We start from the raw sequence: 55,156 nt of genomic DNA on the forward strand, positions 1-55,156 counted from the left end.
TGAGGGTTTGCAGCATGGCTTTTACGCTGGCGGTCATTTCCTGCTGTTGCTCCGGGGGCAGCTTGGAAAATACGCTGTCCGGGTCTGGCTGCTCGGCGGCCTGTTCCAGCGGTGCGGCCTGCGGCTGCTCCTGCTGGGCCTGCCGTTCTTTCTGAAGCTGGGCAAGGTGGCCGTCAATGGTGGTAATCAGTTCATGGGCGGTGGCCCGGATGGTTTCAAGGGAGGCTTTCAGCTCTTTCAAGTCCTTGCCGGAACTCCAACCGGCCACATAGCCAAAGGAATAATCGGAGGTGTCCAGCCCGTAGTGCTGGCAGACGGCATAGGCCACGCTTTCGGCCTGCACTTCGCGGGTGCGGCTGTCGGGACGGTCGGCCTGCTCAATGGCCGGGGCTTCCGGGTCGATGGCGTGGAGCTTGGAATGGGCGATCTCGTGGATAGCCGTCTTTAGGGTCTGTAATTCGCTCATGCCCTCCTGAATGGCGATCCGCTTTTCCGTCAGGTGGTAGTAGCCGTGGGAACCGCCCGGAATGTCCTCAAAACCAATGGGAACCGGGGAGGTCTGTTCCAGCGCCTTAAAAAATTCCCCGTAGCGTTCCACGCTGCCGGTCAGTTCTTCCACGCCGATAGAGGGCAGCGGTTCTCCCTCGGTCTGGCTCACATCAAAGACGGAAACGATCTTAAAGGCCGGAACCTGTATTTCCTGTACTTCGGTAACAGGCTTTCCGTCTTTTCCCATCACCGGCCTGCCCTGTGCGTCCAGCTTTTGCACTTCCTTTTTTGCCTTGAACGGGGCCGGGGCCAGTATCTTGATGGCCTTTTCGCCTTTCTTCACATTGCGGTGAAAATCGTCCCGCCACTTGTTGTAGCCTGCCACAAGCTGTCCGCCCTGCATGGCGATCAGGAGGGTATTGTTGAAGCTGTAACTGTGGAACTTGGACATGGTGGTGAGATAGGCTTTGTAGCGTTCACTCTCGAAAAGCTCCTGTATGCCGGTTTCCAGCCGGTCGGTGATCTCTTTCATGCGCTCGGCGCTGTTCTGGCCGTTTAAGAGAATGGGGGTGACAGGCTGCGGGGCCTTTGCGGGGGTTGCCGCCTCCGGCTGCACCTTGCTTTCCTCCCGCAGAATTTCCGGCGCAGGATAGGCCATCACCCGGTATTCCTCCGGCACTGGCTGGCCCTCATGGACGCGCTGCCATTCGTCGCTGGTTCGCAGGATATAGCCGTAATCGGTAAAGGTTCCCTGTTCCTCGTTGGCGATAAAACTTCCCAGCCGGTCGGTGTCAATGGCCGGTTTCCACGGGTCGGGAACGACAAACAGCCCGGAATCATTCAGATAATATTCCCCCAGACTGCGGTTGTCCTTGGCGTTGATTAAGACAAAACAATCGGTGTTTTCAGCGTAGTCCAAAAGCTGCCCGATGGTCTGCATTTTCGCCGGGGACTGCATGACGGCGTTCAGCTCCGCAAGCTCCACGGCGTCCAGCTTTTGAAGCTGGGCAGCAAGGAAGTTCAGTTCGTCCACGCTGGCGGTCTTGATTAAGTCCTCCGGCAGTTCCAGCGGTTTTCCCTCCGGGGCGGAAAAGTCGCCAATGAACAAGTCCTGCTGGTTGTCGGCGGTGATATGGATTTCCTTTAAGGTTTCCTGTACCTGTTCGGCGGAAGTCGGCAGGGAAAGCCAGTACCCATGCGGCCCGCCGGTCTGCGCCTCGGCGCGGTTATCAAGAAAAATGGAAAATACTTCGTTCACGGGTTCCCTCCTTTCCGGGGTGGCTGTGGTCTGTTGCGGCTGTGCGGCTTCCTCCTGTGTGGGAAGTGCTGCGGCTTTTGCCGGTTCCTCCCCCTCGATGGTATAGCCGGGGAGCAGGCAGCCATTGACCTTAAAACAGTCGGCGTATTCCTTGGGGATGGCCGGGGAAATTTCGGTAAAGTAATGGTCGTGGGCTTTGATCCGGCCATTCAGGTACTTGTCCAGTTCTTCCCGGCTGGAAAAGACTTTCCGTTCCTGTCCGGCGATCTTTTCCATCGGGTTTCCGTGGGGCGCGTTGGTATAAAGACCCCAGCGGAGCGTCCACGAGTAGGGGACGGATTTTTGGGCGGCGCTGTCATACCGGGTGTTCTCGGAAATGGAGTAATCCATCTGGTAAACCATGTTGCTGCGGATATGGCGGTATTCGTCCGGGGCCTCCCACTGGTTTGCGGTGTGGGTGACGGGAAGCGTCCGGGCATATTCAAGGGCTTTGTCCAGAAACAGGGTTCTTCCGGCCTGTTCCTCCCATGCGGCGGCCTGTTCTTTCAGGCGGTCAAACACTTCCTGTTCTGCGGCGGCGCTTTCCGCCCGCAGGGAAAGAAGCTCCGCAAGGGGCAGCTTTACCATTTCGGAAAGATCGGCCTTGCCGCTTTCAAAATAAATCCGACGCTCGATCCGCATAGTGCTGGCCGGTTCTAAATCGTCGTGGTCGTAGGAGCTGTAAGACATTTTGGGTTCACATCCTTTCTATGGCGGTGATCTGATACAAGGGGTTTGGGGCTTCCCCAAAGAGAAAATCCCCGGCCCGGCAGGTGCGCCGGGTCAGGGATTTTGCCGGGAGTGTGGCTACACTCCCTATGCTTGCTGTCTTTAGTTTTTGCCCCTCTGTTCCACGCGGTAGTTCACATACTTGCCGCCGGTATCGGCCAAAAGCACCGTCCCGTCATAGGTTTTGCTGGTTTTCATGGAGCGCAGGCCCTTTACCTTTGCCTTTCCGTCTTTAAGGAGCGCGGCGGCGATCTTCGGGGTGAACGCCTTGCCCCGTTCCTCAAAAAATCGGTCATTCTTCCACATGACAAACTGGCAGCTTCGGTTTCCGCAGTAGTAGTTCTTTTTGCCCTCGTAGACGCTTTCCCCGCAGCGCGGACATTTGCCGATAACCACACGCTCGGTTTGAAACAACTTCTGCGCGTCCTCGCTGATCTGGGAGTAGTTTGCGATCAGGCCCCTTGTCATTTCTGCAATGTCCTGCATGAAGCCCTCCGGGTCGGCCTGCCCCTTGGCAATGGCCGTCAGCTCCGTTTCCCACTGTGCCGTAAGCTGGGGAGAGGTCAGCACCTCCGGCAGCACGCAGGCAAGGTTATGGCCGTCCTTGGTGGGAAGTAGCTGTTTTCCCCTGCGCTCCACAAAGCCCATCTGCACCAGCTTTTCTAAGATGGAGGCGCGGGTGGCCGGGGTTCCCAATCCCTGCCGCTCGGCGTCCTCCGGCAGATCGTCCGCACCGGCGCGCTCCATAGCGGAAAGCAGGGTATCTTCCGTGTAGGATTTTGGCGGTGCGGTGAAATGCTCGGTGACGGCGGCAGTTACCTTGTCAAAGGTCTGTCCCTCGGTGATCTCCGGCAGTTCCCGCGCAGGCTCCGGGGCGGTGTCGTCGGCGTCTGTTTTGAACGACGCCTTAAAGCGGCGGTCAAGCTCTTTCCAGCCGGGGGTCAGGATGGTTTTTCCCTTGGCGGTAAAGGTGTTCCCGGCACAGGTGAATGTGGCGGTGACAGCTTCATACACATGGGGCGCGGCCACGGCGCACAGCAGCTTGCAGCACACAAGGGACAGCAGTTTCTTTTCCCCCTCGGCCAGCCCGTCAAAGCCTTTCTGCACAAATTCCATCGTCGGGACAATGGCGTGGTGGTCGCTCACCTTTTTGCTGTTCAGCACCCGGCCAAACTGCGGGGACAGGTCAAGCCCCGTTGCAAAAGGAAGCAGCGGCCACAGGCCGGACACAAGGCTTTCCGCCGTTGGCAGCATATCATCGGTCAAATACTGACTGTCGGTGCGGGGATAGGTCAGCAGCTTCTTTTCATAGAGCTGCTGGGCATAGTCAAGGGTCTGCTTGGCGGTAAATCCAAACAGGCGGTTTGCTTCCCGCTGCAAGGTGGTGAGGTCATAGAGGCGGGGCGGCTGCTCCGTCGTTTTCTCCCGTGTCACCGACACACAAACGGCCTGCGCCGTTTCACAGGCGGATTTCAGGGCCTTGGCGTCGTCTGCGTTTCCCATGCGTTCACTGGCCGCCTCCATGCCGCCCGCCGCGATCTGGACGATGTGGTATTTCTCTTTCTGAAAGCTGCTGATCTTGGCCTCCCGGTCAACCAGCATTTTCAGGGTCGGCGTCTGGACACGGCCCACGGTCAGGGTCTTGTGGTAGAGGATGGAGAAAAGTCTTGTCGCGTTGATCCCCACCAGCCAATCCGCCTGCGCCCGGCAAAGGGCCGACTGATACAGGTTATCATAATCGGTTCCCGGTTTCAGGTGGGCGAAGCCGTCCTTGATGGCCGCGTCCTCCATGCTGGAAATCCAAAGGCGCTGAAACGGTTTCTTGCAGCCCGCCATCTGGTAGACGAAACGGAAAATCAATTCCCCCTCGCGTCCGGCGTCGGTGGCGCACACAAGGCCGGTGACATCGGGGCGCTCCATCAAAGAACGCAGGGTGTCAAACTGCTTTTTCTTATCGTCGGGAATGATGTACTGCCATTGCTGCGGCAGAATCGGCAGGTCGTCATAGCGCCATTTTTTGAAACGCTCGTCATAAGTCCCGGCGTCGGCAAGGGAAACAAGGTGGCCGATACACCAGCTCACCATATAGCCGTTCCCCTCCATATAGCCGTCCTGTTTCTTGTCCGCGCCGATCACGCCCGCAATGCTGCGGGCTACGCTTGGTTTCTCTGCAATTACTAACTGATAGCTCATACTTCGTCCTCCTTATTTCCATCTTCACTTGTCATATCCTCGTCCGGCTCCGGGGCTTCGTCCTCGTCGTCCTCGTCCTCTCCAAAGTCATACTCGGCCAGATCGTCATTGCCTGTGGTGTCAGCTTTTTCCTTTTTGAATTTCAGGAAATAGAGGGCTGCGCCGCCGCCCAGCAGCACCACCACAAAGAACACCACAAGGCCGCCCATGCCGCTTGGCTTTTCCTCCTGCGGCTTTTCTTCCTCCGGCTGGGGCTTCGGCTCCGGCCCGTTGCAGGCGGTCAGGTTGTTTTTACAGACCGGGCAGGCCGTATTGACGGCCCCGGCTTGACACTTGGCCGTACAGGTGCAGACCTCCGGCTCTTTTTTCCCGTCCTCCAACAAGGCTTGCAGGTCGGCGTCATCCACTTGGTTGAGGAAATGCACCGCCGTTTCCTTGTCCTCGTTGGCCCGGTCGATCAGGATGTAAAAATAATTCCCGGCCTTGGTGGTAACGGTGATAAGCTGCTTATCCCCGAAAAAATCATCCACCAGCGCGGCGTTGCCCTGCGGGGTGACGGGTACGCCCTCCGGCTCCATGCCGCCGGTGGTAGGTTCTTCGGTTTCCTCCGGCACTTCTGCGGGGGCCTCGGTGGTTTCCGGCAGCGGCACAGGGTCAGGGTCAGCGCCTCCGGCGTAGGCGGTAACGGTCGTGGTCGCCATGCAGAGCGCAGCGGCCACAGCCAGCGTCAAAGTGCGGAACAGTTTAGATTTCTTCATGGGCGCTGTCCTCCTGTTCAAAGTCCGGGATCGGGGCCGCCTGCAACGCGCCGCCGCGCACAAAGGCGGCGAACTCCTGCGGGGTCATGTTGAGGCCGCGCACAAGCTGGACGATCTGCAAGTTTTCCTGTTCGGTCTTGGCCGCTTCCAACTCCCGAAGCTGCTTTTGCAGCTCCGCGATCTTGCCCTTGGTTTTCTCAATATCCTTTTCAATGCGCTCCAATTTGTTCATTGCCATAGTGATTTACTCCTTTCTGGCGTTTAAGGCAAACGCCCGTAACAATAAAAATGCTGCTGCCAGTAGCTTGAATTGAGGTTCGTGTAGGAAATGGGGTCGCCGCAGTGCAGCATGACCGAATTTCCCACATACAGCCCCACATGGGACATCCCGGCAGTGTCGTAAGTGCCGACGAAAAATACAAGGTCGCCGGGCTTGGCCTGCTCCGGGGAAACGGGGGTGCAGATGTTGTAAAGCCCCTGCGCCGTCTGGCGTCCCACATTCCAGCCGGAATGATTGATAACCCAGCTAATAAAGCCGGAACAATCAAAGCTGGTGCTTGGGGAGCTGCCGCCCCACACATAGGGATAGCCCACATACTTTTCCGCCTCGGCGATCATGGCGGCAAAGGCTTCGTCCTTTAGCGCCTCCGGGGGGATTTCATAGTAGGTCGGCTCTTTCGGGGTGGAGGCGTGGGGATAGCTGCCGTTGGGGAACAGGTCTGGCCGGTTGCCCAAAGTCTGCATATAGGCAGCATAAAAGCCCATCTGTTCCTCGGTGAGAATGTAGATGGGCAGGTGGGACAGGTCAAAGTTTTCCAGCTTCACATTGCAGATGTAGTAAGTGTAGGGTACTTCCACGGTGTAGGTGTTTCCCTCGCTGTCCGTCCTCGTTTCGGTGCGGTAGCGGGTTTCCGTTTCGATGGTCTGGGTCAGGATGTACTGTTTTTCAAAGAGCATAGCAAGATCGCCCTGTACCTCCCCCAAAGTGAACACGCCGTTATGCAGCGCGGAGAGGATGGAGGTCAGCACATAGGGGTCATGCTTGATCTCGTCCAGATCGAAACGGTATTCGTCATAACCGGGGTGCAGGCTTTCGTAGTTGTCAAGTTCGTGCTGCAAGTCTGCTTCCAGCGCGCCATAGGCGGCTTCGGCTCCCAGCATATCGCTGTCCTCGGAGAGATAGGAGGTGGCGGCAAGGCCCGTCCCGGTGCTGCCAAACATGGCGGTGCAGGATTGCAGGCCGCCCATCACCAGCAGGAGCATAAGGCCTACGCCGCCGACGATCAGCGCCCCTTTCCAGTGCCGGGCGGCAAAGGACGCGGCCTGTCTGCTTTTCTCTGCGGCTTTCTTGGCTGCGGCAGCCGTGGTCTTGGCGGTGCTTGCCGCCCCCTGTGCGGTCTGGCCCGCCGCCCTTGCTGCCTTGGCATATTCCCGCTTGATGTGCTGTTTCTGCCAGAAGCGGGAAACGGGGTTCTTGGTCGCCTGCGCCAGCTCCGGGTTGTCCCGCAGGGATTTTTGATACGCAAACTCGGCGTTGGCGGCGATGGACTTTCGCTCGGCCTTGGCTGCGGCCCGGTAGGGTTTGAGCTTGTGGCGGTGGACGCCGCTGCGGATCATGCGGCCCGCCTGCCGTTCCGCCAGTTCCTCCCCCTTGTGGCCGCCCTCCACGCCCACATTTTCGTGTTCTACCTCATGGATTTTTCCGTGGAGGTAAAGCCCGGCTTCCTGTATGGGGCGGCTGGCCGGGTTTGGTTTGAGCTGGGGAGGGGATTTCTCCACCTTGTCAAAATACAGCCTGCTTTTGGCCTTGCCCTTGGCCTCGTCATAAACGGTTTCCTTGGTGACGACACGCTTTTTCGGCAAGGCTTCTTTGGCTGCTTCCAGCTGATCCGCCCGTTTTTCTGCCTTTTTGATATACGGGGCCAACTCCGGGGAGGCCCGTTCCTCGGCGGTAAACTGCAACCGGGAAACAGGGCCGGTGGCCTGCGCCACGGTTTCCCCGGCGTCCTTGGCCGCTTTCTTTGCCTTGTGGCGGTCGTGCAGTTCATCCGCCCGTTCCAGTATTTTTTCCGCCGCCCCCTCCGGCTGGGCGGTGTATTCCTGCTCGGCCTCCCGGCTGGACACATTGACGCTTTCGCCGGTGGTCTGGTTATCCAGCGTCAGGCCGTCGCGGGTCATGTGCTGCGTTACCTTGTCGCGGGGTTTTAAGGGTTCCATGACTTCACCTCCTTGTGCCTCATACCGTCGCCCCCTCGCCTAACCGGGTCGTCATGATCTGGTAGATCTGGGTGTTTTTCGGGATGGGGTTCTTAAAGGGCAGGATCACATTTTCGTAAATGAGAAGCCCCTCGCCGGGTTCGGAATTGTCCACATACCGTAATTGCTGGGGCGAAATGTTCAGCCGTTCCGCAAGGATTTTGCGGTCGCCGCTGGCCTGATTGAGCAGGCAGATAAAGTCGCTGTTTTCCAAAATGTTCTCAATTTCCGGGGAGGAAAGCAGGTCTTTTACATTCTGCGTCGCACCTGTGGGAATCCCGCCCCACTTACGAAAACGCTTCCAAATCTCGCAGGAAAAGGCCGCCGTCTGTTCCTCACGCAAAAGCAGGTGGAACTCATCACAGAAATACCATGTCGCCTTGCCCTTGCTGCGGTTTTGGGTGACGCGCCCCCAAATCTGGTCTTGAACAATGAGCATACCGATTTTCTTTAGCTGCTTGCCCAGCTCCTTGATGTCAAAGGCCACAATGCGGTTTTGAATGTCGATGTTGGTTCTGTGGTTGAACACATTTAGGCTGCCGGACACATACAGGTCAAGGGCCTGCGCCACCCGGTCGGCCTCCGGGATATGCTGGTCTAACAGGGCTTTGTGCAGGTCTGCAAGGATGGGCATATTTTCCGGCTTGGGGTCTGCCAGATAAGGCCGGTAGATCACCTGTACCGCCCGGTCGATCACCGTCTTTTCAATGGCTTCCAGCCCGTTCTTGCCGCCCATGACAAGCTCACAGAACGACAGCACAAAGTCGGATTTCAAGGCCAGCGGGTTTTCATCCTCGGAGTAGTTCAGGTTGATGTCCAGCGGGTTCACATAGTTTTTGCTGGTAGGCGACAGCTTCACCACCTGCCCATGCAGACGCTTCACAAGGGGGTAATACTCGGCCTCTGGATCACAGATATACACATCGTCCGGGGTGCAGAGGAACACGCTCAAAATTTCTGATTTACAGCTCATACTTTTGCCGCTTCCCGGTGTCCCCAGCTTTAGCCCGTTGGGACACCTCGCCCGTTTGCGGTCGAGCATAATCATGTTGCCGGTCTTGGCGTTGATCCCGTAATACATGGCGTCGCCGCCCTGAAAAAGCTCCTGCGTCACAAAGGGGACGAACACGGCCACGCTGGAAGTCGTCAGGGAGCGTTCAATCTGGATGTGGCTGGCCCCCAGCGGCAGGCTGCTCATAAGCCCCTGTTCCTGCTGGTAGTCCAGCCGCACAAGGGAACAGTTGTACTTCTGTGCGATCCCAGCAGCCCAGAACACATCGTTTTCCAGCTTTTGCCGGGTGTCTGCGGTGTTCAGCACCAAAAAGGTAAGCTGGAACATCCGTTCATTCCGGCTCTGCAAGGTCTTTAACAGCTCCTTGGCGTCCTGCCCGTAGGTGGCAAGGTCGCTGGGAAGTATATCCATGTCGTAACCGCTGCGGACAGCCCGTTTCTGTTCCTGAATCTTCATGGCGTCAAGGTCGGTGATCTTGCGCTTGACCGTCTTAATGGCGTCGCTCTGGTCGATGGCCTGCACATGGAGGTTCACCACAATGCCGTTTTCCGTGTTGAGAAAGTCGGCCAGCATTTCATCCGACAGCTCCGGGGAGAGGATTTGCAGGAAGCTCACCGCCCCGTATTTGCCGCCCAGCCCGAACATCCGGGCATTGCCGAAGCGGAACGAGGACGGGGCGATAAAGTCCTTGGTAGAAAACCCCGACGGGGCAAGCCACTTCCAGTCAAAGGAGAACGGTTCCCCGTCCGGGTGGAAAATGCTGTGCATGACTTCCAGCCGTTCCTTGGCGTCCAGTCCCCACGCGGAGGCCCCCATGCTCTTGAAATAGCCCAAAAGGTCGGTTTCGATCCGGCGCAGTCTGGCGCGGGCCATTTTCAGGCTGTCCGCCTCAATGGTGTAGGTCATAAATTTCCGCTTCATCAGGCCGTTGTTCCCGTTCACAAGCTGGTCTTGCAAAATGTCGGAATACTCGCTGCGGATGTCGTCGAAGTCGTCCCCTTGCGCCCGGATTTCAAAGCTCTTGGCATACTGCTTGGGGTCGATCTTGCGGTTGATAAAGGAAAACTGCACATGAATGGAGGCGTCCAGATAGTTGTAGAGGTCGCACAGGTTTTCAAAGATGGCGGTCTTGGTGTCCGCCTGCGCCAGTTGGTAGCTGATGTCCGTAAACTCAATGCACTTGGAAAAGGTGCGGGGCGTCACCCGGCATACGCCGTCCTGATACATGGCCTCATAGGGAATACTGGCCTGTGCCGAATGGGGCTTGCCGTCGCCCTTATACTTTCGGATGACGGCCTGAATCTCTTTCTTTTCGGCGCGGGTGAGCTTGACCGGCGCTTTTGCGCTCGTTTCGTTCTTTTGCTTTTTGGACAATGGCGTTGACCTCCTTTTCCATTTGGGATTGCCGCACAAGGGCGGTATAAGCGTTGTTGGTCTGGTAGGGGCGTTCCTTGGGCTGGATGAAGCAGCACTCGACGATCTGGCGCGCCACCACTTCAAGGGGCTGGCCGTGTTTTTCGTAAAGCGCCAGCAGAAAGCCCGGCAGCATAGCGAACACCATAATGAGCGCCGCCGCGCTGGTCGGGACGCGGCCCCGGATCAAAAAGAAAAGCGGGACGCCTACAAGCAGCGCACCGCCAAAACAAATGAGCTGGCGTTTCGTCAGCCCGAATACTACCTTGGATTTGACCTTGGTTAAATCCTTGGGGACAGTTACATAAGCCATAAAAAGTCACCTCGTTTCTTTAGTGGGCGGTAAATACGGCCTTGCTGATACTTCCTGTCTTGAACAGACAGAAGCAAAGCAAAACGGTATAGCCCATACAGCCCCAGATTGCGCCGGATATGTCGTCGGCGGTTCCGATCTGCTGGATCAGCACCGCATAAATCCCGACAACCACCATGATTAAAAAGGCTTGGAAGCCCAGCGCAAGCAGGGATTTCAAGTAGTTCTGGCCCATGCCGCGCCACTCTGCATTGCCCAGCGTGGCAAGGGGGATCGGCCCCAATGCGGTCACGGCGTAAATTTCAATCATTCTTCCATAGGTCACAAGGAAAATGCAGATGGAAAGAATATTCATCGTCAGCCCCACAACAAGGGTCTGGAACCACAGGCCCAGCAGCGGCCCGATGTCCATTGCTTCAAGGCGGCTTTCCAGATCGGGGAGCAGCGTGTCAAAATCAATGCTGGTATCTCCGATAATCACCCCGGCGCTCTGGTTGACGACCTGTTGGGTGGCGTCAAATACGCCCATGACGATATTCCATGTGTTCGTCACAATGAGGATGGCAAAGGCGCTTTTGAAAATCCAGCGGAAGAACATGGAGCTGTCGAAGTCGTGCATATTGTTCTTTTCCACAATCATGTCGATCAGCTCATAGCACATCACGAGGGCGAGAATGGCCGCCGCAATGGGGACGATAACCGTTTCGGACAGGTTTTGCAGCATGGAGAAAATGCCGCCGTTCCAGTCCTGCGGGGTACTGCCCACATCCGACGCGATTTCCCCGACTTTGGTATTGACTGTGTTAAACAGGCCGGACAGGTTGCCCATGATACCGTCGATCAGGATTCCTTTGATCCATTCCCCGATTAAATCACTGATCATGTGGGGACACCTCCTTTCCCGCGCCCTCCCAGATCAGAGAGGGCGCGGAGGGTTTTCTAACACACATGGGGTTATCCCAGCAGCCCGGACAGCAGAGGAACAAGTGTCATGCCGATCAGGGCAACACCACCTCCGGCGACAAGCTGCTTGATTCCCTGGCTCTTGCTCGCCGGGTTGTCCGCCCCGTATCCCTCCAAAAGATTGACGCCGCCCCATACGCAAAGCGCGCCGCCGAGGCCCACAACAATGGTCTGCAAAGTATCAACTGCACTATTGAAAAATTCCATAAATTTACCTCCATAAATTCAGATCGTGATGGTGTTTGGGTACAAAAAAGCCGCCATACATAGCGGCAGCCTCACAATCCGCAGACGGCCCGGAGTTACTGGCCGTCCCGCCATTTCAGCACAGCCAGCGAAAAAATCTCGCCCCATGCTTCACACAGTCTGCGGTCTATTTCCCTTACAAGTTCTTCGGCTTCCCCGTCCGTGGGCGGGGTATCATGTTCCGCAATCCACTGGCACAGAACCGCAGCGGAAATGATCGCCCGGTAGATTTCTTTCTCATACCTGAAATAATCCGCAAATGTCCATTCGTCCGAGTGTCCCATCGGTCACGCTCCTTTCTCTATGGCCGCTTTATTCTACGGCAAAATCTTCATCCGACAGCTCAATGTCATAGAGGTCAAAGGGTTCGTCCTCCGTTATCACGCGCCGCTTTTTCCGGCGCAGGGACGACAGGTAGCTGTCCACATCAAAGGTGTTCTTTTTGTCGGCGTCCGAGAGGTATTGATAGCGGGGGTGGCGGGTGATGTCGTATTTCTCACTGAAAAACGGCCTCACGCCGCGCACCTGCAAAATACACTTGCCTCCGTCCATCGTTGCAATTTCGTCTTGGCTCATCAGCTCCTTTCCGAGTTTTTGGTAATTCAGTCCGTGGGAGGTCTGCGCGCCCCGGTTCTCGCTCTGGTTGTAGCTGTCAATGGTTTCCTTGCCCAGCACCTCCGCAATCTCCTTGGCGTTCTTGCCCCGGCCACTAAGGAACAGCGTACAGTCGCAGTTGTCGGAAATGATTTCCGCCGCGTCCTTGTAAATGGCCTTTAGCTGCGACTGGCTCTGCAAAATAATAGAAGCCGAGATTTCCCGGCTTCGTATGGTGGCAATCAGCTTGTCAAAGTTTGGAATCTGGCCGATGTTGGCGAACTCGTCCAGAATCAGCCGCACATGGACGGGCAGCCGCCCGCCGTATTTGTCGTCGGCCCGGTCGCACAAAAGGTTGATAAGCTGGCTTTGCACCATTGCCAGAATGAAATTAAAGGTCGTGTCCGTGTCCGACATAATCAGGAACAGGGCCGTTTTTTTATCCCCGATGGTATCAAGTTCCAGTTCGTCGTCCTCCATCAGCTCCCGCACCTCCCTGATGTCAAAAGGCGCTAATCTGGCTCCGCAGCTTATCAAGATGGAGCTGCGGGTCTTGCCCGCCGACAGCAGGAATTTACGATACTGGCGCACCGCAAAGTGTTCCGGGTCTTTTTCTTCCAATCGTTCAAACATCTGATCTACCGGGGATTGAAATCCCGGGTCGTCCTCGCGGGCTTCGCTGGCGTTTATCATTTCAAGCAGCGTGGTGAAATTCATTTCATCGTCCGGCGCTTCGTACCAGATATAGCCAATGAGGGCCGAATACAGCAGGCGTTCCGATTTGATCCAAAAATCCTCGGCGCTTTTTTCGCCCTCTCCCTTGGTGTTGCAGATCAGCGTGTTTACCAGCTTCAAAATGTCCTTTTCCGAATGGATGTAGCGAAACGGGTTGTAGCGCATACTCTTGGAAAAGTTAATGGTATTCAGCACTTTTACCCGGTAGCCGCACCGCACAAGGAGCTGGCCCACCTCGCCGATCAGACTTCCTTTCGGGTCAGTAATCACGAATGAGGTCGGGTAGTCCTTGGACACGCACTGCATGAGGTTGGGCTTCACAAAGAACCGGGTCTTGCCGCTGCCGGAACCGCCGATCACCAGCACATTTTTGTTCCGGGCGGTCTTGGGGTCTTTGGGCCGGTTGTTCATGGTGAGGCGTTCCGTCTGGGTCAGGAGGATGTTGTTGTCAAACACCGGGTCGATGTACGGGGCTATATCTTTCGGCCCGCCCCAACGGGCGCTGCCGTACTCGACACCCCGGCGGTATTTCTTGGCGTTCTTGCTCTTGCAGTACACCATCAGCCGCAGTGCCACCGCACCGGCCACGCCCACCGCCAGATCGAACAGGTGGAAGCTGGGGGCGGCGCTTTCAAAGGCAAGGGAAAAGCCGTCCGCAAGGTGCAGCAGCTTTTCCGACAAGTCCGCCCCAGCCGCCAGCCGGTAGGTCTGTCCCAGCTTGCCGAACAGGTAAACAAACAGCAGGTAGGGCAGGTTGGCGATTATCAGCTTTTTCATTTCCGGCTTCATCGTGACAGCCCCCTTTCCTTGATTTTCTCCTTGGCCTGCTGGCTGCTTCTGGCCGCTGCCTTTTCTTTCAGGACGGCAAGGGTCTTTCGGATGGAGGGGCGTTCCTGCTGTTGGAGCTTCTTGGCTGTAAACTCCTTAAACGCCTGTTCCAGATTGTCCGCCTGCTTGGATTTGAAGATCACGATATACCGGGGCGGATGGGTAGTGCGGTCTTTCCGCAGGGTAAAATCAATGTCGTATTTCTTGGCGCAGGGCTTAAATAAGCCAATGTTGGCGTCGGTGATCTCAATGTTGGACAGGGCGGAACCGTCCTTTTTGAGCTGCCGTAAGCTCTGCTGGCCGTGATGGGCCTTGCCCGTCCCTTTCTGCCGGGCGGCCAGATATTTTCGGATGGCCGCTTGCAGCACTTGGGCGGTGAGCTTGCCCGTCTTAACCGCTAACGCTATGGTTTTCTGGTCTACTTCTTCCTGCAACTGCTATCCCTCCTTTGGAAAGTCAGCAGGCAGGCGGATGGCTTAAATCCGCACCCGCAGGCCGGAGAGGTCGTCGGCATGGATTCCTACCAGATACCAGTTCTCGGCCATCTCAATGCGGGTCGGCCTCCATCTGCCGCCCACCATCACATCAAAAGTTTCTCCGCAGTGCAGGCCGCCGTAATAGTCCGCAAGGTCAAAGCGGATGTCGTAGCGGTCTGTCTGCTCGTCAAAAATCAAAGCACCCTGTTTCATAGGGCCGTCCTCCTTTCTCGTCGTCACAAGCTCCATATCGCTTGTTTCCACGCAAGCGTGAAAAGCTCGCTCATTTCGCTGTTCCTCCTCTCCCCACAAAATCACCGATTTTGCGGGGTTCCCCAACTGCCTGTGTTCATGTCATGGGCCACCAGCGCCGTGTAATAGCCGTTGATGGTGCTTGGGGCGTTGAACAGAACCGCCAGCAGGTATTTTTTGATGTTCCGTATTTCCGTGGTGTTTTTGCTGATACAGTCAAAGACAAACTCAATGTGAGAGCTGTTCAGCTTCATCAGCTTGGATTTCACCAGCTCGGCGGGGTAATCGTCCCCGGCAATGCGGATAGTCTTTCGGGCGCTGCATACGGTTTCCACCAGCAAGTCCACAATCTCGTCCAGCATATCCCGGTCAATCCCCTTGGCGTACTGGCAAAGGTGTTCATACTCGATGTTGTCCTTGATGATCTCCCGATAAATCTCTACGGCGCTCTGTGATTTCGCTCCCGTTCCTTTCCGTTCCGGCGGCGCAGCCGCTTCTTCCCCCAAAGGAGAGGGAGGGGAAAGGATAGGAATGGAATCGGTATTTGATCCATCTGTAATTGATTTCTCTTTACTTGATCTATCTTTATTTAATTGCGTTGGTTTTTCCTGCGTAGGCTTTTCCTGCGTTGGATTATCCAATGTTGGATTTTCCAATGTAGGTGAATCCGGCACAGGCTGGGGCTGTTCGTAAATGATGTAATCCGCCCCGCGCAGGCGGCCTTGGCTGTCACGCTCACGGGAACGCACGATATAGCCCGCCTGTTCCAGCTCCCGGACAGCCGCCCGGATCGCATCGATCTGCTCCCGGTTGATAAGGGACAAGCCTTTCAGCGTAAAATCCCAATCCTCCGGCAAGGACAGCATTTGCGACAGCAGGCCCTTGGCTTTCAGGGACAAGTCCTTGTTCCGCAGGTGGTGGTTGGACATCACCGTGTAGCCCCGGTTTTTCTCCACTCGAAAAACTGCCATCTCGTCGTCCACTCCTTTCACTTGAAATTTCACCGCGCCGTCAAGGGCGGTGAGCTTGCCCGGCTGGTAGGGACATTCCTCATACACACAAAACTGGTACTTCCAGTGCGGGCGGTAGAAACGGCAGGTGCCGCAGCCCTCCGGCGCTCCGGCCTCGCCACTGTCAAAATGATCTGCGCCCGGCCTCGTCTGCATGAGCTGTTCAAAGGCCCGGTCGCTGCCGGAAGTAAAGTACATAGGCGGTCGCCTCCTTTCTGGTTTTGGGCGCAAAAAAGCGGCGTCCTGATCTCCCCAAAGGGGAAAAGAGAACGCCGCTGTCTGCGGTGTCGTATTCAATTTTCGATGTGTCACTATTTGGGCGGTGGGCTTCACGGGAGGAAGAAGCGTGTCAAAGCTCAATCCGAAAGTAGTAAATCGGTAGTAAATTCAGTTCTTATATCCCGTGAAATGCCCGTATTTCCGGGCTTTTTGGAGATAATCAGAGTTGTTACACAAAACATTTATATGTATTGTAACATATCCAAGCACAGAAAAACAGTGGCAATCCGTATAAAAATCCAATTTTTGTGTTTTTATCTTTGCTCATATCATAAAAAAACAGGCCCGGGAGTGAAAACCCGAGCCTGTTTTTTCCTTTTTCTTTCTCCCTTTTCGGAATTGTGTCCCTATGGGAAATGAGCTTATAAATATACATTGCAAACAGCAGACATCTATTTTATAATCAAATATAGAAATCGGAATTTGTTAAAGGAGCGTGATTAAGTGGATATAATTGACAAACTTTTAGAAACCCCGTGCTATATAATAGATTTCCTCCCTAAACAAGTACCCATGAATTGTGGTGGACAGTTTTTTGAAGTAGAAACTTATCTACTCAACCACTATGATTGCTGTGGGCTAAGAGATAGATTTGTTGGCGTTATTTTGAAAGCGATATGTTATTATCCTGTATCTGTTCAATGGGGCAAATGGATTGAACAGCCCACCCCCGAACAGGTAACAAAAATCATTGATACCATACTGGAAAACCATTCTGGTGATGTAAATATATTATTTACAAGTAAAGATGTACTCCTCCAGTTTGGATGGGATTGCTTAAATATAAGCATTTACAATCCAGATGAAGAAATGTGTATGTTGTTTGAGAAAATTGCAGCTTCAGAAGGATTGTTCTGGCGGAAATCAGAGTAACAACTTCCAGTTGTCAATTACATGAGACATTGAAAGAGCCAGTCCATTCAAGGTACTGGCTCTTTCAAAATTCAAATCTAATAAATTGCACGACAACTTAAAGTAAAAATGAATACCCATTAGTAAAAAATGAATAAAACATGTAGAAACGAATAAATATTTATGTTAGTTTAATCTAATAGGCAGTAGGAACACTTTTCCAAAAAGGGAGTTTTCTTTTTACAGTACCCGTCCCGAGGCCTGATACAGCAGGGCATTGCAAATGGCTGCGGCCACATTGCTGCCCCCTTTCCGTCCCCGGGCCACAATGCAGGGGGCTTTGGAGGCGATCACTTCCTCCTTGCTCTCCACTACATTGACAAAGCCCACCGGCACACCAATGATCAGCCGGGGATCGATTTTCCCCTCCTCCATCAACTGGCACAAACGCAGCAAAGCGGTGGGAGCGTTGCCCACGGCGATAATCAAAGGGGCCTTGATCAAAGCGGCCCGCTCCATGCACACCACCGCCCGGGTGACGCCCCGTTCCTTGGCCTCTTTGGCCACATCGGCATCGGCCATGAAACAGTGAGCCTCACCGCCAAAGCCTTCCAGGGTCTTTTTGCTCACGCCGCTGTACGCCATGTTGGTGTCGGTGACGATGTGCGCCCCTTCTCGGATGGCTGCGATGCCCTTCTCCACCGCTTCTGGGGAAAAATACAGAGAATCGGCATAATCAAAATCCGCCGTGGTGTGAATCACCCGCTTGATCACCGGTTCCTGCTCTAGAGAAAAATGCCGGTCGCCCAACTCCTGGGTGATGATCTCAAAGCTGCGCTTTTCGATTCCGGCCGGGTTCTGTGTTTCCAATTTTCCTGTCATGGCCGTTCCTCCTTGGCTCCTTCTTCCAATATCTGATACACCTTGTTCATATCCAGACTGCGCCGGATGGCATCGGCCAGAATGTCATACTGCTGCTCTTTGTAGGCTTTGTAATCCATCTGCTCCACCTGCTGAGGGTCCAGGCCCTTGCGGGCAAAAAGCAGGGAAACCAGTTTCTGCGCAAGCTCGCCCCCGTCCAGAATACCATGAACATAAGTTCCCAGCACATTCCCCCGGGAAGCTCCATCCTGCTTTTCCCATCCCTCTCCCGTGAGGGCTGCGGCCGGGTCGCCGGACAAATGACGGGTCTCTCCCATGTGAATCTCGTATCCCTGGAAGGCACAGCCTTCCAAAGGAGCAAAAAAGCCCTGGGCCTTTGTGATGCGCCCCTGGGTCTGGGTGCGGGTCTTCTGGGGCAGAAAATCGGTTTCGATAGGCAGAAGACCCAAGCCCCGCAGGCTGCCTCCCTCTTCCACTCCCAAGGGGTCCCGCAGGACCTGACCCAGCATCTGATAGCCGCCGCAGATGCCCAGAATGGGCACGCCCTGGCTTTCCTTTTTGAGAATGGCCCCTTCCAGACCGCTTTCCCGCAGCCAGCGCAGATCGCCCATGGTGTTTTTGGTGCCGGGCAAAATGATGAGATCGGGCTCGCCCAGCTGGGCTGCACGGGACACATACCGCACGCCAACCCCCTGGGTCCGCTCCAGGGCGGCAAAATCGGTGAAATTGGAAAGCCGGGGCAGACGGATGACGGCGATATCCACCAGAGCAGGCGTTTCATTGTCCAGCCGGGCGGCCAGGCTGTCCTCTTCCTCGATGTCCACCGACAGATAGGGCACCACGCCCACCACTGGCACCCGGGTCAAATTTTCCAGCATGGAAAGGCCGGGACGGAGGATCTCCACATCTCCCCGGAATTTGTTGACGATCAGACCCCGGATCCGCTGGCGCTCCTCCTCTCCCAGCAGGGCCACTGTGCCATACAGACTGGCAAACACGCCGCCCCGGTCGATGTCCCCGGCCAGAAGCACCGGTGCGCCCGCCATGCGGGCCATGCCCATGTTGACGATGTCCTGCTGTTTCAGGTTGATCTCAGCCGGGCTTCCTGCTCCTTCCAGCACGATGATATCGTTTTCAGCGGCCAGGGAGTCATAGGCCTCCAAAATGGAGGGGATCAGTTTGTGTTTATAGGCAAAATACTCCCGGGCGGGCATGGTGGAAAGCACCTGGCCCCGGACGATCACCTGACTTCCCACATCGCTGGTGGGCTTGAGCAGAATGGGATTCATCCGCACATCGGGCTCCACCCCCGCCGCTTCGGCCTGCACCACCTGGGCCCGGCCCATTTCCAGCCCCTCTTTGGTGATGAAGCTGTTGAGGGCCATGTTCTGGCTTTTAAAGGGGGCCACCTTGTAGCCATCCTGGTGAAAGACCCGGCAAAGCCCGGCGCACAGCAGACTTTTGCCGGCGTTGGACATGGTGCCCTGGATCATGATGGACTTGGCTTTTTTCATGTTACCGATCCCCCTCTCCCGCCTGGCGAATGCACTCCACCAGACGCTGATTTTCTTCCCGGGTGCGCACCGCCGCCCGGTACCAGTCCTCGCTCAGGCCGGGATAGTTGGCACAGGAGCGGATCATCACGCCCAGCTGCCGCATTTTTTCTCCCAGCTGAGGCACATCGCTGCGGAAGAACAGATAGTTGACGCTGCCGCCCACCACATGGACCCCGGCTTGCTCCAGCTGCTGCCACAGCCAGGGGCGTTCCTGTCCGATGAGGGCCCGCACATTCTCCACATACCGGTCTTCACGCAAGGCCGCCAGACCGGCCTGCTGGGCCAGCACCGACACGCCCCAAGGCTGTCCCACCCCGGCCATCCTGGCAAGCAGCTGCCGGTCACCGCACAGACAGTAACCCAGACGGATGCCGGCCATGGCATACAGTTTGGTGAAGGCCCGCAGCAAAAGCAGGGGCGCTCCTTCCTGCACCTCTTTTTTCAGAGTGTGCTCCCAGGGACGGGGCAAAAAGGAAAGGAAGCACTCATCCACCACCAGCAAAATGCCCTTTTCCCGGCATTTTTCCCAGATCTGCCGGAGCAAGGAAGGGGCAATCAGGTTTCCGGTGGGGTTGTTGGGATTGCAGAGAAAGACCATGTCCGGCTTTTCCTCCAGCGCTTCCAGAAACCGGGGCGTCAGGGCAAAGCCCTCCTCTTTGGTCAACAGATACCGGTCTACCTCACAGCCAAAGGAGGTGAGGGCCTGCTCATATTCGGCAAAGGTGGGAGCGGTGACCAGTGCACGCCGGGGGCGTTTGGCCAGCACCAACCGGAAGATCAGATCGGCGGCTCCATTGCCGCACTGGATGTATTCCGGGGCGATCCCCTCTTTTTCCCCAATGGCCCGGCGCAATTTGCGGCAAAGCGGGTCAGGATACTGGGTGGCCTGGCTCAGACTATCAATCACCCCCTGGCGCACCCCTTCCGGCAGCCCCAAGGGGCTGATGTTGGCCGAAAAATCCAAAGGCTCCCGGCCAAATTCCTCCCGGAATCCTTCCACATCTCCTCCATGGATCAGTTTCACAAAATCCCTCCCCACAAAATCAGCCGCCCGCCAAGACACAAAAGCAGGCAGCAAAAACTGGTGCAGAACATGAGTTTTCCCACCCGGGGGATGTCCTCCGGCTGGGTAGGCCGCAGAGCGTCACCAATGGTGGGCTTTTCCACCAGCTTCCCGAAATAATAGGCGCTTCCCGCCAGCTCCACGCCCAAAGCTCCGGCGGCGGCCGCTTCGGTCTGAGCGGAGTTGGGGCTTTTGTGGTTCCGTTTATCCCGCCGCCAGATGGAAAAGGCGTTTTTTCCCCGGTATCCCGGCAGCAAAAAGGCAGACAGCACCATCAAGGCCCCGGCCAGCCGGGCCGGCAGAAAGTTCATTACATCGTCCAGCCGGGCAGGGATGCGGCCAAAGTACAGATATCTGTCGTTTTTGTATCCCACCATGCTGTCCATGGTGTTCACCGCTTTATAGAAAAAGCCCAGAGGGGCTCCGCCCAGCATGAGGAAAAACAAAGGAGCGATAACGCCGTCACCGGTGTTTTCCGCCACCGTCTCCACCGCCGCCCGGGTGACGCCCTCTGCCGAAAGAGCCTGGGTATCCCGGCCCACAATGCGTCCCACCATGCGCCGGGCCCCTTCCAGATCCCCCTTGCGCAGCTCTTTGTAAACCAGCATGCTCTCATCCCACAGGCTGCGCCCGGCCAGGATCTGATAGCACATAAAGCTCTCTGTCAAAAAGGCCAGGATGGGGTGAATCATCCCCAGCGCCCACAAAAGCAAAAAGGAGATCCCCCATGATCCCAGGGGCAGGCAAAGGGCCAGCAATGCGCCTCCCGCCAGCTCTCCCCCAGGGGTTTTGGGCAAAAGACGGCGGAATATCTTTTCTAGGAACGCAATGGCCCTGCCCATGAGCACCACCGGATGGGGCAGCGTCCACCGCGGGTCCCCCAGCAGCAGATCCAGCAAAGCACCCAGGGGCAACGCAAAGAAAAAGGGCCTCATTTCCGTTCCTCCAGAACCAGCGGGCTCCAGTCCACCAGATGGCGGCTTTTTTCATCCCAACGGGCCTTGTATCCGCCGCAGTTGGGAGTCTGCCACTGGAAATACCCCCGCTGAGGCAGAGCATAGCGGCTCATCAGGGCCATGAGGGTGCCGCCGTGGGCCAAAATGACCACCTGGGTTTCTCCCTGGGAAAAGGCCTTGTCCATCACTTCTTCAAAGCCCTGGCACACCCTTTTTGCAAACTCCTCCATGCTCTCCCCCTCAGGGCAGGGGTCCTGGCAGTTGGAATCCAGCCATTGCTGATACAGGGGATCGGCCCCCAGATCCTCGTAGTTCTTTTCCTCAAACAGGCCGAAATCCATCTCCCGCAGAAGGGGGCAGATTTCCACCCGGGCCTTGGGATAAAAAATCCGGCTGGTCAAAAGACAGCGGCGCATAGGGCTGGAATAGACCTTGGAAACGGTTTCATCCCCGGTCCCGGCGCACAACCGGGCGCTCTGTTCCCCTTCCGGGCTGAGCGGCTGGTCGGTGGAGCCGATGTATTGCTTTTTGCTGTTGCCCGCCGTCATGGCGTGGCGGCGCAGAATGACTTCCATCTTTCTCACTCCTTGATGATGGTGGGAATGCCACAGAAAAGACGCACCACCCGGTCCGCCTGCTCTGCCAAAGCGGTGCAGAGCCTGCCGGTGTGTTCCCGCATCTGCCGGGCTTCCTTTTCCAGAGGGATGACGCCGCTCCCCACTTCCTGGCAGATGACCACCTCTTTTTCCACAAGGCCGGGCACAAGGCTCTCCCACCCTTCTCCGGCCTGGGCAGCCAGGGTCTCCAGACCGTAAACCACCGGCTTTTCTTCCTGTGGATCGGTGGTGAAGTCCTCTTCTTGATAGCCCAGGCTCCGGACATATTCCTTTTTTCCTGCGGCATAGCCGCCGATGACCAGGATCATGTTTTTTCTCCCTTCTCAAAGGGCCAGTGTGGCAAACACCAGCACCGCCAGCTGACCCATTTCACACAGCTGGACAAAATAGCCCTGGAGGTCTCCTGTAATGCCCCCCAGCTCCTTTTTGGCCCAGGCGCCGTACCAAAGCCACAGCAGGAAAGCCGCAAGTCCCATCAGGCCTCCCACCATCTTTCCCACAAAAACCAGTCCACAAAAGGCCAGAATCGCCACAAAAGCCAAAAAGATACCGGTGTTTTTCTTGGCGGCGCCATCGGCAAAGATCCGGGCCAGGCCGCTGTTTCTGGCACAGGGCATCAGGCAAAGGGAGAGCCCGGCCAAAGCACGCTCCAGCACCATGGCAAGGCCCATGAGAAAAGCCCATGTCCCTCCGGTCTTCCACTGGGACGCCAGGGCAAAATAAAAGAGCAGATAGCAGGCGCAGCCCAGAACGGCAAAGGCCCCTGCGTTGGAATCTTTCATAATGGCCAGCTTCTTTTCCCGGTCTCCGTGGCTGGCCAGAGCGTCACAGGTGTCACAGAAACCGTCCATGTGGATACCCCCAGTGACCAGGATGGGAAGAAGGACCACTCCGGCCCCCAGCAGCATCTCCCCCGGCTCCAGCGCCCGGCACAGCCAATCCCACAGCCATAACAGGGCCCCGGAAAACACCCCTACCAGAGGCAGGGCACACAGAGCATAGCGCATATTTTTGCTGTTCCACTCCGCTCGAGGCACCGGCAGGCGGGAATACATAGACAGAGCCACCCAAATGGTCTGCCAAAAGGTTTTCATCTTGTTCCTCCTTTGTGGCAGATGGGCACGCCGCAGGTCACTTCCCACACCTCGCCGGCCTGCTTTGCCATCTCCCGGTTGATTTTTCCCAAAAGGCCCATATACCGGCGGGTCTCCGGGGCATATTGGCTCAAAGGCTCCATGCCCACCTCGCCGCTGACGGCCACCAGGAGATCGCACTGGCGGCGCAAGGATGCGATCCCCTGCAAAATGGCCTCCACGGCCCCTTGCTCTCCTGCGCCTTCTGGGGAAAAGATCTCGTTGGCCAAAAGGTTCGTGACGCACTCCAGCAGCGCCGTCCCACGCTGGGGCAACACCAGGCTCCCCAGCTCCCGGAACCTCTCCACTGTCTCAAAGCCTTTGTCTTCCCGCAGGAGCCGGTGACGGGCAATGCGCCACTGGGCCTCTTTTCCAAAAGGCTCCATGGTGGCGATATAGTACCGCTTCCCCGGGGCGGAGACCGCTAAGGTTTCGGCAAACTGACTTTTGCCGCTGGCGCTGCCTCCCACCACCAGGAGAAACCGGCCCTCCGCTTCCTTATTTCTGGAGCACATAAGCTTCCATCTGGATGTTGGAGAAGGTGCCCATGCCAAAATAGATATCATAGGCCATGTCCAGAAGGGGAAGAGCAGCCACGGCCCCGGTGCCCTCGCCCATGCGCATTCCCGCATTGATCATGGAGGAAAGGCCCAATTTATCCAGCAGGGCCTGACCGGCAGGCTCGGCGGAAACATGGCTTGCCACCATGGCGCAGGTGCAAAGGGGCGCCAGCCCCTGGGCGCACAGAGCAGCCACGGCGGAGATCAGCCCATCCACGATGATGGGCACCCGGTACAAAGCGCCGCCCAGATAGAGCCCGGTCATGCCGGCAATATCAAAGCCGCCCACTTTGGAGATCACATCCACCGGATCACTGGGATCGGGCTTGTGAAGATCCAGAGCTTTCTGGATCACCGCTTTTTTCCGCATCAGTCCCTCGGTGCTCAGACCGGCTCCCCTTCCGGTGACGGTCTCCACCGGAAGAGAGAGCATGCTGGCGGTGACGGCGCTGGAGGTGGTGGTGTTGCCGATGCCCATCTCCCCGGTGGCGATGATCTTGCAGCCCTGCTCTTTCAGCTCCCGCACCACCTCTACCCCGACGAGGATGGCTTCCACAGCCTGCTCCCGGGTCATGGCCGGTTCCAGCGACAGATCCTTGGTTCCGTAGGCCACTTTTCTATGCCACAGGCCGGGCGCTTCCACATCCCGGTTGATGCCGATGTCCACCGGCACCACATCGCACCGGTTCATATGGGCCATGTGACAGACACAGCTTTGACCCTCGGTCAGATTTTTGGCCACCAGGGCGGTAATGCTGCTGTCGGTCTGGGTAACTCCCTGGGCCACCACGCCGTTGTCGGCACAGAGCACCGCCACGGCCCGCTTGTCGATGCGGTACTGGGCGTCACCGGTGAGGGCGGCGATGCGCACCACATTTTCTTCCAGCATTCCCAGACTGCCCAGAGGTTTTGCAATGGTGCTCCACCGTTTCAGACATTCCTGCCGGGCTTCTTCGTCAGCACCCTGGATGCCGGCGCATACTTCCTCCAAAGTCATTGCTTATCATCCCTTTTTTGCTTTTGATATTCTGCGGCCGCCGCCACAAACCGGGCGGCAAAGCCCAGATTGCTGTAAAAATACAGATGGGGGAATCCGGCCCACAGGGTGCGGCCGGTATGCACACACTCCCAGGAGCGGGTAGAAAGGGGCTTTTTTGCAAAAGCATCCTCCCCTGGCTGGGTGCTGTCCCAATAATGGAATTCATGGCCCCGGATCTTGTCTTCCCTGCGGCACATCAGCCCGGTCCGCCAGGAAGTCACCTCCACATAACCGAACCGGCCTAGCTTGCCTGTGGGAAAACCCTCCCCAGGCAGCACCCCGGCCATGGGCCAGCTGCTGCCTTCCTCATCCTGCAAACTCTTTTGCAGATAGAGGAAGCCGCCGCACTCGGCCAGCACCGGCATTCCCCTGGAAGCAGCCTGTTTCACCGCCTCCCGGCAAGCCTGGTTCTGACTGAGCTGCCTGGCATAAAGCTCGGGATACCCTCCGCCCAGATACAAAGCGTCGGCCTCTTCTGGCGGTCCCTCGTCTTCCAATGGACTGAAATAGACCAGCTTGGCCCCCAGCTTTTCCAAAAGCTCCAGGTTTTCCTGGTAATAAAAACAGAATGCCTTGTCCCTGGCCAGGGCAATCACCGGCTGGATAATGGAGCGGGACGGAAGGATCAGCACTTCCTCCTCCAAAGGCGGTGCGCTGGCCATCAGCTCCAGCAACCCAGGGATGTCGATGGTCTCTTCCGCCTGAGCAGCCAGCGCTTCCAGTTTCTCCCGAAGCCCTGACACCTCTTCCGCCGTCACCAGTCCCAGGTGACGGCTTTCCAGGGCGCACTCCGGCATAGGAGGCAGATAGCCCAGCACCGGTATCCCCAGCTCTTCTTCCAGCATGGGTTTCAGCAGGGCATAATGGCCTTTGCTGCACCGGTTGAGCAGGATTCCCTGGCAGCCGCTTTCCTCCCGGAACTCCAGCAGCCCTTTGAGGGTGGCAGCCAGCGTAAGGGAAGAGCCTCCCGGCTGGGCCACCAGCACCACCGGAGCTTTCAGCACCTGGGCCACATGATAGGCACTGGCCTGGGTGCTTTTCCCCGCCACTCCATCGTAAAAGCCCATAGCCCCTTCGATGAGTGCCACACCACAGCCCTGAATTCCTTCCTGAAACAGGAAGCGTGCCCGGTCTTCCGGCACAAAATACAGATCCATGTTGTGGGCCTTGGCCCCAATGACCTGGCTGTGGAACATGGGGTCGATGTAATCGGGGCCGCATTTGAAGGCAGCAGGAGAAAGCCCTCGGTTCATCATGACCTGCAAAAGGGCACAGGCCATGGTGGTTTTGCCTGCGCCGCTGCCCGGAGCAGCCAGCACCAGGCGGGGAATGTTATAAGCCACCGCCTTCACCTCCCAGCACATACACCGGATTGAGGGCGGTCATCATGTGATACCGGCCCACTTCTTTTCCTCTGCTCACTGCCACCTGGCTGATACGGATGTTCGTAAAGCCCTGCTTTGTCAGCTCATCCAAGGCCTGGTGCACCGTTTCCAATGCAATGGCGTTGATGACTACCCGAACATGGGGATTTTTCTTGCGGGCCGCCTGGAGGATAGCTCCCAGATTTCCCTTGGAGCCGCCGATGAACACCCCTTGAGGGGCTGGGAGGACTTCCAGAGCTTCCGGGGCCATGCCCTGCACCGGAAACAGATTGGAAAGCGCAAACCGGCGCTTGTTCTCTTCCAGCAGAGAAAAGGCTTCTTCCCCGCATTCCACGGCGTACACTCTCCCCTTCCGGGCCAGGCGGGCCAATTCCACCGACACCGAGCCGGTACCCGCTCCCACATCCCATAGGGTATCCCTTTCCCCAGGAGAAAGGAAGGCCAAAGACACCGCCCGCACTTCCTGCTTTGTCATGGGTGCTTTGCCCCGTAGGAAGCAGTCGTCCGGCAGGCCGCCGGTGAGACAAAGGGGCGCAGGCCGGGGGTTTTCCACCAGCATCACCGAAAGGGGGTCAAACTCCCGCTCCGCCAACTCCTCTGCCCTTCCCCGAGTGATGGTTTCCTCCGGATAGGACAGGTTTTCCCCAACCGTCACCGGCAGATGTCCCAGCCCTTCCTGGACGAGACGGCGGCAGATGCTTTGGGGGGTAAACTGGCCCCCGGTGAGGAAAAAGGTCTCCGGATAACAGCGCACCTCCCCCACAGGGTCCACCTGATCTTCTCCCAGGCCGTGGGCGCTGACCAGGTGATAGTCCTGCCAGGGCATCCCCAAGCGGGAGGCCAGATACTGGGGAGAGGAAAGGCCGGGCAGCACCTCCACCGGGCCAAAGTCCAGCAGAGGCAGCAGCTTCCGGGCGCCGCTGTAAAAGCCCACATCCCCGCTGAGCACCACGCAAGCCTCTGTTTTTCCCTCTTCCATGGCCTGTTTCAGCCGGGAGACGATCTTCTGGGGGGCGATCTCCGGATATTGTTCCCCGGTCAACTCCTTGGGCAGGCTCTCAAGCACCCGGCGGGCTCCCACCAGCACCTGAGCATTCTGCAAAGCCTTCCAGGCTGCCAGGGTCAGGGTATCCGGGTTGCCCAGGCCGCCGCCCAACAGGGTGATTTTCATCGCTTTTCCTCCTCTCCCATCTGTTCCAGCCGTTTTACCACCTGCTCATAGCTCATGCTCCCCGCTTCTTCCGGCGGGCGGCCGATGAGCAGCAGCCGGGCGCCCCCTTCCTGGGCCGCCTGGCATTTTTCCGCAAATCCTCCCGGTGTTCCCCCGTCCTTGGTCACCAGAATATCAATATGATACTGGTGAATGAGGGCCACATTCAGCTCTTTGGTAAAAGGCCCCTGCATGGCGATGATATGTCCCCGTGGCAAGCCCAGGGCCGCCGCTTCTTCCACAGCCGTTCCCATGGGAAGCATCCGGGCAAAAAACCGGCTGTCAAACCCGGTGACCGATGCAAACACCCCCAGTTCCTTGCTGCCGGTGGTGAGCAGCACATTCCCCGGCATATTTTCCAGCAGCCGGGCCGCTTCTTTGGTATCATTTGCCTGCACGGCGTCAGAGGGCAAAAGGCTTCCCGACCGCAGCAGGCGAAGATAGGGTGTTCCCATTTTTTCACAGGCCCGACGGATATTTCGGGTTACATCCTGGGCATAGGGATGGGTGGCGTCCACCACCTGGCAGAACCCTTCCTTTTCCAGAAGTCCTTCCATGGCCCCTTCGTCCAGCCTTCCGGTGAGAACGGTCAGATTCTCCCCCTGGGGCAGCACTTCCCGGCCATAGTCTGTGGCCACCGACGCTGTGACCAAAAACCCCTTTTCCGCCATGGCCTGGGCCAGCAGCCGCCCCTCGGTGGTACCCGCAAAGATCAACAGCTTTTTCATCTTTTTTTGTTTTCATAGCCCCGGGGAGTGACCATTTTGTCCCCCAAGGCTCGGGTTGCCGAATTTCCGATAAACACCGTAGTAAACATATCCACCGGCTCATCCCGCAGCTGACGCAGGGTCATCAGCTTATGCTCCTGGCCCTCCCGGCCAATGTTGCGCACAATACCGCACACCGTATTTTCATCCCGGTGCTCCATGACGATGTCACAGGCCTTCATCAGATGGTCGGCCCGCTTCTTGCTGCGGGGATTGTAGATGCACAGAACAAAATCGGCCTCCGCGGCACAGTGGAGCCGCTTTTCGATGGTCTCCCAGGGGGTGAGCAGGTCGCTGAGGGAAATAATTGCAAAGTCGTGGGTGAGGGGTGCGCCCAGCACAGCCCCACCGCTGAGGGCGGCGGTGATGCCCGGCACCACTTCGATCTCCACCTGGGGATATTCCGGGCTCAACTCCAGAATCGGCCCGGCCATGCCATAAACCCCGGCGTCTCCGCTGCACACCATGGCGGTGGTCTGTCCGTCCGCCGCCCGCTCCAGAGCCATGCGGCACCGCTCCAATTCGCGGGTCATGGGTGTGGTCAGAATCTCCTTGCCCTGGCAGCTTTCGGCGATCAGATCGATATAAACGGTATAGCCGCAGATCACCTGGCTGTCTTCCAGGGCCTTTCGGGCCTGGAGGGTGATGAACTCCCCGTCTCCCGGCCCTAAGCCTACGATATAGAGCTTTTTCACGGCTCTTCCCCCTTTGCAAAATCCAAAATACATTCTCCCAGGCTGAGGGCTACCGTGACGCCCTCCCCGGCCTGTTTGTGCAGAATCAGCCGGCCACCTTCCATCAAAGCCGCCCGCTCGCACACATTATTGACCCCGGTGACCTTCTGCACAAAGGCCGAAGGGGTAAAGTCCCCTTCCAAAGCCGCAAGCTCTTCCGAGGAATATGTGACAAAAGGAACCCCTCGGCTTTGGCAAAAAGCCACAAGCCCCGGCTCCTCTTTTTTCAAATCAATGCTGGCAACTCTCCCCAGGCTTTGGGGATAGAGTCCCGCCTGGCACAAGGCATTGTCCACAGCCTTGTGGATGCGCTCCTCCGGCGTGCCCTTGCGGCAGCCGATTCCCGCCGTCACCATGGGCGGGCAAAGGACCAGCGCCTCACCCCAATCTCCCTGTTGGCCGGTGATGCGGATGTGGCAGGGCCCCTTTTCTCCCTGCACCACCCCTTGGGGCAGGTTTCCCTTCCAGGGAAAATCGCTCCACAGGACCACTTCCTTCCCATCCAGAAGCCGGGAGGACACTGTTTTGATGGCTTTGGGATTCAGGATGGAAAGGCCCTGCCGGGTGGCCCAGGTATCCACGGCAAAAAGCCCCCGGCCATCGGTGGCGGTGGTGAGGATGGGCTGAGCTCCCAGTATCTCCCCGGCCCACAAAGCGATGCGGTTGCAGCCGCCGATGTGCCCGGACAGCAGAGGGATGGCATAGCGTCCCCCTTCATCGCAGCAGAGCACCGCCGGGTCCCGGGTCTTGTCCTGCACAAAGGGCGCCACCGCCCGCAGAGCGATGCCCGCCGCTCCCACATAGACCAACAGGCCGCAGTCTGCAAAATGCTCCTTGGTCCATTGGTGCAGAGAATTCTCCTTCCCACCACGGGCCAGAGTGCAGCAGATGCCCTTTTCCTCCAGCCCTTTCCTCAAACGCTCGCCGGTGTCCATTCCCCTCTGGGTGAAGGCGATGATGGCCCCTTTCACTGCTTTTTGCCTTCCCGGAAACCGGTGGTGAAATTGGGGTGATAGAGCAGGGAACGGTCATATTGCTGCCCCAGGAAATCACCCACCAGGATCAACGCAGTCTTGTTGATGCCCTCTTTCTGGGCGGTCTCCGCCAGGGTACTCACCTGGCAGATGCACACCTTCTCATCGGGCCAGGTGGCCTTGTAGACAATGGCCGCCGGGGTCTCCGGCGGATATCCGCCTTCCACCAGGTCCTCTTTCAACTGCTCCAGCAGCCCTGCCGACAGAAAAATGGCCATGGTGGCTCGGTGAGCGGCCAGAGAGCGGATGTTCTCCTTTTCCGGCACCGGCGTACGCCCGGCGGCTCTGGTGATGATCACCGTTTGGCTCACCCCGGGCAGGGTGTATTCCGCCTGCAATGCAGCGGCGGCCCCGCAGAAACTGGACACGCCGGGCACCACCTCAAAGGGGATGTTCTTTTGCCGCAGGGCATCCATCTGCTCCCGGATGGCCCCATAGATGGAGGGGTCTCCGGTGTGGAGCCGCACCATATTTTTGCCCAGAAAATGGGCTTTGGCCATCACATCCACCACTTCTTCCAGGGTCATTTTTGCGCTGTTGTGGATCTCGCAGCCTTCTTTGGCATAGGAAAGCAGCTGGGGATTCACCAAGCTGCCCGCATAGACGATCACATCGGCCTGGCCCAGCAGACGGGCTCCCCGCACAGTGATCAGATCGGCGGCGCCGGAGCCCGCCCCTACAATGGAGATCATCTTCCTCACTCCTTTATTACAATGGTGGTGAAATAGCCGGCTTCGGGAATGCCCTCCGCCAGATCCCGGCAGACCTTCTCATCGGGAAGGCCGCAGTTCTGCACCAGGGAGGCCTTGTGGGAAAGCCCCAGCTTGTCCAGGGTCTCCCGCACCTCCGGCAGGCTTTTCCCCGATTTCATCAGCACCTTGGTGCCCGGTAGGGACAGATGCTCTTCCAGATTGCCATGGCCGCCGGGAATGATGTGCAGCGGCTGGCGCATGACGGTAAGGCTCTGCTGCAGCAAAGCCGCCACGGCGCAGAAGCTGGGCACGCCGGGGATCACTTCTGTCTCATACCCCGCCTCTTTGATGATCTCCAGCAGATAGCTGAAGGTGGAATAAATGGACACATCCCCCAGATTGAGCATGGCCACATCCTGCCCCTGATCCAGGTATTCCATCACAGCCCGGGCCTGGGCCCTGTGGCTCTCTTCCAGCTTTTGCTTGTCCCGGGTCATGAGAAATTCCAAAGTGAGGATGGTCTTCTGGGAAAGATCCACCGCTCCCCGGGCAATGTCCAGAGCCAGTGTCTTTTCTCCACGGGTCTCGGGAGCGGCGATCACCGGGCAATGCTCCATAGCCCGGATGGCCTTGAGGGTCAGAAGCTCCGGATCTCCCGGGCCCACACCCACTCCGTAAAATGTACCTTTTTTCATTCTTTTTCCTCCATCAAGCCCAAAATGCCTTTCACCTGAGAGGTCTCTCCCAAAAAGCCCTGGATGTTATTGTAAATAATAGCGCCCACCGAAAAGTTCCCCGCCGCCCGTCTTTCCAGATGGTATTGGATCTTATGGAGCAGGGTCTGCCGGACTTTTTCCCACAAACCCGCTTTCTGCAACAGCTCCAGAGCGCCATCGGTGGTGGCCGCTTCCATGATCTGCCCGATGAGGGAGGGTTCTCCCCCAGCCAGCGCAGCGTGAGCAGCCAGGATCTCCATGCGGCAGTCGGCCAGACGGGAATGGGTGTCCATCACCCCGCCGGCCAGTTTGACGAATTTCCCCAGATGCCCCACCAGCAGCACCTTTTCATAGCCATACTGGGCGCAGTAGTCCAGGCTGGCGCCGATGAAATTGGCACATTTCACCTGAGGCCATGGGGGAAGAGGGGCATAAGTACGGATAAATGCTTCCCCGTAATTTCCCGGGGTGAGGATCAACTGTTTCTCCCCCTGAGCCCGGTGCATCCGGATCTCCACTTCGATGCTCTTGCGCAAAGCCTCCAGGCTCTGGGGCTCCACAATGCCGCTGGTTCCCAGCACCGAAAGTCCTCCCACAATGCCCAGGTTGGGGTTGAAGGTCTTGGCGGCCAGTTCCTCTCCCTGGGGAATGGAAATAATGGCCTCCAGGCCGCACACCCGCTCCCCTTCCTCCAGCACCTGGGAAAGGGCCTGGGTGATCATCTGCCGGGGCACCTGGTTGATGGCGGCTTGTCCCATCGGCTGGTTCAGGCCGGGCTTTGTCACCCGTCCCACGCCCTTTCCGCCATCCACCTGAATCCCTTGGGGAATGGGACGCACCTGGGCAAAGATCAGAATGCCGTCGGTGACATCGATATCGTCTCCGGCGTCCTTCCGCACGGCGCAGCGGGCAAAGTCTTCTCCCACTTCCAGTTCTTCCACTGGGGCGGAAACCTCCACCCCTTTTGGGGTGAGCAAAGTGGCTTTCTCCGGCCGCTCATGAAGCAGCAGCGCCCGGGCCGCCGCCTGGGCCGCCAAGGCAGCACAGGTGCCGGTGGTATAGCCGCAGCGCAGCTTTTTGCTCCCTTCCTGGCGGTATAATTCAAGACCCATGGCGCTCCCCTCCTTTTTTCGGCAATTTCTATTGTACTATGCCTGCTCCCCGGTCTCAAGAAGTTTTCGGCAATGATCCACATAGATTTGCCGGACGGCGGGAATTTCACCCATCCCACGCAGAGCGCAACGCACCGTGAGCCCGGCCGCTTCAAACAACGCCTTCCAGCTGTCTTCTTCCCCGGCCATGTCGTTGCGGGCGTGGTCCCCGGCCACCAGCATCATGGGAGCCATCAGCACCCGACGGAATCCGGCCTTTTGCACCTGCTCCAGCACATCCTCTCCCCGGGGCCAGCCCTCCACAGTGCCCACAAACACATCCCTCCGGCCCAACAGGTGAAAAATATAGCCGATGGCCGGATAGGTGGCGTTGGCCGGATGCTCAGTGCCGTGGCCCATAAAGACCAAAGCCTCCCCCTCTTCTGTAGAAAAGTCCTCCAGCAGCGCTTCGGCCGCTCGGCGGCAATCGTCCATGTCATAGAGCAGCGGACGGCCCAGGACCACCCTTTCAAACAATCCCGCTTTTTCGGCCACCTTCTGGGAAAGGGCATGGTATTCCTCTCCGCAGATCAGATGGGTGGGCTGGATATACAGGGTCCGTACCCCCTGAGCGGCCAGCTGCTCCATGGCTTCCTCAGGGGATGGCACCTGCTCCCCCCGCTTCGCCAGAATGCGGCGGATGGTGGGGCTGGTATAGGCCCGGTGGGCCGGGAGATGGGGGAAGGCCCGTTTCAGTTCTTCCTCCAAAGCACCGATGGTCTTTTTCCGTGTTTCCTCCACGCTGGTTCCAAAGCTGACGATCAGCAGTGCGGTCTGTTCCATTGTTTTTCTCCTTTGATCCGTTGTTCCAATTCCTCTATGGTGCGGGGCGGATGCTCCTCCATCCCCAGGGCCCGGGCCGTCCGAAACAAAAAGGGCGGCCGCAAATGGGCTTGTTCCAATAGTTCTTCTTGCTTAAAAAGTTCCCAGGGAGGCAAATCGGCCAGAAGCCGGCCTTTTTCCATCACCAGGCACCGATCGGCCCACCCATAGGCAAAGTCCACATCGTGGGTGGCCACCATCAGGGTCAGTCCCTTCTGGTGCAGCTTTTCCAGCAGCCCTTCCAGTTCCCAGGCTCCCTGGGGATCCAAAGCAGCGGCCGGCTCATCCAGCAGCAGCACTTTTGGCTCCATGGCCAGCACACCGGCAATGGTCACCCGCTTTTTTTCGCCGCCGCTGAGATATTGGGGCGCTCTTTCCTCGAACCTTTCCAGTCCCAACTGAAAAAGAGCATCCTCGGCCCGCTTTCTGGCTTCTTCCTGGGAAAATCCCAGATTCAATGGCCCGAAGGCCACATCCCCCAGCACCGTAGGGGCAATAATCTGCTCATCCGGCTGCTGGAAAACGATGCCCACTCCCTGCCCCAAGGCCAACCGGTCCCGGCGCTTGCGGCAGTCCATGGGCTGTCCCTCATAGATCACTCGTCCCTTTTGAGGGTGGAGCACGCCGTTGCAGCAAAGAAACAGGGTGGATTTTCCTGCTCCGTTGCCTCCCAGCACAGCAATACGCTCTCCGGCTCTGACCTTGAGAGAAAGCCCTTCCAAGGCAGGGGCATCCCCGCCGTAGGAATAGCAAAGGTCCTCCAGCTGCAATATGATCTGTTCCATGTTACCTCCCCGGCCAAAAGACCGTGATCCCCAGGGCTGCAAGACCCAAAGCGGCCCACAGGCCATGACGGAATCTCACAGGCTTTTTCTCCTGAAGAAAACAGAAAGTGCCGTCATACCCCCGGCTCTCCATGGCCTGCCAGCTCCGCTCGGCCCGCAAAATGGCGCCCCCCAGAAGGCCCTGGGCCACCAGAGCAAAGCTCTGCACCTTTCTTCCAAAGCGGCCCTGCCCCATGCGGGCCTGGGCGGCCTGATTGCGCCGCTGTCCCTCCTCCCACAAGAGGAAGAGGAAACGGTAGATCAAAAACATCAGCTCCAGCACCACCTGGGGCACATGGATTTTTTCCAGACAGTGGATGACCTCCGGCAAAGGGGTGGACAGGCTGAGGAAATACAGACAGCTCACTCCACCCATGGCCCGGCAGAAGGTCAACATGGCGTCCTGCCGTCCCGCTGCCGTGGCCGAAAGCCATACCGGCCCCAGAGGGATGTCCAGAAGCCCTATCGGAAAGTGGGAAAGGTGAAAAATCATCACCAGGGCACTCAAAGCGATGAAGGACAAAGGCAGCGCCAGAAAGGAAAGATATCTTCTCACCGGCACCTTTCCCTTCCATACGGTGACCCCGCCCAGAACCAGCCCTGCCAGCAACGGCGGCCAGGGGCTTTTGGCCCCGGCACAGAGAAAGAGGGCCCCCAGAGAAAACAGGATCTTGATCCCGGGATGCACCTTGCCCAAAGGGGAACGCTGGGCCAGCTGATCAAAGGACACCGCTCCATGGTGACTGTGCTCGCCGTGTCCCAAAAGGAAAAACGCCAGCAACGCTGCCGCAATCCCCATGGCCAGGGCGTAGTTCCCCGGCAGGCTGCCCCAGGTGAACGCCAGCGTCAGCACAAAGGCCAGAAGGCCCCAAAGCACCTTTTTCACCCTGAATACTTTCCCCCTTTCACGCACTCCAAGCCCTGCCGCAGGGCAGGGCTTGGAAAGGGACGCTTATTGAGATGCTTCATCATTCCGGTATTTTTTCCGGGCGGCCAGCCAGCCGAAGCCAAAGCCCAGCACCCCGGCGCCCAAACCGGCCTGGAGACAGAAGAGCAGGCTCTCGGTCTCTCCGCCAGGCGGCTCCAGAATGCTCTCGGCCCAGGGCTCATAGTCCGGGTCCACTTTTTGCACCGCTTCTTCGGCTGCTCCGTCAGCGCCGCCGAACTCACTGTTTTTCACCATCACCAGAGGAAAGACGGCGATGAGGGCGCACAGCAGAAGCAAAAGTACTGCGATCACACTCTTTTTCATTTTGTACCCTCCTCACATCTTCTCCGGGCCAGATCCCGCAGTTCCGGCTGGGCATAATGATCCAGCCCCATGACCACTACCACGGTGACGATACCCTCAATGATGGCCAGCGGCACCTGGGTCAGGGCAAAGATGCCCATAAACTCCACGGTGGAGCTCCACACCCCGCCTGCGCCGGGATGGGAAAGGCCCAGCTGGAAGCTGGTGACGCAATAGGTGAACAGATCCCCCAGCATAGCGCCCAGGAACACCGAAATTTCCCGCTTCACGCCCATTTTCTGGCACAGTTTCCACACCCCGTAGGTGAGGAAGGGTCCGGCGATAGCCATACTGAAGGTGTTGGCCCCCAGGGTGGTCAGGCCACCGTGGGCCAGAAGCAGCGCCTGAAACAGCAGCACAATGATACCCAGCACCGCCATCACCGAAGGCCCGAAGAGCATGGCTCCCAGACCGGTGCCAGTGGGATGGCTGGAAGAGCCGGTGACGCTGGGGATCTTGAGAGCCGACAGCACGAAGGCATAGGCCCCGCACATAGCCAGAAGCAACAGAGTCTTCCGGTGATCCCGGGTGATGTTTTTGATGCGGATGGCGCCCCATACCAGAAAGGGCAGACAAATGACGCCCCAGGCCACACAGTGGCTGGGGGGCAGGAATCCCTCCATAATGTGCATCGCGCCTGCCTGCCGTGTTACACCGGCACCCAGGGCCATGAACAAAGAGAGACTCAGAGCCAGTTTTTCTCGTTTGCGCATGACAATTCCTCCTTTTTTTCTCGGCGGTCTCCGGCACAAAAAAAATGCCTTTTCCCTGGGGAAAAGGCATAAAAAGACCAAAGTGCCAAAGCACCGCCCTTGTTACGCCAGCCAAGGATTCCGTTAGCTGTGTAATTTGCCGCGCACCGCAAAGCGGCCCGGCTATGTATCAACAGGTAGGTCTTCTGGCTCAGGCGTCTTTGCCCTTTCCGCCTTCCCGTGTGTAACCACAGTGACATTCTGGAAAAGGGCTCGGCCATTACAGCGGCGGTCCCGCGTGGGAATTGCACCCAGCTTACCTATTCTCGCCGGAAAAATTTTCCTGGCGCACCGGTTGATCTTTGCCCACGATAGTTTACACCCTCCGCCCTTTTTTGTCAACGAAAAAGAGCGAGGGGTGCTGCATTCTCATTTCTCTTCCTGACGCATCTGCTTCACAAGGCGCGCCTGACGGCGATCCTCTTTGGAGGGCAGTTCGGAAATGATGATGGAAGTGACGATGATCACTCCCCCGGCCACCAGGTTGGTGGTCAGCGGTTCATAGCCCATGACCACCGATGCGATACAGGCAAACACCGACTCCAGAGAAAAGATAATAGCGCACCGGGAGGGCTCCACATTTTTCTGGCCCACGGTCTGGAAATAACCTGCGGCCAATGTGGCCAGAAACACCACCAGCAAGGTGGGGATCAAAGCGGCCTTCACATCTACGCCCTGGAAGGTGACTTTTCCCGTGACAAGGGCCGTAATAAAGGAAAGCACACAGGTGGTGGCCTGGGGCAGGAAGGTGAGCACTTTGGAAGGCAGCTGGCTGCTGAACCGATATAGGAAGGTCATCTGCAAAGCAAACAGCAAGGCCGACACCAGGGTCAGGCCATCGCCAAAGGAAAGGGAAAAACTCTCTCCCGGCACTCTGGTGAGCACATAAAGCCCCAGGAAACACAGGGCCGCGCAGGCATAGATCTTCTTTTTGGGCTTCTGCCGCAAAAGGGCCCACACCACAAAGGGAGTGAGCACCACATAGGATGTGGTGATAAAGGCGCTGTTAGAAGGCGTGGTCATGCCCAGAGCGATGGTCTGCACCAGCATGGCGGCATAGAGAAAAAAGCCCACCGTAAGGCCCATAAGCACTTGACGGAAGGTGAGTTTCTTCACTTCCTTGCCGCAGAAAGGCAGCCAGATCAGTGAGGCCAGCAAATACCGAAGAAACAGGAAAAAGCTGCTGTCCAACCCGGCGTTCAATGCATCTTTCACCCATAAAAAAGACACGCCCCATAAAAAGGCGGTGCCGATGAGCATCAGATTGAAGAGCCATGCGTTTTGGTGTTTCATGTTGTTTGATCCCCTTTTCCCGGAAACCCGGGGAAAATTTGCCAAAAGGCATTATATAGAGATAGTATCATGTTCCCCTGCCTTCTGTCAAACAGCACCAGGGACGCCGAAGGCCTGTGACGCATACAATAAGGTGAGCGCTCCCCTCGGGGAAGCGCCAATTCAAATGGGATGGTGAGAGTATGAGAAATCATTGCCAAAGAAATTGCTGCTCCTGCTGCCGCTCCTGCGCCCCCCAGATCCAGACCATCTGCACCTGCGCCCGCTATGTGGATGTTCCCATGAGCATCTACAATGGCAGCGGATACACAGAACTGGAGTGCTGCCAGGATACCCTGGAAGCGCTGCAGGAAATCTCCAGCACCCTTCAGCGCATGGCCCCCGCCGAAAATTGCTGCCAGCACAACTGCTGCCACAGTTGGCGTTCCTGCTGATCCCCCGGGGGCTTTGACCCCCGGATACATCCTTTCTCATTCTGTCCCTCCCAGCCGTGGCGGCACAGCTTGTGCCGCCACGGCTTGTACATATAAAAAAGTGGCCCAAGGGCCACTTTTTTATATGTTGCAAAACCTGTACGCTGCCGGTGATCCTCAGGCCTCTGTCCTGTTTATGGGACAGTAATTATGCTATTGTGAAAGAAAGGAAACCTTTTCCTTTCTTTCCATTTCTTTTCATCTGTAGGGAGGGAGCACCATGGATCGGAAAACCAACTCTTGCCGCCCGCGGCGAAGCCGGGAGCGAGGAAGCTTTCTCACACCCCAGGACCGACGGCAGATCGACCGGCGGCTTTCGGCCATGCTGGCCCTTTTGGAAGGCGGCGAAGGGGCGCTGATGTTCGACGGCGAACCCTTGAACAGCTCCACCCGCCGTCTGCTGGTGTCCAGTCTCCGCCGGCAGCTGGAAGTGACCAAAGCCCTGGCCAAGGAAAAATTCACACCGAAAAAATACCGAAGGATGAGGTGAAGTCCTATGGTCCACCAAATCGTTTCCCGTCTGGTGCGCCGCTATGGCACCCGGGACCCCTTTGAGATCGCCCGCCTGCGCCATATCATCCTGATCACCGAGCCTTTGGGCTCCATCCGGGGCTATTACAGCTGCAGTTACCGGCACCAGGTCATCCATCTCAACAGCAATCTGGAGGAAAACCAACTGCGCTTCACCTGCGCCCATGAACTGGGCCATGCCATCCTCCACCCCAAGGCCAACACGCCCTTTCTCCGCCAGAACACCCTGTTCCCCATCAGCCGCTATGAATGGGAGGCCAGCCGCTTTGCCGTCTGCCTGCTCATCGACGACAGCACCCTGGAGGAATACGACGGCTGCACCATCCCTCAACTGGCCCAGGCCTTCGGGGTCAGCCCTGAGCTGATTGCCTACCGCTTAAAGAAAAGACCGCCTCAGTCCTGATGGGCATAGACCACCTTCCCCTGGCAGATGGTGTATTTCACCCGGCCAGTAAGGCATCTGCCCAGGAAGGGAGTATTTTTGCTGCGGGAACGCAGCTCTTCTTCGGTCACTTCCCAGCTTTCGCATGGATCAAAGAGCACCAGATCGGCCGGGCCACCGGCGGCCAGATACCCGGCGTCCAGATCATACAGGCGGGCCGGCGCCAGGCTCATTTTTTCCATCAGCTGCACCAGGGTCAGGTGTCCCTTTTCCACCAGTTCCGTGATACCCAAAGCCAAAGCGGTCTCCAAACCGATGATGCCGCTGGGGGCCTTCCACAAAGGCTCTGTCCCCTTCTCTTCCTGAGAGTGGGGAGCATGGTCGGTGGCGATCATGTCAATGGTGCCGTCTTTCAGTCCTTCAATCAATGCCTGCCGGTCCTCCTCTGTGCGGAGAGGCGGGTTCATCTTGGCCATGGCCCCATGCTGGGCCACCGCTTCTTCGGTGAGGGTAAAGTGGTGGGGGGTGACTTCCGCCGTCACATGGGCCCCCAGGCTTTTGGCCAGACGCACCATGGCCACGGCGTTTTTGGAGCTGATGTGCTGAATATTCACTTTGGCTCCGGTATCCAGGGCCAGCATACAGTCCCGGGCCACCAAAGAGTCCTCCGCCACGGCCGGAGAGCCGAAAATTCCCAGGCGTTCCGAGGCTTTGCCCCGGTTGATGCCGTTTTCGCCGATAAAGGCCGGGTCCTCTTCATGGAAGCTCAGGGGTTTGTGCAGCTTTCTTCCCCACTCCATGGCTTTGCGGCACAGGCCGCTGTCCAGGAGAGGAATGCCGTCGTCGGTGAATCCCGCCGCTCCGGCCTGGCACAGTGCTTCCAGGTCGGTAAGCTCTTTTCCCGCCATGCCCTTGGTGATGCAGGCGGCCGGGAGCACATGGATGCCGGTCTTTTTCCCCTCTTCCCGCACATACTGAAGCGTCTCCACATTGTCCACCGGGGGCTTGGTATTGGCCATGGTGATCACCGTGGTAAAGCCGCCCTTCTTGGCGGCCTCCGCCCCGGTCTGGATGGTCTCCTTGTGGGTCTGTCCCGGATCGCGGAAGTGGACATGCACATCGATCAGCCCCGGGGCCACGCACAGTCCCCGGGCGTCGATGACCGTCTCCCCTTCCTGTTCCGGCAAACCATTTCCCATGGCGGCCACCTTCCCCTCCTCCAGGAGGATGTCCATCACCTGATCCAGTCCGCTGTCCGGACACAGCACTCTGGCCCCTTTGATTCGCAGCATACCCGTTTCCGCCTTTCTCTTTTTTTGGAATAGATAGCAAAAAAGACACGCTGGACAGCGTGTCTTTTCTTGGCGGAGAAGGAGGGATTTGAACCCTCGCGACCCTTTCGAGCCCTACTCCCTTAGCAGGGGAGCCTCTTCACCACTTGAGTACTTCTCCACAGCCTGATGGCTGCACTCATGAGTGCCTTTATATCCTATCATGTCTCACCGATTTTGTCAAGGACATTTTCTTCCCTCTCCCAAGATTTCCTCAGAAGAGAGGTGCGCCGCTCTTCAGCGGCCGCAAACTCTTTGATCCCTTATCTCCATTCCCGGCTGAGGATGCGCATCATCACAAAATCACTGTACGCACCTTTATAATAATAGGCCTCTTCCAGAACGCCTTCCTGCCGGAATCCCATCTTTTTGTAAAATTTCAATGCACTGGTGTTCCGTGCTGCCACTCCAATGGAGACACGGTGCATTTTATACTCATGAAAAGCCAGATCCAGCATGATCTCCATGGCTTCCGTGCCATATCCTTTGCGCTGCATTTGGGGGTCGGGGATGATGATGGTCAGGTCGGTCTGATGCCAGGCCGGAAACATCCGCAGCAGACCGGTCTCGCCCACAATGCGCCCCTCCCCATCGGTGATGGTGAACCAAAGGGAATCTTCGGACCTGTGATCGACGGCGATCTGCCGCTTTACTTTTTCTTCGTCCGCGGGCTTTTCAAAGCCACACTGAAACATAACCTGAGGCTGGTTGAACCAATGGGCAAAAAACGGTGCATCCTCTTCCCTTTGTTCCCGCAGAATGATCCGCTTGCCTCTGATTTCTTTCTTCGTGGCTTTTCATCGCCTTTCCCCACTTTGCAAAAATTCTCTTTCTCAGAAGGTGGTGGGGATCACATAGAGCAGGATGCTCAGATAATGGCACACGCTGCCGGCCAGCACGAAAAGATGCCAGATGGAATGCATATAGCTGCGGTGGATCACATAAAAGACGATGCCCACGGTGTAAAATACGCCGCCCAGGGCCAGCAGCACCAATCCATTCCAGGCCAGCGATGCCATCAGCGGCCGGATGGCCAGCACCACCACCCAGCCCATCGCTACATAACACACCATGGAAACACGGCTGTATTTCTGCACATCGATAGCGTTGAGCACCACGCCCACAATGGCCGCCCCCCACACCACGGCGAACAGAGTCCACCCAAAGGCTCCCCGCAGGGTGATCAGCGTATAGGGGGTATAGGTTCCGGCGATGAGCAGGAAAATGGAACAATGGTCCAGCACCTGCAACACACCCTTCACCCGCCGGTTGGGGCAGGCGTGATACAGAGTGGAAGCAAGATACAGGGCAAACAGGGAGAAAGAATAGACGATGGAACTGCTCACCGCCCAGGCATCCCCATACAAAGCCGACAGTACGATCAAAATACCAAAGCCCACACAGGCCAGGGCCACCCCCACCCCGTGGGACACCGAATTGAATATCTCCTCTCCCAAAGTATAATGGGGAAGATATTCTTTTGCCTTGTCCATTCTCATTTCCATATTCGGCTCCTTTCCAACCACACAAAACGCAATAAATAGTTTTAAAAACCAGATGATGAAATCAACACAATTATATTATCACAGTTCCCTGCCGATTCCAATGGTTTTTTGAACGAAAGAAGCCGGCTGTTTGTAAATTTTTTTATATCATCGGCGCCCGAGAGGATTTGAACAGCTGATAGGCCATTTTGAATTCCTTTTCCATGGCCTGCATCAGGGAAAAAGAATAGTTATGGAAGGCCCAGTCGATGACAATGCCCCGAAAATGGCGGACACAGAAGGTGGTGACCGTTTCGGCGTCATACTGCCGGGACAGGATCTCCTTCTCCTGGGCCTCCATGACGAAGTGAAGCACCATCTGATAGATGATCCGCCCGGTGTCAAAGGGCTTTTGAGCGCTGATGGCCAGCATGTTCTGATAATACCGGGCCGTGAGCTCACCCTGGTTCTCTTCCATATATTCTGCATACGCGGTGAAAATAATACGCAAAGCGGAAAGACTGCTGTGAAAAGGCCGGGTCTCCAGCTGCTGCCGGATGTAAAGATCCAACTGCTGGCCGCCTTTTTCCAGCATCTCCTCCTTGGAGCGGAAATGATGATAAAAGGCCCCGGTGGTCACCCCAGCCTCCTTGCAGATATCCCGGATGGGCACGGCGTCATAGCCATTCTTCCGCATCAGCTGCCGGGCCGTTTCCAAAATCTTTTGTTCTGTCTCCTGGCCCTGGGCTTTCCGCTTCTCCCGATATTCCATCAAGGGTCCTCCCTTTCAAAAGAATTGACAACAATGCCGTCGGTCTGTATAATGAGTATATCACATAACGCTGTTATGTTCTTCTGTTTTTATTATACTTGCGACGAATTTTTCCGTCAACCGGCCCTTTGGGCTTTTGGAAAGGCGTGTGCTCATTTGAATCCTCAAAAAATCGCGGTGCTCACCGACTCCTGCGCCGACATCTCCCCGGCCCTGGCCCGGGAGCGAGATATTTTTGTGCTGCCTCTGAAGATCATTTACCCGGACAAGGAATATTCCGACGGAGTGGACATCACTCCCCAGGAGATCTACCAGCGGATGCCTCAGGCTCTGCCCACCACCTCCCTGCCCGACGGCGGTACACTGCTTTCCCTGCTGGATGAAATCAAGTCCCAGGGCTTTGAAAAGGTCATTGCCATCTGCCTGTCCGCCGGTCTCAGCGGCACTTATAATATGGTGCGCCTGATGGCGGAAAATTACGAAGGCCTCCAGTGCGCCGTGTTTGATTCCAACAGCGGCAGCCTGGGAGAAGGCTGTCTGGCTCTGGAAGTGACCAACCGCCTGGCCCAAGGGGCCAGCTGGGAAGAGCTTTTGTGCCTGGTGCCCCGCCTGCGGGAAAACACCCAGGTGATGTTCAGTCTGGACACCCTGGAATACCTGCAAAAGGGCGGCCGGATCGGCAAGATCAGCTGCATTGCCGGTACCATGCTCCAGATCAAGCCCATCATCTCCTTTGCCCCTGACGGCCAGCTAGCCAGCATCAGCAAAGTGCGTGGCCGGTATCGGTCCATGGACGAGATGGCGGAACGCATCCGGGCCATGGTCCCCACCGACGGCACCCCCTACACCCTGGCCACCGCTCACGGCGGCTGCCCCGGGGATCTGGAATATCTGAAAAACAAACTCCACGACGAAATCGGCTGCGCCACTCATTATTATGAAGGGGAGATCGACTGCACCCTTGGCGTGCACACCGGCCCCCATCTTATTGGCTGCGGAATTCAGATTTTAGAGTAACTGCAAAAAGCGCCTTTGGGCGCTTTTTTGCTTTTTCCCCTAGGAGTATGCTATAATCCCTGATGAATATTTTAAAACACACAGGAGGGATGGCCTATGCCAGCCAAACGGGAAGAGCTGCTGTCTCTGGCCCAGCAGCCGGAGGACCGGCTGCTCATCAGCCAGCTATGGGATAAAATGAGCCAGGCGGAAAAATATTTCCAGCCGGCCTGCACTCCTTTTCTCGATCTGCGCCAGCAGAATCTGTGCCGCACCGCCATGGAGCGGATGGGAAACCAGGGCTTTTTCCTCTATGGCGGCTATCCTCAGGCTGAGCGGCGTCTGGCCCTGTTCCTTCCTGACTATATGGAGACCCCGGATGACATTCCCTTGGAGGACAATCCCATCTGTGCCCTGCGGGCCATACCCCGGGGCGGCGTGGAGCTGAACCACCGGGATTACCTGGGTTCCCTGATGGGGCTGGGCATCCGGCGGGAGATGGTGGGGGACATTCTGGTCTCCCCCCAAAGCGCTGACATTTTGCTGACGGCGGAAATGGGTGAGTATGTGCGTCACAACCTGGAAAAAGCAGGCCATGCCTCCATCGTCATGGAACCGGTGGCCCTGGAAAACCTGCTCATTCCGCCCCTTCAGTTCAAAACACTGCGGGACACCGTGCCGTCCCTCCGCCTGGATGCAGTGCTCACCGTGGCCTTCTCCCTCTCCCGGGGAGAGGCGGCGGAATGTATCCGCCGGGGGCTGGTGCAGGTGGACGGGGCCGATGCACTCAAAGGGGACAAACCGGTGCCCGAAGGGGCCCGCATCTCCCTGCGAGGCAAAGGCAAAGCCATCCTGGCCCAGATCGGCGGCCTTTCCAAAAAAGGGCGCATCCAAATCGAAGTACACAAGCTGATTTAAAGAAAAACACCGTTGGAATTTTTCCAACGGTGTTTTTTACTTATACTCCCACCCCACTATAAAGGGCAACAGGAAAATGAATGAAATCGCTTCTCTTTTTTTACACAGCAAAAAGGGCCGGGAACAAATCCCAGCCCTGGAAGATCGTCAAAATCCCACTGCTTATTTGGTGGCGGCGTTGACCTTCTTCGCCAGCGCGCTCTTTTTTCTCGCGGCAGTATTCTTGTGCAGAATACCTTTGGCAACAGCCTTGTCCAGGCAAACCACGGTGGCCTTATACGCCTCCTGGATGCCGGTGCCCTGCTGAATGGCACTGTCGAACTTCTTCAACTGTGTCTTCATCGCTGTCTTCGCGGCGCGATTTCTCTCGTTCTTTGTCTTATTGACCAGCACGCGCTTCTTCGCGGACTTAATATTCGGCAAAATCATGACCTCCTTACCTCAGATATTCATAGCATTGCTTATTCTATCATTTTGCGGCGGCAAATGCAAGTGTTTCTCACACAATTTTTGCATATTTCTTTTCTGTGGGAAACACTAAGAGAAAAATGGGAGGAAAAGCGATGGAATCGAGACGCACAGACCTGGCCCTGGAGGCCCGGGAACTCTATCAGGAGCAGACTCTTCGGGAGCCGCCAGGAGTGGACTGGAAGGAAGAAGAGCAGGACGGCATCCACATGACAGAGGTGCACATCCGCACCCCGGAGGGGGCCCAGGAGATGGGCAAACCCCAGGGCCGCTATATCACTTTCCAGCTGGGAGAAAACTGGGAGCGGGAGGATCACACCATCGCCGCCGCTTCCTCCCTTCTGGCCCGCCAGGTGCGCCGCCTGCTGCCCTCCCAACCGGAAAGCGTGCTCATCGTGGGGCTGGGCAACCGCCACCTCACCGCCGACGCCCTGGGGCCGCTTTGCACCGAAAAGATCATCGTCACCCGGCATTTGAAAGACACCATGCCCGATGTATTCCGTTCCTTTGCCCGGGTCAGTGCCATTGCTCCTGGGGTGCTGGGGCTCACCGGTGTGGAGACTGGCGAAGTGGTGCTAGGGCTATGCGAAAAGATCCGTCCGGATGCCATCATCGCCATCGACTCGCTGGTGTCCCGGAAGCTCTCCCGGCTCTGCCGCACCATTCAGCTTTCCGACACCGGCATCACCCCCGGCGGCGGCATCGCCCCCGGCCGTTTCCCTTTGGATGAGCAGACCCTCCACACCCCGGTGCTGGCCCTGGGCATTCCCACGGTGGTGGAAGCCCGCACCCTGGCCGCCGATCTTTGCCCCAACGCACCGCCGGAAGAGGAACTGCCTCCCACCTCCCTCATCGTCACCCCCAAAGACATCGATGCCTTGATGGTGAAAAGTGCCAAGATCCTGGGGTATGCCATTGACATGGCCCTGCATACCCATCTGTCTGTGGAGGACATCGAAAGCCTTCTCAGCTGAGGACAAGGCATAAAAAAGCTGCCCGAGCCATAGAATGGTTCCATCAACACCAGGATGGAGGAAGTTTTTCATGGCGCTGGGGCACAGGAACTACAGAAAAATCAGAAGCCGAAACAGACGAAAAAAAGGGATGTGGCCTCTTGTTCTGGCCGCCGTGGGACTGTGGGCTTTCGCCCAGGGATCCCCCTGGCCCGCATCATTTTCCTCCCTCTCCCCGGCCCAAAACGACTTGCCCGTAGAGGATTATTCCCCTTCTGCCGCCCTCCTGCCAGAGGACGAGGCAGGAGATGAAACGGTCTCTGCCGGGGAAGAGGTGAGCGAGGCCGTGCTGCCCCAGGGACAGACCAGCCAAAGCCAAGCCAACATCGCCGCTATCCAGATCCAGGGGGATGACGGTTCCTATCCCGGCGCAGGTACGGTCTATTATAAAAACGCAACCGACTACCAGATCAACATGGAAGATCTGCTGAATCAGAATGTTTCCATTCCCTTTTCCCTGGATGAACCGGCGGTACTCATCGTCCACACCCATGGCAGCGAGGCTTATACCCCTGATGTCGCCAACTGGTACACCCCCACCGACACCGACCGCACCACCGACACCAATTACAATGTGGTGCGGGTGGGCGCTGAAATGGAAAAGATCTTAAACGAAAAGGGAATCAAGACCATCCATGCCACTGTGCTGTGTGACAGTCCTTCCTACAACGGTGCCTATAACCGGGCGCTGGAAGTGATCCAGCAGGCTATCTCTGAAAATCCCTCCATCAAATTTGTCATTGATGTGCATCGGGACGCCATGATCACCTCCAGCGGCAAGAAGTACAAAACCGTAGCCCAGATCGGCGGACGGCAGGCGGCCCAGCTGATGCTGGTGGCCGGCACCGATGGAGGCGGCCTGACCTTTGACGACTGGCCGGATCATCTGGCTCTTGCAGCCAAGATCCAGCAGCAGATGAATGCCCTCTATCCCGGCATCATGCGGCCCATCAATGTACGGGCCGCCCGCTTCAATCAGCATGTGACTCCGGGAAGTATGCTTCTGGAGGTAGGCACCAGCGGCAACTCCCTGGATGAAGCTCTTTACTCCGCTTCCCTCTTTGCCGATGCATTAGGGGATATTTTATTAGACATGGCGAAATAATAAAATTATATATTGCATTTTGTATTGTTTTCCTGTATCAAAAGAGAACTGGGACCAATGGTCCCAGTTCTCTTTTTCTGTCATTTCACCTGTGTGCCGCCCCATTCCACGGCGGTATAGCCCTGCCGGGAAACGGGAGTCAACACCTGCTCCTTCATCTCCACCGGCTCCTGCAGGCCCTTCCAGGCCATAAACACCCGGATCAGGGTATCGGGGGCGGGGTCGATGATCAGAGCGGCCAGGCTGGTGTATTCCTCCTGTTGGAAGGCAATCTGGTTATAGGGGTTCTTCTCCATCAAAGGCAGCCAGTATTCCAGAAAGTCCTGGCGTTCTTTTTCATTCAGCCCCAGAACAGCCAGAGCCTTTTCCAAAAAGGCACCGGTATCCTGGCCAGGCACCACAAAGCCCTCTTCAAACTGGAACTCCTCTTGGGAATCGGCTTCCCAGAACAGATAGGGCCAGGTGCGGCCATCCTCGTCCACCAAGGTGCCGTCCGGATAGGCGGTGACCTGCCATCCATCCTGCAAAGCAGGCTCGGTGACGGTGAATGTACCGGCTGTCAATTCCACATTCACCCTGGTCTCCTGGGCCTTTTCCGGATAGAGGTAAATCACAGGCTTTGCTAAAACCACCTGGCTGGGGTCGGGGGGTGCCAACTGGAGAATGTAAAAAATCACGCCGCCGGCCAGCAGGAAAATTCCCAGCCATTTGACGCATCGGGACAATACATACCGTTTCATGTTCCGCTTCTCCTTTCATCGCGCTAATTCACTATACCATTTTCTTTTTCTTATTGTATCACTTTTCCTGCAGAAATACAAGAGTAACGCCCCGGCGCAAACTGCGCCGGGGCGTTACTCTTATTTCCTATAAAATCAGTCGTCCATTACGATGCTTTCCATCACAGGGGCCTTGCCGCCTGTGAGATACTGCTCCACAATGGCGTCCACTACTTCCATGCTTTCCTCGTCCACAGTGCCGAAAGCGGCATACTGGCCATCCAGGAAGGCAGCGTCATCCAGGGTGATGAAGAACTGGCTTCCGGCGCTGTCATAGTCCTGGGCCCGGGCCATGGAAATGACGCCCCGTTCATGGGAAATGGTGTTATTCACCCCATTGGCCTTGAACTCACCCTTGATGGTGTGTCCCGGCCCGCCGGTGCCATTGCCCTGAGGATCGCCGCCCTGGATGACAAATCCCGGCTCGATGCGGTGGAAGGTCAGGCCGTCATAAAAACCGTCCTGCACCAGCTCCACAAAGTTTTCCACTGTGATGGGGGCCTGCTCGTCGTCCAGCTGAATGTGGATCTTCTCCCCGTTTTCCATGGTAATGGTTGCCTTGTTCATAGAATCCTCTCCTTTGTCCTTCTCCTGATTTTCCTGTTTTTCCTGGCTGCACCCCGCCGCCAAAATCATTCCGGCGGTGCACAAAGCCAGCAGAGCTTTTTGCCATTGGCCTTTTTTCATTCCGATTCTTTCCTTCCCTTTTGCTTGGATCTCAGCACTCTTCCTCCAGCATCTTCCGGCACTGCTGCAGCTGTTCTTCCTGCTCTGGGGGCGGCGCGGGATACTGAGGGTCGATGTCCTTCAGCGTCTCCAGCACCGCCTGGGACAACAGATACCGTGTGTACCATTTGTTGTCCGCCGGCAGCACATACCATGGGCTGTGGGGAGTGGCCGTCTGATTGATGGCCTTTTCATAGGCTTTCTGATATTCTTCCCAATAGGCCCGCTCTTTTACATCGCTTTGGGAAAATTTCCAATTTTTCTCTTTCCGCTCGATGCGCTCCAGAAACCGCTCCTTCTGCTCCTCCTTGGACACATGGAGAAAGACCTTCACCACCCGGTAGCTGTTCTCATAGAGATATTCTTCAAAATGCCGGATCTGCCGGTACCGCTTCTGGAAAAACTCCGGGTCATCCAGGCACCGCTGGGCCATCTGATAACCCTTGTGCAAGGAGTGTACCCGCACAATGAGCACATCTTCATAATAAGACCGGTTGAAAATGGCCATGCTGCCCCGGGCCGGAAGCTGCCGCACGGCCCGCCACAGATAATCGTGGCTCAGCTCCTGGCTGTTGGGCTGCTTGAAGCTGTGCACTGTGATGCCCTGGGGATTGATGGCTCCCATTACATGCTTGATGGCGCTGTCCTTCCCGGCGGCGTCCATGGCCTGAAGCAAAATGACGATGCCTTCCTGCCCCTGGGCATACAGTTTATCCTGGAGCTTTGCGATCTTCTCCATATTGCTCCGGGTCTTTTCTTCGATTTCCTGCCGCTGGAGTCCCAGGCCCTTGGCGCTGGTGGGGGCTTTTTTCAAAGACAGTTCCTGACTGCCGTCATAACGGTAATTCTTTACATTCATCCCCGTTCCCTCCTTTTGGATAGGACGATTGTACCCGATGACAACGGGTAAATGTTGAACGAACTGTAAACACTGGTTTTATTCTCCCTGGGGAGAAAGCTCCAGCACGGTGATCTCCGGCCGGGCGAAAAAGCGGAGGGGCAGTGAGGTCACGCCCAATCCCCGGTTGACATAAACCAGCTCGTCTCCTTTTTCATACAGCCCGGCGGTGTAATTCTCTCCTCCCGGCGGCTTGACCAGGGCCCCGTAAAAGGGCAAACACACCTGGCCGCCATGGGTATGGCCGGCCACCGACAACTGAAAGCCCTGAGTTTCATCGGCATAGTCGGGAGCGTGGGACAGAAGGATGTTGCATTTTCCTTCTTCCTCCAGCCCTTCCACCTGGGGCACGAAAAACAGCAGCTCATCGGCCCCCACGAAGTTCACCGACCCCAGCTGCACATTTTGATTCCGCAGCACCTGAAAGCCCGCTTTCTCCATGATGTCCTCATAGACCCGCTCAGCGCCGCCTCCCACATCGTGGTTGCCCATCACCGCCAGCTTACACGGCGCCTGCAGCTGGGACAACACCCGGCTCACTTCTTCCGGATCGCCCTCATATTGACTGTAATTGTCAAACAGATCCCCCAGGAACACCACGGCCTGGGGCTCCTGCCGGTTGATTTTTTCCACCCATTTTTCCAGATCTTCCGGGCCGAACTCCAGCCCCATATGGGTATCCCCAAAGCAGACCACCCGCATTTTCTCTGTGAGACCCGGAAGGGAGAGCTCCACTTTTTTCACCTGTATCCACCGCGGCTCGATCCATCGGGCATAACAAAGCACCATGGCGCACAACAGCAGCACGGCCAGCACCCGTTTGATCCACTTTCCCAAACAGCTTCCCTCCTTGCTTTCCCGCTTCAAAGGCGGCCTCGCTGAACGGCCATCCACACCAAAACGGCTGCCTGCAAAACCAGAATAGCCGGCACGCCCCAGGTGAATTTTCGGTGCCTGGTCTTATGATGAAAGACCCGCATGGCCAAAAGCAGCCCCGGGCTTCCTCCCAGTGCCGCCGCCAGCAGCAAAGTGCGCTCCCGCACCCGCCAGCGGCCCTGCACCGCTTTCCATTTGTCCACACCACACAAGGCAAAAGCCGTCCCATTGATCAGCAGCAGCCACAGCCACAGAGCCTTGAGCATACCATTCTCCTTTTTTCTTTCCACAGGGCAAAGGGCCGAAGCCACAGATGGCCCGGCCCTCTTTTCTTATTCTTTTTGCAAACGCCTTCCCACAGCCTCTGTGAGACGGGCAAAGTCCTCCAGCCCCAGGGTCTCGCCCCGGGCCTGCGCTCCGATGCCGGCCTCTTCCAGGCAATGGAGCACATCCTCCCGCTCCAGCTGAGGAAAGCCATGGCGCAGGCAGTTGAGCAGCGTCTTGCGCCGCTGGGCAAAGGCCGCCCGCACCACCCGGAAATAAAGCCCTTCGTCCACCGGCCCCAGAGGATTTTCCTCATAGGGCGTGAGAGTCACCACGGCGGAATCCACCTTAGGAGCCGGGATAAAGCACCCAGCCGGTACATCCAGCAAAATGGAGGGCTTTCCGTGGAACTGACAATAGACCGAAAAGGCCCCATAATCCCCGGTGCCCGGTTTTGCACAGATCCGCCGGGCCACTTCCTTCTGCACCATAACGGTGATCTGGGCAAAGCAGCCGCTGTCCACCAAAGCGGTGAGAGCCGGGGTGGTGATATAATAGGGCAGATTGGCACAGGCCACTTTCCGCCCTTCCCCCAGCTCCTCACGGCACAGCTGGGGAATATTTGTTTTCAGAATGTCTCCTTCCACCAGGTGGAAGTTATCAAACTCTCCCAAGGTCTCCTGGAGAACCGGGGGCAGTCTGCGGTCCAATTCCACCGCCACCACACGCCGGGCTCTCTGGCACAGCTCCCGGGTGAGGGTGCCGATGCCGGGGCCCACTTCCAGCACACCGGTATTTTCGTCGATGCCTGCCCCTTGGGCAATGGCTGTGGGCACATGCCTGGCACAGAGGAAATTCTGCCCCAGACTTTTGGAAAAATGAAACCCATGACGGGTCAATATCTCTTTGATGGTGCCGATATCACACAGATTCAGATGGGATCACCCTTTTGATGCGATCTAATCCAGCACATAGACGGTGGCCGTCCGTACGCCGAAATTGATACACTCCCGATAGGTGTTGAAATAAAGGTCGATCTTGTTTCCCTTCACGGCGCCGCCGGTGTCTTCTGCCACCGCCAGGCCGTACATCCAGCTGCCGTCGCTGCCCTGGATGAGCAGGCGGGAGCCCAGAGGGATCACATTTTTGTCCACCGCCACAGCGCCCACACGGGCGATAGTGCCGGAAGCAGTTTTCTTCCAGGTCTTGCCCTCTGTGGTATAAGCGGTGGCCTTCATTTGATACACCTTGCTGTAAGTGTAGTTCTGACCGTTGTATTGTACCATACCTCCGGTGCCGGTTTCAATCACTTCGGTCACCGGCTGGCGAGCAATTTCAGTGCCCAGGCTGGTACGGCTGTATTCCGCTCCGTCCCGGTACTCCACCCGGAAGGTGGTCACCTTTTCACCGGCCTGGCCCTGCTGCACCACCCGGCTCTCCCCATAGGGAAGGGCATCGGTCTCCACCGTCTGGGTGGTATAGGGGATGCTCTCCCGCACTTCTTCATTGCGAACTTCCACCCGGCGCACAGTGATATCGCTGCCCTGGGTCAGTTCCTCTTCGGAGGCCGGATAAACCAGATCCTGCTCTCCCAGAGTGATGCCGGCGTCAGCCAGGATGCTCTGTACCGTGCCGCCGGTGGTCTGCAACATATGGGTGCGGCCATCGGCGGTGATGAGCACCGGGAAGGCCCGCTCCACCTGTACCACTCCAAAGCCCTGGGAAAGGTCTCCGGAGCAGGTGATTTCATCATCAGCCTCCAGTTCGATGCCTGCTGCGGCCACGGCCCGCTGGGGATCACCGGAAAGGGTATAGACCACATGGCGCTCCCCTTCGTCATAAATGACCACCCGCTTGGTGCCCATCATCATGCCGCCCATCAACAGGGACGAGGCCAGGAACATGGAACACATGGGGATCAATCGGCTCTTTTTCTTGGTTTCCATTGGGGAATGTCTCCTTCCATTTCCTCGCGGCCAAGGCCGCGGGCTTTTGGTGCCGTCATCGGGCAAGCTCTGCCCACCCTCTGGCTGGCTCCCCCCGCTTGCGGTCTGCGGGGAATGGCGCTCTGACCATCCGCTGGCCTGTTTGCCAGCTTGAAACCTTCTCCATTGTAACCGATTTGATACCAATTTGCAACTATTTTCTTTCGACCTTCCCCACCAGCGCCGTAAAATATAGGCTTTTCAGGGATATATTCTCCCCTTTTCCCCAGTTATTTATTCTATTTTGCCAAAATATTTCTTACAATTTGTTTCGTTTTTCTTTTATTCCCTTCATTTTACAAGACATTTCTTCATGAAAAATCACCATTTCACCTCTTTTTATAGTTACTTCTTTTGATTCCCTCCTAGTTTTACTCTTTTTGTTATTTTTTGTAACTATTTGTTTTTTCTTTTCCCCGCCAATTCCATCCCTTCAATAGCAATATTGATAATTTTTTAACAATACATTTGGTTATATCGCTGATTTTATCCCGGATATCTTGCTAAAATTTCGGCACATGGTATAATATGGTCAAACAGAATCAGAGAGCGTTGTTCTTCCCCTTTGAAAGGAGGGTCCTTATGTTTCGTATGAAAATGATGAGCAATCGCCGTTTTGTTCCCACCAATTTTATTTTTATTCTGATCTTGGGCTTTCTCTCTCTGGTTTTGTGGGAAACCACCCGCTTCTTTGGCCGGGTCCAGCCGGCCTACGGCCCCTTGATGGTGCTGATGCTGGTGCTCAGCTCCCTGGTGCTTGTCTATTTCGCGGTGAGTTTCATCCTTTACCTGTATGACCACGCCTTTTCTGAACCCTGGAAACGATGGACCGCCATCCTGGCCGTAGGGCTTGTGGTAGTTGTCTATATGGTCTCTTCCTTCGTGGGCATCCTGCCTTCTCTCAACTATGTGCACTGGAGCGAAGACTGGGGAGAAGTTGCCCAGCGGTATTCTTACAGCTTCGCAGACAACGCCAACCCCAACGGTCATATGATCGCCGAAGAGCAGCAGCACAAAGAGGCTCTGCGGGAATATTGGGGCACCTGGAACTGGAAATACCTTCTCCTCTTTGTGGCCGTTGTGGCTGTGTGCCTTGTGGCAGACATTCTGTTTCTTCCACTTCGCGTCTATGCAGCCCGGGAGAAAGGCTATGACAGCGACAGCCTGGGCAACACCGCCGCCAGCGTGGCGCTGCTGTTGCTGGCTCTGATGGGCTTGGCAAAGCCTTCCCTCTACCTGTGGATGGCTGCTTTGCTTTTGGTTCTCCTGGTGATTCGCATCCCCAAGCTGGGAATGAAATATGCATTGCTCTTTACCATCTTCCAGCCCTTTGCCATTCTGGACAGCGGCATGCAGCGGGCCAAGTTCGTTTCCTCCGGAATGTACCTCAGTCCTTTTGTCACCGGCGAAATGCAAGCCCGGATGACCGGCTTGCAGCAAACCGGCCATGACGAACGGAACGAAGCATTCCAGGAAGAGCTTCGCATCCGTGACCTGGCTCAGGAAGGCCAGAAAAAGCGGAACAAAGAAAACAACCAGAAATAACACGATAAGCAAAAAGCCCTGGGAGAATTTTCTCCCAGGGCTTTGTTTTGCGCTGTGCAGCAGAGGCTCAGGCGGTGATGAACAGAATGAAGTAAAAGATCACCACAGCGGCCGCCAGAATCCCCAGCGCGTATAAAATCCCTCTCACAAAGCTTTTCACTGACTAGCACTCCTTTCCGTTTAGGAAAAATGGATCTCGTATTTTTCCAAATCAAAGCCTTTGGCGAAAAAGGCTTTCAGAATGGTTTTCGCATTACTTTCAGCGTTTTCCAAAAGCCCATTTGCAACGGCATCTTTTTCCGCCGTTTCCTGCAATTTCTTCATGGCGGCGTTGTTTTCCTCCAAGGTGATGGGACGGAAAATACTCTCTTTCTCATAATACACTTTGAAGGAATCCAAATCGATCTCGTTGCTGAGAATCTGGACTTCCGGCAATTTGACTTCAATGGTCTTTGTTTCCTCGTCCACACTCCACTGGATCTCCCCAAAGTCATAGCCAGCCTTGATCTCCACATCATAGCTGTAAATATATTTGCTCTGGGTGAAGGGAATGGAAATGCCAAAGAATTCCCGATTGGCTTCGGTCATGCTGATTTCGGTGCAATAAGCCGACTGTGTAGCCATCTCGCCGATGTCCTCAAACCCCAGCTTGCTGGTATCGCTGTAAATACTCATCTGATCCCGGATGGCCAGCCAGAAGAAGGGGCCGCCCACGGCTATGGCCACCACCAGGATAAACAGTATCAGCAATTTGGGGTGGCGCGCAAGCCAGCGGAAAAATCCTTTGATTTTTCCTTTCTTTTTTTTCACCGGTTCCTGCGTCTGCACAGGCTGCGTCTGCTGGTTGCTCACTTGTTTTTGCTCGTTCATATTTTTGCCCTCCGTTTTGAAGATTTTCATAACAGAGTCTGCAAATTTCGCGGAGGGGCTCTGTCATGTTTCTCCATTGCTTTCCCATTATACCAGTTGCCATGGAGCAATGCGACACAAAAAGACAAAGTTTGCAAAATTTTTTCAGCAATACAAAAAAACCGCAAAACGCCAGATTTTTCACGCATAACAAAAGGACAGGGATCTTTCCCTGCCCTTTTGATTTTTCTTCTGTATTAGTGTTTTTCCATTCCCAGCGCCTGAATCAATGCCGGAAGCTGGGACAAATTCCGGATGACAAACTGGGCCCCGGCCTGGCGGAACCCGATCTCCGCTTTGCGGTAAACATCCTCCTGGACCTCAGTGGACAACTGCTGGTATTCCTGCTGGCTCAACCCCAACTGAGAGCTTCCTTCCACCACTCCCACCGTCCAGACACCGGCCTGGACGCCTTCTCTGATATCGGAGATGGTATCCCCCACTTTTACTACATTCTTCACAGAGGACAAACCCAACGCCTGCATATTGGCGAAAATCATATAGGGATAGGGTATATTGAGTACACCCT

The 55,156-nt window shown here is 56.7% G+C and carries 60 protein-coding genes, 1 tRNA gene and 1 riboswitch (2 of these 62 only partly in view); of the genes, 9 read left to right on the forward strand and 52 right to left on the reverse strand.

From position 1 onward, the window contains the following. The 14 genes from KQI26_RS07325 to KQI26_RS07390 form a co-directional block, all read right to left on the reverse strand. Window positions 1-2,476: the 5' portion of an LPD25 domain-containing protein gene (locus KQI26_RS07325; RefSeq protein WP_216503912.1), read on the reverse strand. The gene continues 2,189 nt to the left of window position 1, outside the view; 2,476 of the gene's 4,665 nt are visible here — the first part of the coding sequence; it begins with the start codon at window positions 2,474-2,476; its stop codon lies off the left edge, out of view. Window positions 2,477-2,617: 141 nt separating this feature from the next. Beyond that, window positions 2,618-4,708, reverse strand: coding sequence for a DNA topoisomerase 3 (locus KQI26_RS07330; protein WP_118037144.1), 2,091 nt, complete (start codon window positions 4,706-4,708; stop codon window positions 2,618-2,620). Next, window positions 4,705-5,466 carry a DUF4366 domain-containing protein gene (locus tag KQI26_RS07335; protein ID WP_118037143.1) on the reverse strand — a complete coding sequence of 254 codons (762 nt, stop codon included), beginning with the start codon at window positions 5,464-5,466 and terminating at the stop codon, window positions 4,705-4,707. The genes KQI26_RS07330 and KQI26_RS07335 overlap by 4 nt, the downstream gene beginning before the upstream one ends. After that, window positions 5,453-5,704 carry a DUF4315 family protein gene (locus KQI26_RS07340; RefSeq protein ID WP_216503913.1) on the reverse strand — a complete coding sequence of 84 codons (252 nt, stop codon included), beginning with the start codon at window positions 5,702-5,704 and terminating at the stop codon, window positions 5,453-5,455. The genes KQI26_RS07335 and KQI26_RS07340 overlap by 14 nt, the downstream gene beginning before the upstream one ends. A gap of 23 nt (window positions 5,705-5,727) precedes the next feature. After that, entirely contained in the window at window positions 5,728-7,683 is a 1,956-nt protein-coding gene (locus tag KQI26_RS07345) for a C40 family peptidase (protein WP_117485242.1), read from the reverse strand. 19 nt (window positions 7,684-7,702) lie between these two features. After that, window positions 7,703-10,108 (reverse strand): VirB4-like conjugal transfer ATPase, CD1110 family, encoded by a 2,406-nt coding sequence (locus KQI26_RS07350; RefSeq protein ID WP_117440189.1) that lies wholly within the window; start codon window positions 10,106-10,108, stop codon window positions 7,703-7,705. Beyond that, window positions 10,011-10,460: a PrgI family protein gene (locus KQI26_RS07355; RefSeq protein ID WP_117440188.1), complete on the reverse strand. Its 450-nt coding sequence runs from the start codon at window positions 10,458-10,460 to the stop codon at window positions 10,011-10,013. The genes KQI26_RS07350 and KQI26_RS07355 overlap by 98 nt, the downstream gene beginning before the upstream one ends. A gap of 19 nt (window positions 10,461-10,479) precedes the next feature. Then, a complete protein-coding gene (locus KQI26_RS07360; RefSeq protein WP_118037142.1) occupies window positions 10,480-11,343 on the reverse strand; it encodes a VirB6/TrbL-like conjugal transfer protein, CD1112 family in 864 nt (287 codons plus the stop codon). Between the two features lie 71 nt (window positions 11,344-11,414). Continuing rightward, entirely contained in the window at window positions 11,415-11,630 is a 216-nt protein-coding gene (locus KQI26_RS07365) for a Maff2 family mobile element protein (protein ID WP_002566673.1), read from the reverse strand. Window positions 11,631-11,725: 95 nt separating this feature from the next. After that, complete coding sequence (locus KQI26_RS07370; RefSeq protein ID WP_022381109.1) at window positions 11,726-11,953, reverse strand: hypothetical protein; 228 nt, start codon at window positions 11,951-11,953, stop codon at window positions 11,726-11,728. A 28-nt stretch (window positions 11,954-11,981) separates the two neighbouring features. Continuing rightward, on the reverse strand, window positions 11,982-13,787 hold the full coding sequence (locus KQI26_RS07375; protein WP_216503914.1) for a VirD4-like conjugal transfer protein, CD1115 family: 1,806 nt from the start codon (window positions 13,785-13,787) through the stop codon (window positions 11,982-11,984). Continuing rightward, window positions 13,784-14,260 (reverse strand): PcfB family protein, encoded by a 477-nt coding sequence (locus KQI26_RS07380; RefSeq protein ID WP_003819038.1) that lies wholly within the window; start codon window positions 14,258-14,260, stop codon window positions 13,784-13,786. The genes KQI26_RS07375 and KQI26_RS07380 overlap by 4 nt, the downstream gene beginning before the upstream one ends. A 42-nt stretch (window positions 14,261-14,302) precedes the next feature. Then, window positions 14,303-14,515, reverse strand: coding sequence for a DUF5348 domain-containing protein (locus tag KQI26_RS07385; RefSeq protein WP_003819042.1), 213 nt, complete (start codon window positions 14,513-14,515; stop codon window positions 14,303-14,305). Between the two features lie 101 nt (window positions 14,516-14,616). Beyond that, the gene (locus KQI26_RS07390) at window positions 14,617-15,762 is read right to left on the reverse strand and encodes a DUF6017 domain-containing protein (protein WP_055200122.1); all 1,146 of its coding nucleotides are present in this window, start codon (window positions 15,760-15,762) and stop codon (window positions 14,617-14,619) included. 525 nt (window positions 15,763-16,287) lie between these two features. Between KQI26_RS07390 and KQI26_RS07395 the strand changes: the two genes are divergently transcribed. Further along, a complete protein-coding gene (locus tag KQI26_RS07395; protein WP_371744103.1) occupies window positions 16,288-16,716 on the forward strand; it encodes a hypothetical protein in 429 nt (142 codons plus the stop codon). A gap of 219 nt (window positions 16,717-16,935) precedes the next feature. Here the strand turns inward: KQI26_RS07395 and KQI26_RS07400 are convergent, their stop codons facing one another. The 23 genes from KQI26_RS07400 to KQI26_RS07510 form a co-directional block, all read right to left on the reverse strand. Further along, a complete protein-coding gene (locus KQI26_RS07400; RefSeq protein ID WP_216503915.1) occupies window positions 16,936-17,577 on the reverse strand; it encodes a precorrin-8X methylmutase in 642 nt (213 codons plus the stop codon). Further along, entirely contained in the window at window positions 17,574-19,091 is a 1,518-nt protein-coding gene (locus KQI26_RS07405; protein ID WP_216503916.1) for a cobyric acid synthase, read from the reverse strand. Before KQI26_RS07405 ends, KQI26_RS07400 begins: the two co-directional genes overlap by 4 nt. 1 nt (window position 19,092) lies before the next feature. Then, window positions 19,093-20,157, reverse strand: coding sequence for a threonine-phosphate decarboxylase (locus KQI26_RS07410; protein WP_216503917.1), 1,065 nt, complete (start codon window positions 20,155-20,157; stop codon window positions 19,093-19,095). Next, on the reverse strand, window positions 20,154-21,131 hold the full coding sequence (cbiB, locus tag KQI26_RS07415; RefSeq protein WP_216503918.1) for an adenosylcobinamide-phosphate synthase CbiB: 978 nt from the start codon (window positions 21,129-21,131) through the stop codon (window positions 20,154-20,156). The genes KQI26_RS07410 and cbiB overlap by 4 nt, the downstream gene beginning before the upstream one ends. Next, entirely contained in the window at window positions 21,128-21,727 is a 600-nt protein-coding gene (locus KQI26_RS07420) for a histidine phosphatase family protein (protein WP_216503919.1), read from the reverse strand. Before KQI26_RS07420 ends, cbiB begins: the two co-directional genes overlap by 4 nt. Window positions 21,728-21,732: 5 nt before the next feature. Further along, window positions 21,733-22,077, reverse strand: coding sequence for a bifunctional adenosylcobinamide kinase/adenosylcobinamide-phosphate guanylyltransferase (locus tag KQI26_RS07425; RefSeq protein ID WP_216503920.1), 345 nt, complete (start codon window positions 22,075-22,077; stop codon window positions 21,733-21,735). A gap of 15 nt (window positions 22,078-22,092) precedes the next feature. Continuing rightward, window positions 22,093-22,863: an adenosylcobinamide-GDP ribazoletransferase gene (gene cobS, locus KQI26_RS07430; RefSeq protein WP_216503921.1), complete on the reverse strand. Its 771-nt coding sequence runs from the start codon at window positions 22,861-22,863 to the stop codon at window positions 22,093-22,095. Then, window positions 22,860-23,417 carry a bifunctional adenosylcobinamide kinase/adenosylcobinamide-phosphate guanylyltransferase gene (locus KQI26_RS07435; protein ID WP_216503922.1) on the reverse strand — a complete coding sequence of 186 codons (558 nt, stop codon included), beginning with the start codon at window positions 23,415-23,417 and terminating at the stop codon, window positions 22,860-22,862. The genes cobS and KQI26_RS07435 overlap by 4 nt, the downstream gene beginning before the upstream one ends. Further along, a complete protein-coding gene (gene cobT, locus KQI26_RS07440; RefSeq protein ID WP_216503923.1) occupies window positions 23,401-24,459 on the reverse strand; it encodes a nicotinate-nucleotide--dimethylbenzimidazole phosphoribosyltransferase in 1,059 nt (352 codons plus the stop codon). The genes KQI26_RS07435 and cobT overlap by 17 nt, the downstream gene beginning before the upstream one ends. Further along, window positions 24,456-25,844, reverse strand: a complete 1,389-nt coding sequence (locus KQI26_RS07445) for a cobyrinate a,c-diamide synthase (protein WP_371744104.1) — start codon at window positions 25,842-25,844, stop codon at window positions 24,456-24,458. Before KQI26_RS07445 ends, cobT begins: the two co-directional genes overlap by 4 nt. Continuing rightward, the gene (gene cbiE / locus KQI26_RS07450) at window positions 25,834-27,057 is read right to left on the reverse strand and encodes a precorrin-6y C5,15-methyltransferase (decarboxylating) subunit CbiE (RefSeq protein ID WP_216503925.1); all 1,224 of its coding nucleotides are present in this window, start codon (window positions 27,055-27,057) and stop codon (window positions 25,834-25,836) included. Before cbiE ends, KQI26_RS07445 begins: the two co-directional genes overlap by 11 nt. Continuing rightward, complete coding sequence (gene cobK / locus KQI26_RS07455) at window positions 27,054-27,824, reverse strand: precorrin-6A reductase (RefSeq protein WP_216503926.1); 771 nt, start codon at window positions 27,822-27,824, stop codon at window positions 27,054-27,056. The genes cbiE and cobK overlap by 4 nt, the downstream gene beginning before the upstream one ends. Next, complete coding sequence (gene cobJ / locus KQI26_RS07460) at window positions 27,821-28,558, reverse strand: precorrin-3B C(17)-methyltransferase (RefSeq protein ID WP_177614375.1); 738 nt, start codon at window positions 28,556-28,558, stop codon at window positions 27,821-27,823. The genes cobK and cobJ overlap by 4 nt, the downstream gene beginning before the upstream one ends. Then, on the reverse strand, window positions 28,555-29,568 hold the full coding sequence (locus KQI26_RS07465; protein ID WP_118748288.1) for a cobalt-precorrin 5A hydrolase: 1,014 nt from the start codon (window positions 29,566-29,568) through the stop codon (window positions 28,555-28,557). Before KQI26_RS07465 ends, cobJ begins: the two co-directional genes overlap by 4 nt. Next, window positions 29,565-30,323, reverse strand: a complete 759-nt coding sequence (gene cobM / locus KQI26_RS07470; RefSeq protein ID WP_216503927.1) for a precorrin-4 C(11)-methyltransferase — start codon at window positions 30,321-30,323, stop codon at window positions 29,565-29,567. Before cobM ends, KQI26_RS07465 begins: the two co-directional genes overlap by 4 nt. A gap of 5 nt (window positions 30,324-30,328) precedes the next feature. After that, the gene (cobI, locus tag KQI26_RS07475) at window positions 30,329-31,018 is read right to left on the reverse strand and encodes a precorrin-2 C(20)-methyltransferase (protein ID WP_216503928.1); all 690 of its coding nucleotides are present in this window, start codon (window positions 31,016-31,018) and stop codon (window positions 30,329-30,331) included. Continuing rightward, window positions 31,015-32,151: a cobalt-precorrin-5B (C(1))-methyltransferase CbiD gene (gene cbiD, locus KQI26_RS07480; RefSeq protein ID WP_216503929.1), complete on the reverse strand. Its 1,137-nt coding sequence runs from the start codon at window positions 32,149-32,151 to the stop codon at window positions 31,015-31,017. Before cbiD ends, cobI begins: the two co-directional genes overlap by 4 nt. A 36-nt stretch (window positions 32,152-32,187) precedes the next feature. Continuing rightward, on the reverse strand, window positions 32,188-32,973 hold the full coding sequence (locus KQI26_RS07485; protein WP_216503930.1) for a sirohydrochlorin cobaltochelatase: 786 nt from the start codon (window positions 32,971-32,973) through the stop codon (window positions 32,188-32,190). Continuing rightward, the gene (locus KQI26_RS07490; RefSeq protein WP_216503931.1) at window positions 32,952-33,797 is read right to left on the reverse strand and encodes an energy-coupling factor ABC transporter ATP-binding protein; all 846 of its coding nucleotides are present in this window, start codon (window positions 33,795-33,797) and stop codon (window positions 32,952-32,954) included. Before KQI26_RS07490 ends, KQI26_RS07485 begins: the two co-directional genes overlap by 22 nt. Before the next feature lies 1 nt (window position 33,798). Continuing rightward, window positions 33,799-34,722 carry a cobalt ECF transporter T component CbiQ gene (gene cbiQ, locus KQI26_RS07495; RefSeq protein WP_216503932.1) on the reverse strand — a complete coding sequence of 308 codons (924 nt, stop codon included), beginning with the start codon at window positions 34,720-34,722 and terminating at the stop codon, window positions 33,799-33,801. A 66-nt stretch (window positions 34,723-34,788) separates the two neighbouring features. Beyond that, entirely contained in the window at window positions 34,789-35,088 is a 300-nt protein-coding gene (locus tag KQI26_RS07500; protein ID WP_118427658.1) for an energy-coupling factor ABC transporter substrate-binding protein, read from the reverse strand. Next, window positions 35,085-35,840: an energy-coupling factor ABC transporter permease gene (locus KQI26_RS07505; RefSeq protein WP_216503933.1), complete on the reverse strand. Its 756-nt coding sequence runs from the start codon at window positions 35,838-35,840 to the stop codon at window positions 35,085-35,087. The genes KQI26_RS07500 and KQI26_RS07505 overlap by 4 nt, the downstream gene beginning before the upstream one ends. Before the next feature lie 157 nt (window positions 35,841-35,997). After that, window positions 35,998-36,190, reverse strand: a riboswitch (cobalamin riboswitch). A gap of 58 nt (window positions 36,191-36,248) precedes the next feature. After that, a complete protein-coding gene (locus KQI26_RS07510) occupies window positions 36,249-37,172 on the reverse strand; it encodes a DMT family transporter (protein WP_216503934.1) in 924 nt (307 codons plus the stop codon). Between the two features lie 182 nt (window positions 37,173-37,354). On the opposite strand from KQI26_RS07510, the gene KQI26_RS07515 reads away from it, so the two are divergent. The 3 genes from KQI26_RS07515 to KQI26_RS07525 all read left to right on the forward strand — a co-directional run bounded on the left by KQI26_RS07515 (window position 37,355) and on the right by KQI26_RS07525 (window position 38,579). Then, window positions 37,355-37,606, forward strand: a complete 252-nt coding sequence (locus KQI26_RS07515) for a hypothetical protein (RefSeq protein ID WP_216503935.1) — start codon at window positions 37,355-37,357, stop codon at window positions 37,604-37,606. A gap of 259 nt (window positions 37,607-37,865) precedes the next feature. Next, window positions 37,866-38,135 carry a hypothetical protein gene (locus KQI26_RS07520; RefSeq protein ID WP_216503936.1) on the forward strand — a complete coding sequence of 90 codons (270 nt, stop codon included), beginning with the start codon at window positions 37,866-37,868 and terminating at the stop codon, window positions 38,133-38,135. Between the two features lie 6 nt (window positions 38,136-38,141). Continuing rightward, complete coding sequence (locus KQI26_RS07525; protein ID WP_216503937.1) at window positions 38,142-38,579, forward strand: ImmA/IrrE family metallo-endopeptidase; 438 nt, start codon at window positions 38,142-38,144, stop codon at window positions 38,577-38,579. On the opposite strand, the gene KQI26_RS07530 is transcribed toward KQI26_RS07525, so the two are convergent. From KQI26_RS07530 to KQI26_RS07550, 5 genes are all read right to left on the reverse strand, one after another. Then, window positions 38,570-39,850, reverse strand: a complete 1,281-nt coding sequence (locus KQI26_RS07530) for a dihydroorotase (protein ID WP_216503938.1) — start codon at window positions 39,848-39,850, stop codon at window positions 38,570-38,572. The two genes, KQI26_RS07525 and KQI26_RS07530, sit on opposite strands and share 10 nt — an antisense overlap. A 70-nt stretch (window positions 39,851-39,920) precedes the next feature. Continuing rightward, window positions 39,921-40,010: transfer RNA gene (locus KQI26_RS07535), tRNA-Ser, on the reverse strand. Between the two features lie 142 nt (window positions 40,011-40,152). After that, entirely contained in the window at window positions 40,153-40,668 is a 516-nt protein-coding gene (locus KQI26_RS07540; RefSeq protein WP_216503951.1) for a GNAT family N-acetyltransferase, read from the reverse strand. 54 nt (window positions 40,669-40,722) lie between these two features. Then, window positions 40,723-41,394 carry a hemolysin III family protein gene (locus tag KQI26_RS07545; protein WP_253292724.1) on the reverse strand — a complete coding sequence of 224 codons (672 nt, stop codon included), beginning with the start codon at window positions 41,392-41,394 and terminating at the stop codon, window positions 40,723-40,725. A 142-nt stretch (window positions 41,395-41,536) separates the two neighbouring features. Beyond that, entirely contained in the window at window positions 41,537-42,145 is a 609-nt protein-coding gene (locus tag KQI26_RS07550; RefSeq protein WP_216503939.1) for a TetR/AcrR family transcriptional regulator, read from the reverse strand. A gap of 156 nt (window positions 42,146-42,301) precedes the next feature. Here KQI26_RS07550 and KQI26_RS07555 point away from each other — a divergent pair, with 156 nt between their 5' ends. Together KQI26_RS07555 and KQI26_RS07560 are read left to right on the forward strand one after the other, a co-directional pair. Then, on the forward strand, window positions 42,302-43,162 hold the full coding sequence (locus KQI26_RS07555; protein ID WP_253292725.1) for a DegV family protein: 861 nt from the start codon (window positions 42,302-42,304) through the stop codon (window positions 43,160-43,162). Window positions 43,163-43,258: 96 nt separating this feature from the next. Continuing rightward, window positions 43,259-44,059 (forward strand): RNA-binding protein, encoded by an 801-nt coding sequence (locus KQI26_RS07560; RefSeq protein WP_216503940.1) that lies wholly within the window; start codon window positions 43,259-43,261, stop codon window positions 44,057-44,059. Window positions 44,060-44,221: 162 nt separating this feature from the next. Here KQI26_RS07560 and rpsT read toward each other — a convergent pair whose 3' ends face one another. Beyond that, window positions 44,222-44,482, reverse strand: a complete 261-nt coding sequence (gene rpsT, locus KQI26_RS07565) for a 30S ribosomal protein S20 (RefSeq protein ID WP_216503941.1) — start codon at window positions 44,480-44,482, stop codon at window positions 44,222-44,224. Between the two features lie 140 nt (window positions 44,483-44,622). On the opposite strand from rpsT, the gene gpr reads away from it, so the two are divergent. Beyond that, the gene (gpr, locus tag KQI26_RS07570) at window positions 44,623-45,501 is read left to right on the forward strand and encodes a GPR endopeptidase (protein ID WP_216503942.1); all 879 of its coding nucleotides are present in this window, start codon (window positions 44,623-44,625) and stop codon (window positions 45,499-45,501) included. A 130-nt stretch (window positions 45,502-45,631) separates the two neighbouring features. Further along, window positions 45,632-46,645: a stage II sporulation protein P gene (spoIIP, locus tag KQI26_RS07575; protein WP_216503943.1), complete on the forward strand. Its 1,014-nt coding sequence runs from the start codon at window positions 45,632-45,634 to the stop codon at window positions 46,643-46,645. Window positions 46,646-46,725: 80 nt separating this feature from the next. Here the strand turns inward: spoIIP and KQI26_RS15325 are convergent, their stop codons facing one another. From KQI26_RS15325 to KQI26_RS07610, 7 genes are all read right to left on the reverse strand, one after another. Further along, window positions 46,726-47,385 (reverse strand): hypothetical protein, encoded by a 660-nt coding sequence (locus KQI26_RS15325; RefSeq protein WP_253292726.1) that lies wholly within the window; start codon window positions 47,383-47,385, stop codon window positions 46,726-46,728. A 135-nt stretch (window positions 47,386-47,520) separates the two neighbouring features. Beyond that, window positions 47,521-47,991 carry a peptidylprolyl isomerase gene (locus KQI26_RS07585; protein ID WP_253292739.1) on the reverse strand — a complete coding sequence of 157 codons (471 nt, stop codon included), beginning with the start codon at window positions 47,989-47,991 and terminating at the stop codon, window positions 47,521-47,523. Between the two features lie 151 nt (window positions 47,992-48,142). Beyond that, window positions 48,143-49,009 (reverse strand): polyphosphate kinase 2 family protein, encoded by an 867-nt coding sequence (locus KQI26_RS07590; protein ID WP_118427690.1) that lies wholly within the window; start codon window positions 49,007-49,009, stop codon window positions 48,143-48,145. 78 nt (window positions 49,010-49,087) lie between these two features. Then, window positions 49,088-49,885 carry a metallophosphoesterase gene (locus tag KQI26_RS07595; protein WP_216503944.1) on the reverse strand — a complete coding sequence of 266 codons (798 nt, stop codon included), beginning with the start codon at window positions 49,883-49,885 and terminating at the stop codon, window positions 49,088-49,090. Window positions 49,886-49,911: 26 nt separating this feature from the next. Beyond that, entirely contained in the window at window positions 49,912-50,190 is a 279-nt protein-coding gene (locus tag KQI26_RS07600) for a DUF1294 domain-containing protein (protein ID WP_118748273.1), read from the reverse strand. A gap of 66 nt (window positions 50,191-50,256) precedes the next feature. After that, window positions 50,257-51,087, reverse strand: a complete 831-nt coding sequence (rsmA, locus tag KQI26_RS07605) for a 16S rRNA (adenine(1518)-N(6)/adenine(1519)-N(6))-dimethyltransferase RsmA (protein WP_253292727.1) — start codon at window positions 51,085-51,087, stop codon at window positions 50,257-50,259. 60 nt (window positions 51,088-51,147) lie between these two features. Continuing rightward, entirely contained in the window at window positions 51,148-52,134 is a 987-nt protein-coding gene (locus tag KQI26_RS07610) for a 3D domain-containing protein (protein ID WP_216503945.1), read from the reverse strand. 621 nt (window positions 52,135-52,755) lie between these two features. Here KQI26_RS07610 and KQI26_RS07615 point away from each other — a divergent pair. Continuing rightward, window positions 52,756-53,718: a hypothetical protein gene (locus KQI26_RS07615; protein WP_216503946.1), complete on the forward strand. Its 963-nt coding sequence runs from the start codon at window positions 52,756-52,758 to the stop codon at window positions 53,716-53,718. 180 nt (window positions 53,719-53,898) lie between these two features. Here KQI26_RS07615 and KQI26_RS07620 read toward each other — a convergent pair whose 3' ends face one another. Together KQI26_RS07620 and KQI26_RS07625 are read right to left on the reverse strand one after the other, a co-directional pair. After that, a complete protein-coding gene (locus tag KQI26_RS07620) occupies window positions 53,899-54,588 on the reverse strand; it encodes a DUF4230 domain-containing protein (protein ID WP_216503947.1) in 690 nt (229 codons plus the stop codon). A 236-nt stretch (window positions 54,589-54,824) separates the two neighbouring features. Continuing rightward, a protein-coding gene (locus tag KQI26_RS07625; RefSeq protein WP_216503948.1) for an HAD hydrolase-like protein crosses the window boundary here: on the reverse strand, window positions 54,825-55,156 show its 3' portion. Its footprint extends 10 nt past the window's final position; the window shows 332 of its 342 coding nt (coding positions 11-342); its start codon lies off the right edge, out of view — the gene reads right to left on this strand; its stop codon occupies window positions 54,825-54,827.

It is taken from the genome of Intestinimonas sp. MSJ-38 (genome assembly GCF_018917925.1).
Lineage (GTDB): Bacteria > Bacillota > Clostridia > Oscillospirales > Butyricicoccaceae > Pseudobutyricicoccus.

Coding starts and splice junctions, on each gene's coding strand:
- KQI26_RS07330 (WP_118037144.1), bottom strand. CDS start 4,708: ATGAGCTATCAGTTAGTAATTGCAGAGAAACCAAGCGTAGCCCGCAGC.
- KQI26_RS07335 (WP_118037143.1), bottom strand. CDS start 5,466: ATGAAGAAATCTAAACTGTTCCGCACTTTGACGCTGGCTGTGGCCGCT.
- KQI26_RS07340 (WP_216503913.1), bottom strand. CDS start 5,704: ATGGCAATGAACAAATTGGAGCGCATTGAAAAGGATATTGAGAAAACC.
- KQI26_RS07345 (WP_117485242.1), bottom strand. CDS start 7,683: ATGGAACCCTTAAAACCCCGCGACAAGGTAACGCAGCACATGACCCGC.
- KQI26_RS07355 (WP_117440188.1), bottom strand. CDS start 10,460: ATGGCTTATGTAACTGTCCCCAAGGATTTAACCAAGGTCAAATCCAAG.
- KQI26_RS07360 (WP_118037142.1), bottom strand. CDS start 11,343: ATGATCAGTGATTTAATCGGGGAATGGATCAAAGGAATCCTGATCGAC.
- KQI26_RS07365 (WP_002566673.1), bottom strand. CDS start 11,630: ATGGAATTTTTCAATAGTGCAGTTGATACTTTGCAGACCATTGTTGTG.
- KQI26_RS07370 (WP_022381109.1), bottom strand. CDS start 11,953: ATGGGACACTCGGACGAATGGACATTTGCGGATTATTTCAGGTATGAG.
- KQI26_RS07375 (WP_216503914.1), bottom strand. CDS start 13,787: ATGAAGCCGGAAATGAAAAAGCTGATAATCGCCAACCTGCCCTACCTG.
- KQI26_RS07385 (WP_003819042.1), bottom strand. CDS start 14,515: ATGAAACAGGGTGCTTTGATTTTTGACGAGCAGACAGACCGCTACGAC.
- KQI26_RS07390 (WP_055200122.1), bottom strand. CDS start 15,762: ATGTACTTTACTTCCGGCAGCGACCGGGCCTTTGAACAGCTCATGCAG.
- KQI26_RS07400 (WP_216503915.1), bottom strand. CDS start 17,577: ATGACAGGAAAATTGGAAACACAGAACCCGGCCGGAATCGAAAAGCGC.
- KQI26_RS07405 (WP_216503916.1), bottom strand. CDS start 19,091: ATGAAAAAAGCCAAGTCCATCATGATCCAGGGCACCATGTCCAACGCC.
- cbiB (WP_216503918.1), bottom strand. CDS start 21,131: ATGAGGCCCTTTTTCTTTGCGTTGCCCCTGGGTGCTTTGCTGGATCTG.
- KQI26_RS07420 (WP_216503919.1), bottom strand. CDS start 21,727: ATGGAAGTCATTCTGCGCCGCCACGCCATGACGGCGGGCAACAGCAAA.
- KQI26_RS07425 (WP_216503920.1), bottom strand. CDS start 22,077: ATGATCCTGGTCATCGGCGGCTATGCCGCAGGAAAAAAGGAATATGTC.
- cobS (WP_216503921.1), bottom strand. CDS start 22,863: ATGAAAACCTTTTGGCAGACCATTTGGGTGGCTCTGTCTATGTATTCC.
- KQI26_RS07435 (WP_216503922.1), bottom strand. CDS start 23,417: ATGTGCTCCAGAAATAAGGAAGCGGAGGGCCGGTTTCTCCTGGTGGTG.
- cobT (WP_216503923.1), bottom strand. CDS start 24,459: ATGACTTTGGAGGAAGTATGCGCCGGCATCCAGGGTGCTGACGAAGAA.
- cbiE (WP_216503925.1), bottom strand. CDS start 27,057: ATGAAAATCACCCTGTTGGGCGGCGGCCTGGGCAACCCGGATACCCTG.
- cobK (WP_216503926.1), bottom strand. CDS start 27,824: ATGAAAAAGCTGTTGATCTTTGCGGGTACCACCGAGGGGCGGCTGCTG.
- cobM (WP_216503927.1), bottom strand. CDS start 30,323: ATGATCTCCATTGTAGGGGCGGGCTCCGGCGCCGCCGATCTGATCACT.
- cobI (WP_216503928.1), bottom strand. CDS start 31,018: ATGAAAAAAGGTACATTTTACGGAGTGGGTGTGGGCCCGGGAGATCCG.
- cbiD (WP_216503929.1), bottom strand. CDS start 32,151: ATGGGTCTTGAATTATACCGCCAGGAAGGGAGCAAAAAGCTGCGCTGC.
- KQI26_RS07485 (WP_216503930.1), bottom strand. CDS start 32,973: ATGGAACAGACCGCACTGCTGATCGTCAGCTTTGGAACCAGCGTGGAG.
- KQI26_RS07490 (WP_216503931.1), bottom strand. CDS start 33,797: ATGGAACAGATCATATTGCAGCTGGAGGACCTTTGCTATTCCTACGGC.
- KQI26_RS07500 (WP_118427658.1), bottom strand. CDS start 35,088: ATGAAAAAGAGTGTGATCGCAGTACTTTTGCTTCTGCTGTGCGCCCTC.
- KQI26_RS07505 (WP_216503933.1), bottom strand. CDS start 35,840: ATGCGCAAACGAGAAAAACTGGCTCTGAGTCTCTCTTTGTTCATGGCC.
- KQI26_RS07510 (WP_216503934.1), bottom strand. CDS start 37,172: ATGAAACACCAAAACGCATGGCTCTTCAATCTGATGCTCATCGGCACC.
- KQI26_RS07515 (WP_216503935.1), top strand. CDS start 37,355: ATGAGAAATCATTGCCAAAGAAATTGCTGCTCCTGCTGCCGCTCCTGC.
- KQI26_RS07520 (WP_216503936.1), top strand. CDS start 37,866: ATGGATCGGAAAACCAACTCTTGCCGCCCGCGGCGAAGCCGGGAGCGA.
- KQI26_RS07525 (WP_216503937.1), top strand. CDS start 38,142: ATGGTCCACCAAATCGTTTCCCGTCTGGTGCGCCGCTATGGCACCCGG.
- KQI26_RS07530 (WP_216503938.1), bottom strand. CDS start 39,850: ATGCTGCGAATCAAAGGGGCCAGAGTGCTGTGTCCGGACAGCGGACTG.
- KQI26_RS07545 (WP_253292724.1), bottom strand. CDS start 41,394: ATGGAAATGAGAATGGACAAGGCAAAAGAATATCTTCCCCATTATACT.
- KQI26_RS07550 (WP_216503939.1), bottom strand. CDS start 42,145: ATGGAATATCGGGAGAAGCGGAAAGCCCAGGGCCAGGAGACAGAACAA.
- KQI26_RS07560 (WP_216503940.1), top strand. CDS start 43,259: ATGCCAGCCAAACGGGAAGAGCTGCTGTCTCTGGCCCAGCAGCCGGAG.
- gpr (WP_216503942.1), top strand. CDS start 44,623: ATGGAATCGAGACGCACAGACCTGGCCCTGGAGGCCCGGGAACTCTAT.
- spoIIP (WP_216503943.1), top strand. CDS start 45,632: ATGTGGCCTCTTGTTCTGGCCGCCGTGGGACTGTGGGCTTTCGCCCAG.
- KQI26_RS15325 (WP_253292726.1), bottom strand. CDS start 47,385: ATGAAACGGTATGTATTGTCCCGATGCGTCAAATGGCTGGGAATTTTC.
- KQI26_RS07585 (WP_253292739.1), bottom strand. CDS start 47,991: ATGAACAAGGCAACCATTACCATGGAAAACGGGGAGAAGATCCACATT.
- KQI26_RS07590 (WP_118427690.1), bottom strand. CDS start 49,009: ATGAATGTAAAGAATTACCGTTATGACGGCAGTCAGGAACTGTCTTTG.
- KQI26_RS07600 (WP_118748273.1), bottom strand. CDS start 50,190: ATGCTCAAGGCTCTGTGGCTGTGGCTGCTGCTGATCAATGGGACGGCT.
- KQI26_RS07610 (WP_216503945.1), bottom strand. CDS start 52,134: ATGGAAACCAAGAAAAAGAGCCGATTGATCCCCATGTGTTCCATGTTC.
- KQI26_RS07615 (WP_216503946.1), top strand. CDS start 52,756: ATGTTTCGTATGAAAATGATGAGCAATCGCCGTTTTGTTCCCACCAAT.
- KQI26_RS07620 (WP_216503947.1), bottom strand. CDS start 54,588: ATGAACGAGCAAAAACAAGTGAGCAACCAGCAGACGCAGCCTGTGCAG.